Source organism: Mucilaginibacter litoreus (genome assembly GCF_042676805.1).
In the GTDB taxonomy this organism is placed as follows: Bacteria; Bacteroidota; Bacteroidia; order Sphingobacteriales; family Sphingobacteriaceae; genus Mucilaginibacter; species Mucilaginibacter litoreus.
In genome coordinates this window covers 115,343-173,013 of the sequence record NZ_JBHTHZ010000014.1, presented here as the reverse complement: position 1 = coordinate 173,013, position 57,671 = coordinate 115,343, and the positions used below count along the sequence as shown (strand labels likewise).

Annotated in this window: 52 protein-coding genes (1 of these 52 cut by a window edge); 33 read left to right on the top strand and 19 right to left on the bottom strand. The window is 40.6% G+C overall.

Annotation, left to right across the window (positions count from 1 at the left end):
• The 4 genes from ACFQZX_RS16420 to ACFQZX_RS16405 all read right to left on the bottom strand — a co-directional run.
• A protein-coding gene (locus ACFQZX_RS16420; protein WP_377117396.1) for a TonB-dependent receptor domain-containing protein crosses the window boundary here: on the bottom strand, positions 1 to 1,668 show its 5' portion. It extends 783 nt beyond the left edge of the window; only the first 1,668 of its 2,451 coding nucleotides appear in the window; the start codon lies at positions 1,666 to 1,668; its stop codon lies beyond the left edge, outside the window.
• A 212-nt stretch (positions 1,669 to 1,880) separates the two neighbouring features.
• Positions 1,881 to 2,075 (bottom strand): hypothetical protein, encoded by a 195-nt coding sequence (locus tag ACFQZX_RS16415; RefSeq protein WP_377117394.1) that lies wholly within the window; start codon positions 2,073 to 2,075, stop codon positions 1,881 to 1,883.
• Positions 2,076 to 2,080: 5 nt separating this feature from the next.
• A complete protein-coding gene (locus ACFQZX_RS16410) occupies positions 2,081 to 3,742 on the bottom strand; it encodes a PspC domain-containing protein (protein ID WP_377117392.1) in 1,662 nt (553 codons plus the stop codon).
• Between the two features lie 12 nt (positions 3,743 to 3,754).
• A complete protein-coding gene (locus ACFQZX_RS16405) occupies positions 3,755 to 4,105 on the bottom strand; it encodes a PadR family transcriptional regulator (RefSeq protein WP_377117390.1) in 351 nt (116 codons plus the stop codon).
• Positions 4,106 to 4,290: 185 nt separating this feature from the next.
• Here ACFQZX_RS16405 and ACFQZX_RS16400 point away from each other — a divergent pair, with 185 nt between their 5' ends.
• The 4 genes from ACFQZX_RS16400 (at position 4,291) to ACFQZX_RS16385 (ending at position 10,310) form a co-directional block, all read left to right on the top strand.
• On the top strand, positions 4,291 to 7,536 hold the full coding sequence (locus tag ACFQZX_RS16400) for a SusC/RagA family TonB-linked outer membrane protein (RefSeq protein WP_377117388.1): 3,246 nt from the start codon (positions 4,291 to 4,293) through the stop codon (positions 7,534 to 7,536).
• Between the two features lie 23 nt (positions 7,537 to 7,559).
• Positions 7,560 to 9,026, top strand: a complete 1,467-nt coding sequence (locus ACFQZX_RS16395; protein WP_377117386.1) for a SusD/RagB family nutrient-binding outer membrane lipoprotein — start codon at positions 7,560 to 7,562, stop codon at positions 9,024 to 9,026.
• Positions 9,027 to 9,052: 26 nt separating this feature from the next.
• Positions 9,053 to 9,964, top strand: a complete 912-nt coding sequence (locus ACFQZX_RS16390) for a BT_3987 domain-containing protein (RefSeq protein ID WP_377117384.1) — start codon at positions 9,053 to 9,055, stop codon at positions 9,962 to 9,964.
• 187 nt (positions 9,965 to 10,151) lie between these two features.
• A complete protein-coding gene (locus tag ACFQZX_RS16385) occupies positions 10,152 to 10,310 on the top strand; it encodes a hypothetical protein (RefSeq protein ID WP_377117382.1) in 159 nt (52 codons plus the stop codon).
• 31 nt (positions 10,311 to 10,341) lie between these two features.
• Here ACFQZX_RS16385 and ACFQZX_RS16380 read toward each other — a convergent pair whose 3' ends face one another.
• Positions 10,342 to 11,322: a GlxA family transcriptional regulator gene (locus tag ACFQZX_RS16380; protein ID WP_377117380.1), complete on the bottom strand. Its 981-nt coding sequence runs from the start codon at positions 11,320 to 11,322 to the stop codon at positions 10,342 to 10,344.
• A gap of 115 nt (positions 11,323 to 11,437) precedes the next feature.
• On the opposite strand from ACFQZX_RS16380, the gene ACFQZX_RS16375 reads away from it, so the two are divergent.
• The 5 genes from ACFQZX_RS16375 to ACFQZX_RS16355 are packed head-to-tail and all read left to right on the top strand — an operon-like array spanning position 11,438 to position 13,428.
• On the top strand, positions 11,438 to 11,650 hold the full coding sequence (locus tag ACFQZX_RS16375) for a hypothetical protein (protein WP_377117378.1): 213 nt from the start codon (positions 11,438 to 11,440) through the stop codon (positions 11,648 to 11,650).
• Between the two features lie 30 nt (positions 11,651 to 11,680).
• Complete coding sequence (locus ACFQZX_RS16370; RefSeq protein ID WP_377117376.1) at positions 11,681 to 12,040, top strand: VOC family protein; 360 nt, start codon at positions 11,681 to 11,683, stop codon at positions 12,038 to 12,040.
• Positions 12,041 to 12,089: 49 nt separating this feature from the next.
• Positions 12,090 to 12,479, top strand: coding sequence for a DoxX family protein (locus tag ACFQZX_RS16365; RefSeq protein WP_377117374.1), 390 nt, complete (start codon positions 12,090 to 12,092; stop codon positions 12,477 to 12,479).
• Complete coding sequence (locus tag ACFQZX_RS16360; protein WP_377117372.1) at positions 12,476 to 13,033, top strand: SRPBCC family protein; 558 nt, start codon at positions 12,476 to 12,478, stop codon at positions 13,031 to 13,033. Before ACFQZX_RS16365 ends, ACFQZX_RS16360 begins: the two co-directional genes overlap by 4 nt.
• A 20-nt stretch (positions 13,034 to 13,053) precedes the next feature.
• Positions 13,054 to 13,428 (top strand): DoxX family protein, encoded by a 375-nt coding sequence (locus tag ACFQZX_RS16355; protein WP_377117370.1) that lies wholly within the window; start codon positions 13,054 to 13,056, stop codon positions 13,426 to 13,428.
• A 42-nt stretch (positions 13,429 to 13,470) separates the two neighbouring features.
• Here ACFQZX_RS16355 and ACFQZX_RS16350 read toward each other — a convergent pair whose 3' ends face one another.
• The gene (locus ACFQZX_RS16350; RefSeq protein ID WP_377117368.1) at positions 13,471 to 15,375 is read right to left on the bottom strand and encodes a beta-N-acetylhexosaminidase; all 1,905 of its coding nucleotides are present in this window, start codon (positions 15,373 to 15,375) and stop codon (positions 13,471 to 13,473) included.
• 204 nt (positions 15,376 to 15,579) lie between these two features.
• Between ACFQZX_RS16350 and ACFQZX_RS16345 the strand changes: the two genes are divergently transcribed.
• Positions 15,580 to 16,974 (top strand): Gfo/Idh/MocA family oxidoreductase, encoded by a 1,395-nt coding sequence (locus ACFQZX_RS16345; RefSeq protein WP_377117366.1) that lies wholly within the window; start codon positions 15,580 to 15,582, stop codon positions 16,972 to 16,974.
• 56 nt (positions 16,975 to 17,030) lie between these two features.
• Here the strand turns inward: ACFQZX_RS16345 and ACFQZX_RS16340 are convergent, their stop codons facing one another.
• Positions 17,031 to 17,957 (bottom strand): hypothetical protein, encoded by a 927-nt coding sequence (locus ACFQZX_RS16340; RefSeq protein WP_377117364.1) that lies wholly within the window; start codon positions 17,955 to 17,957, stop codon positions 17,031 to 17,033.
• 320 nt (positions 17,958 to 18,277) lie between these two features.
• On the opposite strand from ACFQZX_RS16340, the gene ACFQZX_RS16335 reads away from it, so the two are divergent.
• The gene (locus ACFQZX_RS16335) at positions 18,278 to 19,765 is read left to right on the top strand and encodes a glycoside hydrolase family 10 protein (RefSeq protein WP_377117362.1); all 1,488 of its coding nucleotides are present in this window, start codon (positions 18,278 to 18,280) and stop codon (positions 19,763 to 19,765) included.
• Here ACFQZX_RS16335 and ACFQZX_RS16330 read toward each other — a convergent pair whose 3' ends face one another.
• From ACFQZX_RS16330 to mutY, 3 genes are all read right to left on the bottom strand, one after another.
• On the bottom strand, positions 19,766 to 20,383 hold the full coding sequence (locus tag ACFQZX_RS16330; RefSeq protein WP_377117360.1) for a SprT-like domain-containing protein: 618 nt from the start codon (positions 20,381 to 20,383) through the stop codon (positions 19,766 to 19,768).
• A 126-nt stretch (positions 20,384 to 20,509) separates the two neighbouring features.
• Positions 20,510 to 20,935: a single-stranded DNA-binding protein gene (locus ACFQZX_RS16325; protein WP_377117358.1), complete on the bottom strand. Its 426-nt coding sequence runs from the start codon at positions 20,933 to 20,935 to the stop codon at positions 20,510 to 20,512.
• 23 nt (positions 20,936 to 20,958) lie between these two features.
• Positions 20,959 to 22,002 (bottom strand): A/G-specific adenine glycosylase, encoded by a 1,044-nt coding sequence (gene mutY / locus ACFQZX_RS16320; RefSeq protein WP_377117356.1) that lies wholly within the window; start codon positions 22,000 to 22,002, stop codon positions 20,959 to 20,961.
• Between the two features lie 175 nt (positions 22,003 to 22,177).
• Between mutY and ACFQZX_RS16315 the strand changes: the two genes are divergently transcribed.
• The 4 genes from ACFQZX_RS16315 to radA all read left to right on the top strand — a co-directional run bounded on the left by ACFQZX_RS16315 (position 22,178) and on the right by radA (position 26,685).
• Positions 22,178 to 22,480, top strand: a complete 303-nt coding sequence (locus ACFQZX_RS16315; RefSeq protein WP_377117354.1) for an HU family DNA-binding protein — start codon at positions 22,178 to 22,180, stop codon at positions 22,478 to 22,480.
• 8 nt (positions 22,481 to 22,488) lie between these two features.
• Positions 22,489 to 23,322 (top strand): tetratricopeptide repeat protein, encoded by an 834-nt coding sequence (locus ACFQZX_RS16310; RefSeq protein ID WP_377117352.1) that lies wholly within the window; start codon positions 22,489 to 22,491, stop codon positions 23,320 to 23,322.
• Between the two features lie 233 nt (positions 23,323 to 23,555).
• Positions 23,556 to 25,106 (top strand): Rne/Rng family ribonuclease, encoded by a 1,551-nt coding sequence (locus ACFQZX_RS16305; RefSeq protein ID WP_377117350.1) that lies wholly within the window; start codon positions 23,556 to 23,558, stop codon positions 25,104 to 25,106.
• A 145-nt stretch (positions 25,107 to 25,251) separates the two neighbouring features.
• Positions 25,252 to 26,685, top strand: coding sequence for a DNA repair protein RadA (gene radA / locus ACFQZX_RS16300; RefSeq protein WP_377118605.1), 1,434 nt, complete (start codon positions 25,252 to 25,254; stop codon positions 26,683 to 26,685).
• Between the two features lie 15 nt (positions 26,686 to 26,700).
• Here radA and ACFQZX_RS16295 read toward each other — a convergent pair whose 3' ends face one another.
• From ACFQZX_RS16295 to ACFQZX_RS16285, 3 genes are all read right to left on the bottom strand, one after another.
• Positions 26,701 to 27,939 carry a PP2C family protein-serine/threonine phosphatase gene (locus ACFQZX_RS16295; protein WP_377117348.1) on the bottom strand — a complete coding sequence of 413 codons (1,239 nt, stop codon included), beginning with the start codon at positions 27,937 to 27,939 and terminating at the stop codon, positions 26,701 to 26,703.
• Between the two features lie 83 nt (positions 27,940 to 28,022).
• Positions 28,023 to 29,153, bottom strand: coding sequence for a glycosyltransferase family 2 protein (locus ACFQZX_RS16290; RefSeq protein ID WP_377117346.1), 1,131 nt, complete (start codon positions 29,151 to 29,153; stop codon positions 28,023 to 28,025).
• Positions 29,137 to 30,111 carry a lysylphosphatidylglycerol synthase domain-containing protein gene (locus tag ACFQZX_RS16285; RefSeq protein WP_377117344.1) on the bottom strand — a complete coding sequence of 325 codons (975 nt, stop codon included), beginning with the start codon at positions 30,109 to 30,111 and terminating at the stop codon, positions 29,137 to 29,139. Before ACFQZX_RS16285 ends, ACFQZX_RS16290 begins: the two co-directional genes overlap by 17 nt.
• A gap of 255 nt (positions 30,112 to 30,366) precedes the next feature.
• On the opposite strand from ACFQZX_RS16285, the gene ACFQZX_RS16280 reads away from it, so the two are divergent.
• Positions 30,367 to 31,587 carry a PQQ-dependent sugar dehydrogenase gene (locus ACFQZX_RS16280; RefSeq protein WP_377117342.1) on the top strand — a complete coding sequence of 407 codons (1,221 nt, stop codon included), beginning with the start codon at positions 30,367 to 30,369 and terminating at the stop codon, positions 31,585 to 31,587.
• Position 31,588: 1 nt separating this feature from the next.
• Here the strand turns inward: ACFQZX_RS16280 and ACFQZX_RS16275 are convergent, their stop codons facing one another.
• The 3 genes from ACFQZX_RS16275 to ACFQZX_RS16265 all read right to left on the bottom strand — a co-directional run bounded on the left by ACFQZX_RS16275 (position 31,589) and on the right by ACFQZX_RS16265 (position 36,348).
• Positions 31,589 to 34,483, bottom strand: a complete 2,895-nt coding sequence (locus ACFQZX_RS16275; protein ID WP_377117340.1) for a DEAD/DEAH box helicase — start codon at positions 34,481 to 34,483, stop codon at positions 31,589 to 31,591.
• A 123-nt stretch (positions 34,484 to 34,606) separates the two neighbouring features.
• Entirely contained in the window at positions 34,607 to 35,332 is a 726-nt protein-coding gene (locus ACFQZX_RS16270) for a LytR/AlgR family response regulator transcription factor (protein WP_377117338.1), read from the bottom strand.
• A 2-nt stretch (positions 35,333 to 35,334) separates the two neighbouring features.
• Entirely contained in the window at positions 35,335 to 36,348 is a 1,014-nt protein-coding gene (locus tag ACFQZX_RS16265; protein ID WP_377117336.1) for a sensor histidine kinase, read from the bottom strand.
• A 216-nt stretch (positions 36,349 to 36,564) separates the two neighbouring features.
• Here ACFQZX_RS16265 and ACFQZX_RS16260 point away from each other — a divergent pair, with 216 nt between their 5' ends.
• From ACFQZX_RS16260 to ACFQZX_RS16230, 7 genes are all read left to right on the top strand, one after another.
• On the top strand, positions 36,565 to 36,771 hold the full coding sequence (locus ACFQZX_RS16260) for a hypothetical protein (protein WP_377117334.1): 207 nt from the start codon (positions 36,565 to 36,567) through the stop codon (positions 36,769 to 36,771).
• The gene (locus ACFQZX_RS16255) at positions 36,765 to 37,661 is read left to right on the top strand and encodes an ABC transporter ATP-binding protein (RefSeq protein WP_377117333.1); all 897 of its coding nucleotides are present in this window, start codon (positions 36,765 to 36,767) and stop codon (positions 37,659 to 37,661) included. The genes ACFQZX_RS16260 and ACFQZX_RS16255 overlap by 7 nt, the downstream gene beginning before the upstream one ends.
• A gap of 5 nt (positions 37,662 to 37,666) precedes the next feature.
• On the top strand, positions 37,667 to 38,464 hold the full coding sequence (locus tag ACFQZX_RS16250) for an ABC transporter permease (protein ID WP_377117331.1): 798 nt from the start codon (positions 37,667 to 37,669) through the stop codon (positions 38,462 to 38,464).
• A 42-nt stretch (positions 38,465 to 38,506) separates the two neighbouring features.
• Positions 38,507 to 38,728, top strand: coding sequence for a PLDc N-terminal domain-containing protein (locus tag ACFQZX_RS16245; protein WP_377117329.1), 222 nt, complete (start codon positions 38,507 to 38,509; stop codon positions 38,726 to 38,728).
• Between the two features lie 181 nt (positions 38,729 to 38,909).
• Positions 38,910 to 40,019, top strand: a complete 1,110-nt coding sequence (locus ACFQZX_RS16240; protein ID WP_377117327.1) for a hypothetical protein — start codon at positions 38,910 to 38,912, stop codon at positions 40,017 to 40,019.
• Complete coding sequence (locus tag ACFQZX_RS16235; protein ID WP_377117325.1) at positions 39,997 to 40,746, top strand: hypothetical protein; 750 nt, start codon at positions 39,997 to 39,999, stop codon at positions 40,744 to 40,746. The genes ACFQZX_RS16240 and ACFQZX_RS16235 overlap by 23 nt, the downstream gene beginning before the upstream one ends.
• A 169-nt stretch (positions 40,747 to 40,915) precedes the next feature.
• A complete protein-coding gene (locus ACFQZX_RS16230) occupies positions 40,916 to 41,668 on the top strand; it encodes a hypothetical protein (RefSeq protein WP_377117323.1) in 753 nt (250 codons plus the stop codon).
• A gap of 72 nt (positions 41,669 to 41,740) precedes the next feature.
• Here the strand turns inward: ACFQZX_RS16230 and ACFQZX_RS16225 are convergent, their stop codons facing one another.
• Positions 41,741 to 42,328 carry a porin family protein gene (locus tag ACFQZX_RS16225; RefSeq protein ID WP_377117321.1) on the bottom strand — a complete coding sequence of 196 codons (588 nt, stop codon included), beginning with the start codon at positions 42,326 to 42,328 and terminating at the stop codon, positions 41,741 to 41,743.
• Positions 42,329 to 42,519: 191 nt separating this feature from the next.
• On the opposite strand from ACFQZX_RS16225, the gene ACFQZX_RS16220 reads away from it, so the two are divergent.
• The 4 genes from ACFQZX_RS16220 (at position 42,520) to ACFQZX_RS16205 (ending at position 45,699) form a co-directional block, all read left to right on the top strand.
• The gene (locus tag ACFQZX_RS16220) at positions 42,520 to 42,735 is read left to right on the top strand and encodes a hypothetical protein (protein WP_377117319.1); all 216 of its coding nucleotides are present in this window, start codon (positions 42,520 to 42,522) and stop codon (positions 42,733 to 42,735) included.
• A gap of 55 nt (positions 42,736 to 42,790) precedes the next feature.
• Complete coding sequence (locus ACFQZX_RS16215) at positions 42,791 to 44,524, top strand: S41 family peptidase (protein ID WP_377117317.1); 1,734 nt, start codon at positions 42,791 to 42,793, stop codon at positions 44,522 to 44,524.
• 131 nt (positions 44,525 to 44,655) lie between these two features.
• A complete protein-coding gene (locus tag ACFQZX_RS16210; protein ID WP_377117315.1) occupies positions 44,656 to 45,165 on the top strand; it encodes a hypothetical protein in 510 nt (169 codons plus the stop codon).
• Between the two features lie 96 nt (positions 45,166 to 45,261).
• Positions 45,262 to 45,699 carry a hypothetical protein gene (locus ACFQZX_RS16205; RefSeq protein ID WP_377117313.1) on the top strand — a complete coding sequence of 146 codons (438 nt, stop codon included), beginning with the start codon at positions 45,262 to 45,264 and terminating at the stop codon, positions 45,697 to 45,699.
• Between the two features lie 2 nt (positions 45,700 to 45,701).
• On the opposite strand, the gene ACFQZX_RS16200 is transcribed toward ACFQZX_RS16205, so the two are convergent.
• Positions 45,702 to 46,313 carry a hypothetical protein gene (locus ACFQZX_RS16200; protein ID WP_377117311.1) on the bottom strand — a complete coding sequence of 204 codons (612 nt, stop codon included), beginning with the start codon at positions 46,311 to 46,313 and terminating at the stop codon, positions 45,702 to 45,704.
• A 169-nt stretch (positions 46,314 to 46,482) separates the two neighbouring features.
• On the opposite strand from ACFQZX_RS16200, the gene ACFQZX_RS16195 reads away from it, so the two are divergent.
• Genes ACFQZX_RS16195 through ACFQZX_RS16170 form a run of 6 tightly spaced genes read left to right on the top strand, consistent with a single transcriptional unit; the run spans position 46,483 to position 55,912 of the window.
• Positions 46,483 to 47,229 carry a hypothetical protein gene (locus ACFQZX_RS16195; RefSeq protein WP_377117309.1) on the top strand — a complete coding sequence of 249 codons (747 nt, stop codon included), beginning with the start codon at positions 46,483 to 46,485 and terminating at the stop codon, positions 47,227 to 47,229.
• Between the two features lies 1 nt (position 47,230).
• Positions 47,231 to 49,996, top strand: a complete 2,766-nt coding sequence (locus ACFQZX_RS16190; RefSeq protein WP_377117307.1) for a TonB-dependent receptor — start codon at positions 47,231 to 47,233, stop codon at positions 49,994 to 49,996.
• A gap of 15 nt (positions 49,997 to 50,011) precedes the next feature.
• Positions 50,012 to 51,181: a DUF4249 domain-containing protein gene (locus ACFQZX_RS16185; protein WP_377117304.1), complete on the top strand. Its 1,170-nt coding sequence runs from the start codon at positions 50,012 to 50,014 to the stop codon at positions 51,179 to 51,181.
• Positions 51,181 to 52,347, top strand: coding sequence for a DUF4249 domain-containing protein (locus tag ACFQZX_RS16180; protein WP_377117302.1), 1,167 nt, complete (start codon positions 51,181 to 51,183; stop codon positions 52,345 to 52,347). Before ACFQZX_RS16185 ends, ACFQZX_RS16180 begins: the two co-directional genes overlap by 1 nt.
• Complete coding sequence (locus tag ACFQZX_RS16175; protein WP_377117300.1) at positions 52,347 to 53,519, top strand: DUF4249 domain-containing protein; 1,173 nt, start codon at positions 52,347 to 52,349, stop codon at positions 53,517 to 53,519. Before ACFQZX_RS16180 ends, ACFQZX_RS16175 begins: the two co-directional genes overlap by 1 nt.
• 35 nt (positions 53,520 to 53,554) lie before the next feature.
• Complete coding sequence (locus ACFQZX_RS16170) at positions 53,555 to 55,912, top strand: hypothetical protein (RefSeq protein WP_377117298.1); 2,358 nt, start codon at positions 53,555 to 53,557, stop codon at positions 55,910 to 55,912.
• A 52-nt stretch (positions 55,913 to 55,964) separates the two neighbouring features.
• Here ACFQZX_RS16170 and ACFQZX_RS16165 read toward each other — a convergent pair whose 3' ends face one another.
• Complete coding sequence (locus tag ACFQZX_RS16165) at positions 55,965 to 57,665, bottom strand: sodium:solute symporter family transporter (protein ID WP_377117296.1); 1,701 nt, start codon at positions 57,663 to 57,665, stop codon at positions 55,965 to 55,967.
• Positions 57,666 to 57,671: the final 6 nt, after the last annotated feature.

The window sequence follows — 57,671 nt, the reverse complement described above, 5'->3', positions numbered from 1 at the left end:
CTTATCAGATAAGGTATGGTTGATAAATACACTCGGAAAGAAATTTAAATAATGGCGTTTAACAGTCTGGTTCCCGGTAATAAGATCGCCCTGGGACGATGTCCGCTCGGCACGTAAACCGGCTTGTACCGTTGTTTTGCTAAACGTTTTACCCAGGTTGATGTATCCGGCAGCGATTTTTTCATCGTACACAAACCGGTTTGTACGGCTTGTATCGTTCACAAAAGTACCGTCGGTATTTATCTGTGCCTGCAGGTCATTATCGGTTTTAACCGAGCTGAATTTCACCCCGGCTTCAAATTTTAATGTTTTAGTCAACTGCTTGGTATAATCGGCTTTTTGTGTCCAGATGGTAATAAATGATGGGGTTTGATTTTTTAAGAATAGTGGAGTAGACATGCTGCTGCCATCAGGATTAAAAAAGTAAGTATCGTACTTGGCATCTGAGTTATTATGATATCTCGAATAATCCAGATCAATGCTTAATTCCTGCCCGGCAGTATCAATCAGTAGTTTATCATTGATATTCGCAGAAAAGCTGCGGTAGGTTTGCTTGATATTAGACAGGGTATTTTGATATGATTCATTTGCCGCAGGCGTCAGGCCCAGGTAGGTAGTATTTTTATTGTCGTTATATTCATTGGTATAATCGCCATTTACTACAAAGCCAAGGGTGTTTTTATTAGAGGTACTGTAATCGGCACCAAACCTGTAATTATTATAATGTATATGGTTAAGCATAGTGGTATGCTGCCTGAAATAAGTTGTGGTATCACCGCTTTTAATATTCCTGTCGATATTGATATTATTCTCGCGGTTAATGTCTCCGCGGGTAAGCGTACCAAACACGTTTAAGTTACCCGATTTGTGGTTTAACGTAAGGCTGGTGTTATCCCTGAAGTTTTTACCATAGGCAGCGTTAGCAGTAAGGCTGCCGTTTGTGCCGCTTTGCCTGTTCTTTTTCAGTTTAATGTTGATAATGCCTGAGTTGCCGGACGCGTCATATTTAGCTGATGGATTGGTAATAACCTCTATTGACTGAATAGTTGAACCATCGGTGGAACGCAGAAAGGTAGCCAGTTGCGCCGCCGACATATAGGTAAGCTTGTCATTAATCATCACAGTGACACCCTGTTTGCCCTTTAAGCTGATGTTATCGTCTTTATCAACGGTAACACCAGGTGCCCGCTCTAAAATCTCAAGAGCTGAGTTGCCTGCTGCAAGTACGCTATTTTCAACGTTCATTACAGTACGGTCAAGCTTGCGTTCTATCAAAGGCTTGGTTGAAACAACAGTAACGCCCTGTAAACTGCGGTTTCCTGGCTGCATGCGCAGGGTAGGGGCAACTACGTTTACCTGGCCGGCTGCAACGTTAAAAACCTGACTAATGGCGGGCTGATAGCCTAAGTTTGTTCCTTTTATAATATAGTTGCCGGCAGCAATTTTATCAAACACATATTTACCGGCATCATTGGTTAAGGTGCCATTTACCACAGATGAATCTGCGGCCCTTAGTAAGGTAACAGTAACGTAATCCATCGGTTTGGATTGTTCGTTTAGTAAAATGCCGGTAACGGTTGCGTTTGCAGGATGTGTGGGCTGGGCGCCGGCATTAACAGCAAGAGCCAGCATGATAAGGAAAAGTATTTTAGTTAAATGTAGCTTCATATTAAAAAAGTTCAGGCAAAGTAATCCCCGCAAGGGTTATTTCCTTGTTTTTGGTTATCAATAAAAGTTAGTTATATGGCTATCTGTGTTTGCTGATAGCAGGAAAGTGAAATGGGTTCTTCATAAACAATAGCATATTAATTATACGGCAGCAATCTGCTTTATCTGGTATTGAGATGGAGAAATGGGTGAAAAGGTTACAAGAAAAAATGTTAATTTTTTAGTTGTGGAATCAACGCTTCCGCAATCTCTTGAATGCTAATATATTGTGAAGGCCCCTTTTTCGCGGTACTATCGTTCGCAGCAATCTTATAAGGGCTAATGGTAGAATGATTACTTACCTGTTTAGCGATATAAACAGGAATAATAAGCCCGCTGAATAGCAGCAGGCTTATATATTTCATCATTGTTTTCATTTTTTTACTGTGTCTGTAGCTGTAGAGTCTGTAGCGATGGATGAGGGAACTTTTGGCAGCACCAGCGTATCTACTTTGCATTGCAGTCCATTATCTGTCATAACAAAGTTGGCTGAGGTAGCGCCTTCCTGTTTGTTGTCGCGTTTGCAGTCGTAAACGTTTACGCCATCCAAAAACCCTTCCATATCATCGTCTATAACCAGTTTGGTTTTTAAAGGGACTTTTAATGTAAGGTGCAGTTCCTGGTTGCGCCATAGGCGGTCTGCGCTTTTATCAAAGCGTCGATTGAATTTCAGCACGTTGCCGGTTTGTTCAAAATGATAAGTAATGGCTCGGGCGTTATCCAAAGCTTCCTGGTAATCGCCGCCACGTGCGCTGAACGATTCTACCAGAACAGGCTGCTGCACATCACTGCGCTCAATAAATATGCGAACATGCGAGTCGGGCATATCCAGGTCGTTGTTATCGTCATCAAGTATTACTCCGCCTTTTAGCTCGTTAATATTATATCGGGCACTGTCTGCTGATGTAAAATATTTGGCTTGGTTTAGTTTCAGATGATAAGTCGTATCTGCAACAGGCTGAATATTAATGGTTCGGCTAAAGCTTGCTCCGGTCTTGAAATCAGCCGTGATTTTTACGGAATAATAAATAACCACGCATATAGCAACAACCCAGCACATTAATAAGGTTGATGCAACCGTGCGGCCAATACCTTTTGTTTTAAATACGAATGTCAGTATAGCAAGTATGATAGCAAGTAATGGAATAATTACCATCAGCACTGCGCATACCAGGAAAATAGTATTGATTTTATAGCTCGCCAGATTAAAAGGAAACATACGGTACATTACACCATGCCCGCTTGCTATAGTAGCAATGACACCTCCAATTACGGCTATGATAGCTCCAAAAGCGCCGAGTAAAAGAAAAATTGCTATAACTTTGAACAATAGTTTACCCGCGCCACCTAAAAAATTGCCGAAGTGCGTAAAAAAGTCGCCGGCAAAATCGCGTGTTTTATAAATAAACGGGCGGGCCTCATCACCAAAGTTCGACAAATTGCTGCGCAGGCCGCTCAGTTCTTCTTCAAAGTTGGTTTTAAACCCCTGTAAATTTAGTTTTTGCCCTTTCATGGCCATGCGGTCGGCACGGGTTACGGCTTTTGGCACCACAATCCATAATATGATATATAAAATAATCCCTGTGCCGCCAAAGGCTACCAATACAGCTAAGATCAAGCGTACCCAAACCGGATTAAAATCGAAATAATTGGCTATACCGGCGCAAACCCCGGCTATCAGGTGATCGTCCGGATCGCGAAACAGGCGGCGTGAGCCGGTACCATAAGTAAACGCCTGATGCGCGCCTGCTGCTGAAGCACTGTCTTCAATGGTTTCAAAATCCTGTACAGACCCCATTTGCTCAACAACAGCTCTTACATCCTGTTCAACAACAACCTGTTTTCCTTCTTTTAAAAGTATCTCATTGAACATTTCGGCAATGCGGTTTTCAATGTCGGTTGTAATTTCAAGGCTATCGGCCGAATTCATAAAATGACGTTGCACTTCGGTCATGTAGCTTTTGAGTATTTCATAAGCATCCTCCTCTATATGGAAAACGATGCCATTTATATTGATGATAATTGTTTTATTCATGGTGAGTGATAATTATTTAGTGTTATTGCTTATTGTTCTGTCGCCTATAGAAGTTTGTACAGCAAAGGCAAGCTCCTGCCAGGTGCCATCAAGCTGTTCAAGTACTTTACGTCCTTCTTCAGATAGTACGTAGTACTTTCTTGGTGGCCCTGATGTTGATTCCACCCAGTTATAGGCCAGCAGGCCATTGTTTTTTAATCGGGTTAATAAAGGGTATAAAGTACCCTCAACTACAAGCAGGCGAGCCTTTTTAAGTTCTGCAATAATATCAGATGCATATATCTCGCCCTTTGCAATAATGGAAAGGATGCAATACTCCAGTATGCCTTTCCTCATTTGGGTTTGGGTGTTCTCAACAATCATAATGCAAAGATATATGTTTTGGAATGTATTATGCAATACATAGTACTAAATATTTTAATGTTTTGTAGATTTTTTAATAGTTTTTATGAAATATTATCTTTTTTCACTTTTTAATTTGATTTATTGATAACGGAACATTACTTTTATGATTAATTAACTATTAACTGATCTTATTATTAACAAACATGAAAAAACTTCTACTAGTAAGTTTGTGTTTCCTGTCGTTGTTTGTAACACAGGTTTATGCACAAAATCGTACGATTACTGGTACAGTTACCTCTAAAGATGACGGCTTGCCGTTGCCTGGGGTAAGTGTTACAGTGCCAGGAACAACTATTGGTACACAAACCAGCTCTACAGGTAAGTATTCGCTTGCTGTGCCTGCTACGGCAAAATCACTTAGCTTCTCTTTTGTTGGTTACGAAAGGCAAGAAGTTGCTATTGGTGGTAATGTTGTAAATGCCATTATGGGTTTATCGGCCAGCCAATTAAGCGAGGTGGTGGTAACCGGTGCATTTAACACCAAGCAAACTTCCCGTTCTGCATCTTACGCGGCGCAGGTTGTAAAATCTGAAGCGTTAAATACTGTACGTCAGCCCAACGTAAACAATGCTCTTGCAGGTAAAGTGGCAGGTGTACAGGTACGTAGCCAGTCGGCAGGGGCTTTAGGGCGCTCTACAGATGTAAGGTTGCGTGGTGGTACAGGCTTTGGCTTAAGCCAGGGTGCGCTTTATGTGGTTGATGGTACCATACTGCCAAACTCGAGCGATATTAACCCGGATGATATCGATAATATTTCTGTATTACAGGGCCCTGCGGCATCAGCGCAGTTTGGTTCTGCGGGTGCTTATGGCGCTATAGTTATTACAACCAAAAGAGGCCGTAAAACAAAAGGTGCCGGTATCGAATTAAACCTGGGCGCTAACTTTGATAATGTTTACATTTTACCAAATTATCAAAATAGTTATGCTGGCGGCGCTGCTGCAGACCTTATGCAATATCATTACAGAGAGGGAGTAGATCCTGTAGAGTGGAAAGCGCTTGACGGTAAATACTACCCTGATTATACTGACGATAGCAGCTGGGGGCCTAAAATGGTTGGTCAGGAATATATCCCATGGTATGCGTGGGCTCCTGGAACCAAATATTCGTTTAAGACAGCCAACCTCACTGCGCAACCAGATAACGCGCGTGACTTTTTTAGAACAGGTGTGAGTTTGAATAACAGTGTAGCCTTTACAAAATCTGCTGATGATTATAACCTGAGAATGTCTTATAACAATCAGTATACAAGTGGTATTATACCGTATACCGATGTTAGAAAAAATGTATTTAACTTGAATGTTAACTATGATTTAGGTAAGCACTTTACAACAGGTGCCAACGTCAACTTTGTTGGCCAGAAATTACACGGTAACATCAATGACGGTTATGCTAACCAAAGCTCTGGTAACTTTAACCAGTGGATGCACCGTGATCTGGATATGGGTATCATGAAAGAACTTCAGGACCTGACCAGCCCTGATGGAACATTGGTAAGCTGGAACCACCAAAACCCTACTTCTTATGATCCATCAAATCCTGGTTATTTTTATGCGGGTAACTACTGGTATAACATGTATAAAATAAATGACTTAAATACCAAGTATAACCAGCGTGACCGCTTATATGGTAACATCTACTTGCAATACAAGCTTAATAACGATTTCAGCGTTAAAGCAACTTACCGCAAAAACTCAAGAAGCGAATGGCAGGAAGAGTATATTCCGTATATTCTGCAAACTAGCGGTTCGCAAACCGGCGTTAAAAATTACTATCGTGCATATACTGTGTACGAAAATCGTGAAAACTACGAATTGTTAGCAAACTATAATAAACAGATAGCTGACTTTAAAATTGACGCAAACGTAGGTACAGATATCTATAACAGAAGTTATAAGGATAATGGCGGTAATACAAATGATGGTTTAAGCATCAATGACCTTTTTACTTTAAATAACTCAGTAAGTGCGCCAACTATTTTTAACACTAGGATAAACGAACAATATCGTGCCATATTTGGTAAAGCATCGATAGGTTATAAAAATTTCTTGTTTGGAGACATCAGCTTACGTCAGGATTATTTCTCAACTTTATTCCCGGGAGATAACGGTGTATTATCAAAATCATTTGGTGGTTCATTTGTATTCAGCGAATTGGTGCCTCAGTTTAACAGCTGGTTGAGCTTCGGTAAAGTAAGGGTGTCTTATGGTGAAATCCCTCAGGCTTTAGCTACTGCTACAGATAACTATGGTTACTACAGAACTAACACTACATACAGTGTTGGTGCTAATAAATTTGGTACAAATGTAATAATGGGTACTCCTGACCAGAGCGTTGACCCTAATTTACATGGTGCGGTATTTAAACAAACAGAATTAGGTTTGGATCTGCGCTTCCTGAATGACAGATTAGGTTTATCTGCTACTTATTATTTCGGTACAGACGAGGGCTTCCCAGCGTCAGTAACCGTAAACCCCGCCAGTGGTTTCTCATCTATACTTACTAACTATGGTAAAATACAAAGGAAAGGTATTGAGTTAACATTAAGCGGTACACCGGTTAGAACAAGTGACTTCAGCTGGGATGTTACCATCAACTCTGCCCGTCAGTTACAAAATAAAATTGTCGAGATCAGTGACAAATATGGCGTAACACGTGTTAGTGCTGATGCTAATTCTAACGTATGGGGTACTGATATGCCTTACATGGTTCATGAAAAAGGAAAACAATGGGGGCAGCTGTATGGTAACGGTATCAAACGCAATGCTGATGGTGTGCCAATTATAGGTGCAAACGGCATGTATGTAAACGATCCGAATGTGTACTTTGGCAGCGTGCTTCCAAAATGGACAGGTGGTATACAAAACTCATTTACTGTATTTAAAGACTTCATACTTAACGCAAACATCGATTATCAAGTTGGTGGTAAATTCGTTTCCTTATCAAACAGATGGGGACAGTTCAGTGGTCTGACTGCTGCTACCGCTGCATTGAATGATAAAGGCGTACCAGTACGTGACCCTGTTGCAGATGGTGGTGGTGTTAAAGTTAGTGGTGTAAATGAAGCTGGCGAACCTGTATCTAACTACATAGACGCTAAAGCTTACTTCCAAGGCCTAACTAATAATAAAACTTACGATCCATACATTTACGACTTAACTTTCGTTAAGCTTCGTGAGATTGCGGTAGGTTACAAAATACCTGTAGCCAAATTAGGTTTAAGCAAGGTTATACAATCTGCAAGGTTTGAAATTACAGGCCGTAACTTATTGTTGATCTATGCTAAATCAAAAGACTATGATCCGTCTGAGATCAGCGCGCAACAAGGTGAAACCGGTCAGTTACCGGGCACAAGGGGTATAGGGTTTAACCTTAGAGTAAACTTCTAAGCACACACATTAGATTTACAAAAATGAAAAAAAGATATATTTATACATTGGCAGCGGCGCTTGTTTGGGTTGGCGCAGGCTGTAACAAGTACAAGGATTTTGGTAATGTAAACCAAAATCCCGGGGCTACAACTAAACCTATAACCGCTGCATTGCTAACCAATGCCGAGCTAAGTATTGTGGGTTTATCAACAACCGGAACACCAGCGATAAGTGGCGGACAGTACGCACAGTATTTTTCTGAGACGCAATATTCAGGAACTTCTTTATACAACTTGCCTCAGAATGATTTCACCGGTTATTACAGTGGTGTATTGTACGATTTGCAAAACATCATTAATATTAATGAGAGCAAAGCAACCAGCGCGGTAGCCAAAATCATTCAGCAATATGTGTACTGGGTTTTAACAGACTCGTGGGGCGATCTTCCTTACAGTGAAGCATTGAAAGGCCTGGATGCTATCCAGCCGAAGTATGATACTCAAGAGGATATTTACAAAGGCATAATTAACACCTTAACATCTGCACAGGCAGAGCTTGATGGGTCATCACTTGCTGGCGATATATTTTATAACGGCGACGTAGCTTCATGGAAACGTGCGGCTAACTCAATCAAACTTTTAGCAGCCGTACAATTGTCTAAACGGTATCCTGATGCGAGCGGTTTTGCGGCCACCGCGGCTAAAGAAGCGATAGCTGCAAAAGTTATTGAAGACAACAGCCAGAATTTGCAGGTTAACTATCCTGGCGGCTCTTTCAAAAGCCCTTGGTATAACTTATATGATGGGCGTAAGGATTTCGGCGAATCTAAAACAATGACTGACTTGTTGAAATCATATAATGATGGAAGGATAGCGACTTACGGCGGTGCCGGCGAAGCTATTGGTAATACCGCGTCATCTGATATTGGTGTAACTTACGGTTTGGCAAGAAACAATGTGTTGGCCTTTATTGAGGCTAACCCTACATGGGCACGAGTGCTGCGCGGCGATTTCCGTACACAGGCAAGTACCGCTACCATTATTACCGCAGGCGAAGTTTATCTTGCAAGGGCGGAAGCGGCTTATTTAGGCTGGACTAATGAAGCAGTTAATACTAACTATGAAGCGGGTATTACCGCGTCGTATCGTCAATGGGGCTTAAATGTGTCTTCATCATATCTGTCAGGCTCTAATGTTGCTTTATCAACTTCTGGTAAAAGTGCATCTGATTACGCTAAAATATCTATTCAACGCTGGATAGCGAGCTATCCGGACGGTCATCAGGCTTGGAATATATGGCGCAAAACCGCAACAGAAGCTAACCCGAAAGGTTACCCTGCGCTTGACCCCGCACCTGATGCTGTAAATTCCTCTAAAAAGATTGTAAGCCGTTTTGTATACCCAACTGCCGAATACAGTACAAACGAGGCGCATGTTAAAGAAGCAGCCGCGAGATTAACTGGTGGAGATACCCAAGACGCGCATGTATGGTGGGATTTAGATAAATAATTAAATACACTTTTAAAAAAAGAACAATGAAAAAGAACATATATAAACATATTCTTCTCGCTTGCTCTGTATTAGTGTTATTCTCAGCATGCCGCAAGGTACCTGATGGTGACATGTCAAACGAGGACCCAAATGCAGGAACGTCATATATCGGCTTCACAGGATCAATGGAGAGCTCAACATTTTTTGATCCATTTACTGATGAAAAAACGGTTACAGTATTTTCTTTAAAAAAGGATGCTGCCAATCCGACAGATTTAAAAACTGCTCAGACTATTACTGTAAAGGCTTTGCCTGGAGCCGTACCAGATGGTTATACCTTATTACCCAAAGAAGTGTATTCTTTGGCGGATAACACTGCTTCGCAAGCACAAGATGGTTCGCTTACTTTCAATTTTGCTCCAGGTGACTTTCAAAAGAGCTTTAGGATTAAAATTAATGGAAGCAAATTAGATTTATCGGAAACGTATATATTACCTTACCAAATAACCAGTACGGACGGTTTGGCTGTGCATGCTGCTTCAAAGGATACGCTTTATGCTATCTATGCAGTTAAAAATGCTTATGATGGTAAATATACTTTATCGGGTAGTATCACAAGGAATAGTGCAACTGGGCCAGATACAAAGTTAGGTGGTACTTATCCCGATGGTCTTACCATTGATCTATCAACAAGCGGTCCAAATACCAATGAGTTTTACGCTTTATGGATAGATGGTTCTGGCGTTGGTGGTATAGGTGGCTTACATCTTGACGTTGATCCTGTTACTCACAAGGTTACCGTAAGTTCAAGGGATAATCCAGCAGTTAAAAATACACCCGGTGAGGAAAATAGTTATGATCCGGCTACTAAAACCTTTATACTTAACTTTGATTGGGGAACTGATCCAAGTACTAGGATAGTTAAAGAGAAATTAGTTTATAAAGGTTCGCGTTAAGTTAAAAAACAATGCTTAAGCCGTCCATTTTAAATGGGCGGCTTTTTTTTTGCAAGTACAATAAGTTCCAAATACGAAGTAATTCAAGATAACCTCTTGCTTTTTTCTTTAGTGAAGTAGGTGATTGATCCTTGTTATCTTTTTGTTAAGTTGCCTTATCAGGCACATTACTTGCTGTGTTAATTTCATGCAAGTTAATTATTTTATTATTGGTATTGTTGTCCTGATTGCCATGGGTATTATTATCCTGCTGGTCCTCCGCAACCGTAAGGATGAAAAAGATTTTGAAAAGGATAGCATAGAGGATGCCGAACTGGTTAAACGGCAGGATCCGGATAAAGACTAACTGTAAATGCGGGTTACAAAGTGCCTATAGTTCAGGCTGCCCTGTCTTTACTGTATTTGTTGCGATATTCAACCGGCGACAGGCCGGTTATTTTTTTGAATATCGTTCTGAAAGCTTTAGTGTCTGTATAACCAACATTGTACATTACTTCATTAACATTTTCGCGGATGCTCTCCAGGCTTAACTTTGCCGCTTCTATCCGTACGCGCTGCATATACTCAACCACCGTATTGGACGTGGCCTTTTTAAATCGGCGTTCCAGGTGCCGGCGGCTGATGGCAAACATGTCTGCCAAATGATCAACCGTGATTTTTTCGCGATAGTTCTGTTCAATAAACTGTTGCGCTTTTTGTATCACATCATCATCATGATCCTTTTGCCCATGAAATATGATAAAAAGCGACTGGCTGTTACGCTCAATATCAATCTCAAATATCTTTGATGAGTTAATAGCCATATCCCTCCCTGCAAACTTTTCTATCAGGTATAACAGCAGGTTTAAGGACGAATAAGCTCCGCCACTTGTATAAATACCCCCTTCATCTGTAATTATCTTGTAGGGCATTAAATTAACGTCGGGGAAGCGTTTTCTAAAGTCATCTGCCATTAGCCAGTGTGTGGTACAGCTACGGCCCTTTAGTAAACCGGTGGATGCTAATATAAAAGCGCCGATACATAGCGAAACTACTTCCGCACCGATTTTATACTGTTTAACAATCCATGGAAGCAGATCGGTATTTGCCGAAAGTATTTTATCCATGTCGCCATGCACTGCGGGTATAATAATGAGGTCGGTTTTGGGCACCTCGCTAAAAGTGTATTCCGGCTTAATGGTAAAAATGCCATTGCTTAAAGCGGTTTGCTTGTTTAAGCCAACCAGCTGTACTTTAAACAAAGGTGCCTTGTTAACACGTTGAAGGGCCTGGTTAACCATCGAAAACATTTTGTAAGTCGCTTCAATGTTGCTCAGGCTGGTTTCTCCTTCAGGTATCAGAATCGATATGTGTTTCATAAAATCAAAATTACATTCAGATGCCGTCGCAATCAACCCCTCACATTGTCGTAATTGCACCCTACTAAATATACAAAACCGCAGCATTTTTGTAGAGTACCAGGGTAATTAAATAATGATGATCGAGGTATTTAAAACGAATGTCAGGGAGCCAAAAGTTTCACGTAAGCTAATTGATGAGCTTACTGCTGCTTTTCCGGCAAGCAAAATAAATTTTGATCTGGATGATTGCGACAAGGTACTCCGCGTTGAAGGAAATGATTTTTGCCCAAACCGTATCATAGAAGTTCTTAAATTGAACGGGCATAACTGTGAAATACTTATTTAACCAACTATAAACAATCAAATATATCACATCATGGCAAAACTAAGTGCTTATATTAACTTCAAAAACAACTGCAGAGAAGCAATGGCATTTTATCAGGAAATTTTAGGCGGCGAATTACAGCTAATGAGCGTTAAAGAGTCGCCCATGAAAGAGATGTTTCCGGCAGAGGCTCAGGACGGAATTTTACATGCCGACCTTACAGGAGAAGGTTTCACCATACAGGGAACAGATATGACTGACCCTAACGTTGCAGGGCTGTTGGGTATAGTTTCATTAACGTTAAGCTTTGCTGATAAAGCCGAGGTGCATGAAAAGTTTGACAAATTAAGCGAAGGAGGTAAGGTAGCACATCCTGTAATGACCTTTTTGCCGGCACAATGGGTAACGTAATAGATAAGTTCGGCGTCCGGTGGAATATTTTTACAGACGAGCAATAGATATGAGCAAGCAGAGCATTAAAGTTGTCTATTGGGTTTTAACCATATTGTTTGGTTTAGCCATGCTGATGGATGGGGGCGCAGGAATAGCAAAAGAACAAACCGGGCAGGATGTAATGAAGCACCTGGGTATGCCTGTTTATATCATGATAATAACCAGTGCTTTTAAAATTGCAGGGGCGGTCGCATTGCTACAAAACCGTTATTATACCATTAAAGAGTGGGCGTTTGCAGGGTTCTTCATCAACTTTACAGGGGCAATTGCATCCCGTGTTTTTGTGGGAGATAGTATCGGGTTGTTGGTTCCGCCGCTTGTTATGTTTCTGATAATGTTTACATTGTATTACTTTTGGAAAAATTATAACCAACTTACCAAAGCTCAAAAACTATGAATACCTTGTTAACCATTGCAGGGATAATTGCAGGTGTAATTTTAGTGGTATTGATATTAGCAGCCATAGCGCCTAAATCATATTCTGTACAACGCAGTATTAATGTAAATGCACCTCAATTAAAAGTGTTCGATTATATAAGGTATCTCCGCAATCAGGATTATTATAGTAAGTGGGTAATGACAGATCCTAATAAGCGAATGACTTATAGTGGTACTGATGGTAGCGTTGGGTTTAACGCTGCCTGGGACAGCGATATGAAGCAAGCCGGTAAAGGTCATCAAACAATCCAGAATATTGTTGAAGGGGAAAGGATTGATATCCGGATAGTATTTATAAAACCTTTTGCAGGCGTGGCAGATACTTATCTTACAACACAATCGGTAACAGAAAATACTACCGCTGTTAACTGGGCTTTTTTCAGCAAAATGCCATTCCCAATGAATGTAATGCTGTTGTTTATCAACATGGAGAAAATGTTGGGGAAAGATATGGAAGAAAGCCTTAAGAATTTAAAACGGGTTCTTGAGGCAGAGAACAATTTATCACACTAAACAATAAAACCTAAATAATCATGAAAATTGCAATGATAGTTGTACGTACCCTGATGGGTTTATTACTTATTTTCAGCTCGGTTGTATACTTGTTTAAACTAACTCCGGTGCCGCCTTTATCCGGCGATGTCAAGACTTATAATGAAGGTTTGGCTGTAGTCAACCTCATGGTCTATGTAAAAGTAATTGAGCTTATCTGCGGTTTGCTTTTCGTTATAGGCCGTTATGTAACCCTGGCAATAGTTGCAATATTACCTATACTTTTCAATATCGTGTTATTTCATGCGGTGGTAATGCCAAGCGGTATTGGCCCAGGACTGTTTCTATTATTAGGAGATATATTTTTAGCGATATATTACCGTAAAAACCTGGTACCGCTTTTCTCGGCTAAATAAATTACTATAAAAATGAAAGCCGCTTATTAAGCGGCTTTCATTTTACTTTTTCACTCTGTTTTTCAACTCATCAATTGGCATAGTTACCATACGGCCTATTGGTTTTTTACCGCGATACGTTATTACGCGCAACTGAGTAGCGTCAATTGGTACGGTTAATATACCCGTGTATTTAGGGTAAAATCTGTCTGGGTAAGAATTGTCGAAACTATAATAGATATCCAGCCCGGGGACTTCTGTTGCCAGGCTTACCGTCAAACTACTGTCGGGTTTTATGCCAGGAGTAAATATAGGGTCGTAAACGCTTGGCGCATATTTTATTTCTGCTTCATCAAAACGGGCGAAGTGTTTTTCAACCTTTCCAAAAAAAGTATTAAAATTCTTTTTTGCAGCCGGTGACCATACACATTCTGCAAGTGCAAACGCACGGGGCCAGGTCATGTATTCGGCTTGCCTGATGTTGTAAACCTGCTCCGTCCAAAGGTTGGCCTGCCCGCCTTTAACAAATTTTGCATCAATACCCTGAGGTACCGGGTCAAACTCATAAGTTTTGCTAAGGCGGAGTGTTGCATACACATGTGGTTCCATCACCCTGTCGCTTTGCATATAATCAAGATATACAAACGTTGTAGGGCTCATTACAACCTCGTGGCCAAGGTTTGCGGCCTCTATGCCGCCTTTTATGCCACGCCAGCTCATAACCGCTGCATTAGGGCCTATGCCACCTTCCAATATCTCATCCCAGCCCATAAATTTTTTACCTTTTGATTCTACAATTTTTTCCAGGCGTTTTTCAAAGTAGCTTTGTACTTCTTCGTAAGTTTTAAGATTTTCGCGGGCCATTAAATCACTTACGGCTTTGCTTTGCTGCCAAAAGTTTTTTGCGCACTCATCGCCGCCCAGGTGCATGTACCCAAATGGAAACAGCTGGGCAATCTCGCCAGTAACCTTGTCTAAAAATTCATAAGTGAAATCCCCTGCAGGGTTCAGCGTGTTATCTACCAGCGCCGGGTGCCCTGGTTTAGACCAATCCATAATTCGCTCGCCCGATCGTACGCTATACTTATCTGCACTTGGAGTGGCAGATAACTCGGGATATGAAGCAACAGCAGCCAGGCTGTGCCCCGGAACATCAACCTCGGGTAAAATATTAACAAAACGGTCCTGGGCGTATTTAACCACTTCACGTATATCATCCTGAGTATAAAAACCACCATAGTTACGCGGCTCATCAGGCTTGATTGGCATAAAATTTCCAAATTCACCTTCTCTTTTCACATTGTAAGCACCAACGGTTGTTAGTTTAGGATAGCTTTTTATTTCTATTCGCCACCCCTCATCGTCGGTTAAATGCCAATGGAAAAGGTTGAGCTTGTATTTGGCCATATTGTCAATATAGCTCATTACTTCCTTCTTGGTAAAAAAGTGTCTGGATACATCAAGCATCAGCCCTCGCCACTCAAACCTTGGATAATCGGTAATATCAACAACCGGCACGGCCCACTGTACACCTTCAACTATTTCCGGGCTTTCAATTTCCTTAGGTAAAAGCTGAAAAAGCGTTTGCAAGCCGTAATACAAACCTGCTTCGGTATTAGCCCTTATGGTTATACCCTTTGTTTTTGCCGATAGGTAATAACCTTCTTTACCTATTACGTTATCAGCGGTTTGGTTTAAAACAAGTTTGATAGCAGCCCCTGAAGCCGCTGTTTTAATGCGTACAATTTTACCGGTGGATGTAGAGAACTTATTTTTAATCAGATCAAGCACCGGGGTCATTTCAGGCTTTAGTGGCGCCTGTACAATTAATGTTTTAGGCAGTACATATTGCCCGGTATGAGTTGTTATTTTAACCGGTTCGGGGATAATGGCAATACTGTTTTTTGTTTGCCCGGATACAAGCAAACCTGTGAAGCAGAAAAACGCCAGTAAGGATAATTTCTTCATATCAAAAATTAGAGTGGTTAGTATTGGATAAACGCAATTTATAACTTTTTAAATAATATTAAAAAGATTTTTGTGCTTTTAAATTGCATTTATAACAAGCTGAATATTAGTTCTAAAAATTAGTTGGTGTTTAGGGTTTTTTATTAAATTGCCTTTTTAAACCTACGGCTGCACCTGTAGCCAGCACCAATATAACTGAACATTATGTCTACAGACCGGAGAAAATTTCTGAAACATTTTGGCACATCAGTGTTACTGACATCTGCCTCCCTTAGCAGCTTAGCTGCAAAAGAAGAACATGAAGTACGCATACTGCGTCAGCAAAAGCGTATGAGTGCTAACGACCGTATCCGTATAGCAACAATAGGTATGGGTATTATGGGCTTTAATGATACTAAGGCCGCGCTATCTGTACCTGGCGTTGAGCTTGCCGGTGTGTGCGACTTGTATAAAGGCAGGCTTGCCCACGCAAAGGAAGTTTACGGAAATGATTTGTTTACCACCATGGATCATCGGGATATACTGGAACGTAAAGACATTGATGCGGTTATTGTTGCCACCAGTGATAATTGGCATAGCCAGATATCAATAGATGCAATGCGCAAAGGTAAAGCTGTTTATAGCGAAAAGCCAATGGTGCATAAAATAAGCCAGGGGCTTGAGGAGATACGGGTACAAAAAGAAACCAAGGCCGTTTTCCAGGTAGGCAGCCAGCGGGTAAGCAGTATAGCGTATCGTAAAGCAAAGGAGATGTATGAGGCAGGCGCAATTGGTAAGATCAACTCAATAGAGGCGTCATTTAACCGCCAAAGCGCCTTGGGCGCCTGGCAATATACTATCCCAAGCGATGGAAATATACAAAATGTAGATTGGTCGCGGTACCAGGCTAACGCTGATGTAAAACATGATTTTGATCCGAAACGGTTTTTCAGGTGGAGAAACTATCGCGAATATGGTACCGGTGTGGCCGGCGACCTGTTTGTGCACCTGTTAACAGGAATTCATTTTATTACCGGATCCAAAGGCCCTGAAAGCATTTACTCTATAGGTGATCTTACTTACTGGAAAGATGGCCGGAATGTACCTGATGTAATGAGCGCCGTCATTCATTATGGCGAAACAAAGGAGCATCCCTCCTTTCAGGTAACATTAAGGGTTAACTTTATAAGCGGTGAAGGCGATTATGGTACCACAAAGATAATAGGGTCTGAAGGAGTGATTGATCTGGGGGGTGAAGGCGACAGCTTTAGTATCAGAAAAAGCATTATGCCCGAAGCGCCGGGTATTGGTGGATGGGATTCGTTATTTACCTATACAGAAGCTGAACAAAAAAAGTTGCTTAGTGAGTATAATCAACGCTGGACCAAGGCACAACAGGAGTCGCCTACAATAGATCCGATTACCTATCGTGCGCCGGAAGGGTACAACTCCTCTAATGATCATTTTGCTAATTTTATAGAGGCCATACGTACCGGGAAGCCCGTGATAGAAGATGCAGTGTTTGGTTTTAGGGCCGCGGCACCGGCATTAGCATGTAACGATAGCTATTTCCAGAAGAAAGTTATCCATTGGGATGCCGAGAATATGAAGGTGGTATGATATGGTGAAAATACTATATAACAAAAACGCCCTGACAATAGCCGGGGCGTTTTTGTTTACTTAAGTGTTATGCTGGTGCGGCCCATGGTAAACCCGTCTGCATATAACAGCACCGTGTATGTGCCTTTTTGAAATGGCACAGGGTTAAACCAATCTATAGTATACATACTGCCGTCATCCCTAAAGTCGATAGATGTTTTATAGGTAAATTGCAGGTCCTGGCTATCAGCATTGAACGTGCCCGAATCATTTTGGGTGATCAGGTTTCCTGTAGGGTCTATCACTCTTAAATATAAATCATGCAGCCCTTTTTCGGCCACCGCGTTGCTCGCAATGGTGAAATTGATCTTTAGTTTTTGCGCCTGTTTAGCCTTGCTTACGTCAGATTCCTTACCACTATTTTTTACTTTGTATGCCACAACATCTGAAGTGGCAACTTTAATGGCCGATGCCACTTTCACCTTTGAATCAAGCTCCTGGTTTTTTTGTTCCAGATCGCTGGCTTTTTGGCTAACAGTGGCCAGGTTACTTTTTAATGTGTCCCTTTCGGTAGCAAGTGTTGTATTCTGCTTTTTAAGTTCCTCAATATCAGCTGTATATTTAGTAACAAAATATCTTAACTGCTTTATGTCTTCCTGTGCTTTTGACAGCTCTGCCGCGGTAAGTTTACCTTTTGCAAGTTCGCTGCGAAGCACGCGTATCTTCAATCTTAACGAATCATTTTTGGCCTGCATAGTAGCCGTCATTTTAGTACGGCTTGCATTTACCTGCTCTATTTGCGCCTCAAGGCTGTCCAGTTCTGTCTGCAGGCGTGTTTTTTCATCATTTTGATATACTATTTTAATATCTGATTTATTTTTTTGCATGTACAGGTACACATCAGTACCCAATAATGCAACCACCACGGCTATCAGAAAATAAATTACGTTTGAATTTTTTTTAGGTGCCTGGTTGGGTTGATTTTCCGTTGGTTGGTATTCCATGGTAAATAATTAAAGTTTATATAACAATGCGGTTAAACCGCTATTGTTACTTTGCCTCTATGTATCTAAACTAAATATAGTAAAAATCTAAAATAACGAAGTTTGATACTTCCTGTTTCAAATCGCAATTATATCGGCGCGGGCTAAAATAAGTACAATATGATTAAAACACAAAACGGGCTTAATTATTATACTAATACTAAAACAGCTTAGTTGCGAGTTTATATCTTTGACGCTTTAAAAAAATATCCGGCTTAATGCAATCAAATAAATACTACCTTCTTATCCTTCTCTTATCGTTCTTTTGTTATTTTAAATCTGTGGCACAGGTAAATGGTACATCTCCGGATACTATCAAAGAGCCAAAAAGAGAATTCAGAGGCGTTTGGATTGCTACCGTTGTAAATTTAGATTGGCCAACCAACGCACGGGCTGGTGCCGAAGCACAAAAAAAGGAGCTGGAAGGGGAACTGAACATACACCAGCAAAATGGTATTAACGCCGTAATGTTCCAGGTAAGGCCAGCGGCCGATGCTTTTTATGCCAAAAGCCGCGAACCCTGGTCAAAGTATTTAACTGCCAAACAAGGGCAAAACCCGGGATATGACCCATTGGAGTTTGCCGTTACGGAAGCGCACAAGCGTGGGATTGAACTGCATGCCTGGTTTAACCCCTACAGGGCCACTTTCGATAATAAATTTACCACTTTGGCCGATAACCATATCACGCGTACCAAGCCGGAATGGTTTTTTATTTATGACGGAATTAAGTTATTCAACCCCGGCATACCAGAGGTGCGCGAATATATTGTACAGGTGATACTGGATGTGGTGAAAAACTACGATGTAGACGGCATACACATGGATGATTACTTTTATCCTTACCCGGTGCGGGGGCAGGTGATAAAGGATGCCGAAACCTTTGCACAGTATGGCGAAGGCTTTGATAATATAAAAGATTGGCGCCGTAACAATGTTGATTTGCTGATACACATGCTGGCAGACAGTATACATAAGTATAAACCCCGAATGAAATTTGGAATAAGTCCGTTTGGGATATGGGCCAATGTAAGCCAGCACCCGGATGGCTCGCAAACCAGCGGAGGCTCTTCTTATGTTGAAAACTTCGCAGATACCCGCAAGTGGATGCAGGAGGGTTGGATAGATTACATTAATCCGCAAATTTATTGGCAGATAGGCAACCGCGCTGCCGCATTTGACGTACTGCTGGACTGGTGGAGCAATAATACCTTTAACAGGCATTTGTACATAGGGCAGGGGCCATACCGTTTTTATGAGCAGCGAAGCCCGGCGTTTAAAAATCCATCAGAAATACCCAATCAGATACGTTTGATAAGGGCAAATACCCGGGCACAAGGCAGCGTTTTCTTTCGCTCTCAATCCCTTATCGCTAACGCCAACCACCTTGCCGATTCGCTTAAGCGTGATTTTTACCGGTATCCGGCTCTGCCGCCGCCCATGCTTTGGCTTGATTCCGTTGCCCCCAACCCTGTACAAAATTTTACTGGCAGGGCCGAAAATAAAGGTATAATGCTAAAATGGAACGCTCCTTTGCCGGCCTCAGATGGCGAAGCTGTTTATGGTTATGTTATCTACCGTTTTCAGCAAAACGATAGGTTTGACCTATCCGACCCTAAAAATATACTCCACATTCAATATGATACAACTTCGTTATACTTTGATAGTAATGTAGAGGCCGGGAAAACTTACTTTTATGTGGTGACGGCTATAGACAGGCTTAAAAACGAAAGTGAACGATCTGAAACAGTTACAGTAACAACGCAGTAATCATTGCTGTTGCACAACCTCAACCTCTGCAACGGGGCTAAAAAGATAGACGCGTTTGGTACTTAATTCAACACATTTATAGCGTTTTCGCAATTTATCTTCTTTGCGGAAGATCCGGCCATCCTTAAGCTTAAAAATTGTTTTATGGGGCAGCTTTTCTACCGTATGTACATCTGCTTCTTTAGGGGTATCATACTTGCGTAAAGAGCGGTATAAATTCAGGTCGGAGCAGCTTGATGCAGCAGGATTATCCAGGTAGTTGCTGATGGCATGTTTAATATCGGCCGGAAAAATATCTTTTTCAAAAAACGGCTGCATCATACGTTTAAAATTGTTTTTCCACTCAGCGCCGTGGGGTTTGGCTTTGTGCTTGTGCTCATTCCAGGTATGCAGGTGTGCAAACTCATGCACGGTAGTTACCAAAAAAGCGTAGGGATTGAGGTCGTAATTTACAGAGATGCGATGGCCTTTGCCCGCATATGGCGCGCGGTAATCGCCAAACTTACTATTGCGGTTGCGTGAAATTTTGAATTCGCACTTAAAATAATCTATCCAGCGGCTGATAAGCGGCGCTGCTTCTGGCGGGAGATATCGCTCTAATACTTTTACCTTATCCAATTTTTACCTCAGTCCAAAGATAGGCTTTTTAGGCTATTGTAAACCGTAGTATAATTTTGGTAATGTAAAATTTTGAGAATCAAATGCCCGGTATTATTCCGGGCTGTAATAATAATTTTTCTACTATTAAAACGGAAGGTCATCAGCATCACTGCGATAGCCTTCGGCATCGCCGTTTCTATTCAATTGCCTGCCCTGGCTTACATTTTCGGGCTCAAAATCGGCCTTACGGCCAAGCATGGTAAAGTTTTCTGCAACAATTTCTGTAGTATATTTTTTTATCCCTTCTTTATCTTCAAAAGAGCGGGTGCGCAATTTGCCTTCTATGTAAACTAATTTTCCTTTTTGTAAATATTTGGCGGCTACGTCAGCAAGGCCACGCCACATAACGATATTATGCCACTCTGTTTGCTCAACTTTACGGCCGTCTTTATTGAATGTTTCTGATGTTGCTAACGGAAAACTTGCAACCGCAACGCCTCCCTCTAAATGCCTTACTTCGGGGTCCTTTCCTAAATGCCCAACAAGTATAACTTTATTAATTCCAGACATGGCATAAATTAACGGAGAATTATTTAGAAATTAAAAAAATCTTTTATAAATTTAAAAACACTCTTTGGTAAAGCCAGGTTGTCCAGGTTCGTTATATCTGTATAAAACCATCCACCATGTAGTTTTTTTGGTAATTCTGTGAATACCAAAAAGCGGATAAATAATTGCTGGTGCGTTAAAATATGCTTTATTATGCCCGAATTATCCTTTAAGGTAACATTTACTCCATAAATATTTTCACGTACCAGTGTCATTACTTGCTCAATCTCTAATAATTCCGAGCTTTCAATTAAAGGTAAATCATACATGTTTGCCCATATATCGTTTTCGCCCCGTTTATTGATCAATATTTTTCCATTTTTAAATATTAACAAATAGTTAAAATACCTCTTGCGTACCTTAATCTTGTTGATTTTTACTGGCAGTGTTGTAATGGCATTATTTTTAAATGCATAACAGCCAATGCGTACAGGGCATATGCCACAAGCGGGGTTTTTGGGTTTACAAAGCATGGCGCCAAATTCCATCATAGCCTGGTTATGTAAGGCTGGCCTGGCTTGATCAAGCATATCGTCTGCAATCTGCTGAAACAACCGTTTACCGGCAGATGAGTTGATGGGTTCGCTTATCCCGAAATAACGAGCCAGTACACGAAAAACATTGCCATCAACAACCGCCTTTGCCTGATTAGCCGAAAACGAAGCTATGGCTGCAGCGGTATATTCGCCAATTCCTTTTAGTTTGATCAGTTCTTCATAATCTGAAGGGAAAAGGCCATTATATTGCTCCATTACCATCCGGGCAGTTTTTAACATGTTTCTGCCCCTTGAATAATAGCCAAGCCCCTGCCACAAACGAAGAATATCATCTTCAGTTGCAGCCGCAAAGTGAGCTACGGTTGGGTAGGTGTTCGCAAAACGATTAAAATAGGGCAAGCCCTGCTCAACACGTGTTTGTTGCAATATAATTTCAGACAGCCATATAATATAGGGATCGGTTGTATTTCGCCAGGGCAAATCGCGTTTGTTTTGATCATACCAGGCAATAAGTTCAGCACTAAAATTCATTTTATACAAAGTAACAGTATATCACTACTGTATCATAATTTGTTAAGTAAAAATGCCGTTAAAGCTGCTGCCGAAAAAAATTGTGCTATTTATTTTAAACTTTAATTTTAAAGCGATACTTTTGCAACCCCAAAACAGTTAAGTATTTATAGATTTAAATAAAAGAAAACAGGATATGACCAAGGCAGAAATTATAGCTGAAATCTCATCTAAAACAGGCATTGAAAAAGTGGATGTACAGGAAACTGTTGAGGCGTTTTTTAAAGTAGTAAAAAACTCAATGGTTGGTGGCGAAAACGTGTACGTAAGAGGTTTTGGCAGCTTTGTAGTTAAAAAAAGAGCTAAGAAAACAGCCCGTAACATTTCAAAAAATACTGCCATTATTATCCCCGAGCATTTTGTACCGAGCTTTAAACCTGCAAAAACTTTTGTTGAAAAAGTACGCAGTGGTAACAAAGCTGCTAAAGCAAGCAAATAATAGGTATTATGAGGAAGAAACAAATAGTTGTTACTGTAGTAGTTGTTGCTATTATGGGCTATTTGTATTCTTTACCCGTTAAAGGGTTTCTTAAACCAAAAGAAAACCAAACCAATACAGCAGCCGCGGTAAAAAAGCCTGCGGCCAATATTACAGTAGCTGCTGTATCTGCAACTGCAAAGCAGGCTTTACAACCTTCTTTTGTTGAGCAAATAACCGTATTGGAAAGAGAGTTGGCGGCAGCCCCCGGCAAAGTTGAGTTGCAAAAACAGCTCGCACAAAAATGGGACGATTTTGGTCAGCCAGCACCCTCCGCGTTTTATTATCTGGACATTGCCCGTAAAAGTAAAGCATTTGCCGACTGGTTAATCGCAGGGAAGCAATTTAACCTGGCGTACCGCATGTCGCAGGATACTGCGGCGCAAGGTGCTTTTGTAGTTAACGCAGTTGAGGCTTTTGAGCAGGCAACTAAATTACAGCCAGAAAACCTTGAAGCTAAAACAGGCCTGGGCGTTGCTTATGTAAATGGCGGTGGTATGCCTATGCAGGGAATAGCTCTGTTACTCGATGTAGTAAAAAAAGACCCCAACAATCATGATGCGCTGCTCAACCTGGGTATGTTCTCTATGAAAAGCGGGCAGTTTGATAAAGCGGTTGAAAGGTTTAAAACCATGGTATCGCAAAAGGAAGAGGTAGAGCCTTATTTCTACCTGGCAGAAAGCTATAAGCAACTGGGCAAAAAAGATGAAGCCATAGCTGCTTATGAAAGATGCAAGGATTTAATGGGCGACCCGGTTGCCGGCCAGCGCATTGATGAGTATATAAAGGAATTAAAAAAATAGATTATTAACATTTAAAAATTATTATTATGCCAAGCGGTAAAAAACGTAAAAGACATAAAATGGCTACCCACAAACGTAAAAAACGTTTAAGAAAAAACAGACATAAAAAGAAATAAGCTATTTTAACAGAAAGCTTATATCCCGCCTTTGTGCGGGATTTTTATGTGTGTTTTACTCACGTATTAACTTGCGGCGGAAATTGTTTCACGTCGTATTAAGAAATGGAGTAGCAGTTGATAAAAGAATTAATTATCGATTCATCCCCCAATGGGGCTACTATTGCATTATTACAGGACAAACAGCTTGTAGAACTCCATAAAGAGCAGATCACCAATAATTACACCGTTGGAGATATATACTTGGGCCGCATTAAAAAAATAATGCCCAGCCTTAATGCTGCTTTTGTGGATGTAGGATATGAGAAAGACGCCTTTTTGCATTACCTGGATCTTGGGCCACAAGTACTAAGCTTATTAAAGCTTACCAAGCAGGTGCGTAGCGGCGGGTATCAGTCGAAGCTTTTAGATAATTTTAAGCCTGAGGAAGATATAAACAAAGCAGGTAAAATATCTGATGTTTTATCTAAAGGACAGCTTTTACCAGTACAGATAGCCAAAGAGCCAATTTCAACAAAAGGCCCAAGGCTAAGTTCAGACCTGTCAATCGCTGGCAGGTATGTTGTGCTGGTGCCTTTTTCTGAGGTAATATCTATCTCAAAAAAAATCAAAAGCAACACAGAGCGTAATCGCCTCCGTAAGGTGGTTGAAAGCATCAAGCCTAAACACTTTGGTGTAATCATCAGGACCGTTTCTGAAGGCAAAGGTGTGCAGGAGTTGCAGAAAGACCTGCTTGACCTCATATCAAAATGGGAAACCTTTGTTACCAAGCTGCATGGTACCGAGCCGTCTAAAAAAGTTTTAGGCGAGATCGGTCGTACGTCTACTATTTTAAGGGATATCTTAAACCCCGACTTTCAGCATATTTATGTAAATGAACAAAGTATGTATGAGGAGGTAAAATCTTACATCCATGAGATATCCCCTGATCTGGAAAACATTGTACGCCTGCACAAGCATAAGGAAACGATTTTTGAGCATCATGGTATTGAAAAGCAGATAAAATCTACCTTCGGTAAAACTGTAAACCTTGCCGGCGGCGCTTACCTGGTTATTGAACATACCGAGGCCCTGCACGTTATCGATGTAAACAGCGGTAACCGCACAGCTAACAAGGAGAATCAGGAAGAAAACGCATTCCAGGTAAATAAGGAAGCTGCCCGCGAAATAGCACGCCAACTGCGCTTACGAGATATGGGTGGTATTGTGGTTGTTGATTTTATTGACATGCACAAGCCTACCAACCGTAAAGAGCTTTTTGATTATTTAAAGGCCGAAATGAGCCATGACAGGGCTAAGCATACCATTTTGCCGCCAAGCAAATTTGGTTTGGTGCAGATAACCCGTCAGCGCGTTCGCCCGGAAATGAACATAGTTACCAGCGAGGTTTGCCCAACCTGTAACGGTACCGGTACAATAAGGCCAACTATTTTGCTTTTAGATGATATTGAAAACAACTTCAATTATATTCTTGAAGAGCAAAACGAGAAAAATATTACGCTTTGTGTGCATCCGTACATTGAAGCATACATCAAAAAAGGCCTGTTTAACCGCCAGATGAAGTGGTACTTTAAATACGGCCAGTGGATAAGGGTAAAAAGTAATCCGTCGTACCAGATAACCGAATTCAGGTTTTTCTCAAGCAAGGACGAAGAAATAAAGCTATAGTAGATATGCACTTTAAGTGCAGATGAAGGAAAAGGCAGCCGTTTTAGAAATGGCTGCCTTTTTTTATTATTCATCCCAAAAAATTGCTAATTTTATTGGCAAAGTATCTGCATATTTGCACATCTGTAATCTGCACAATCTATACATGGCTAAAACCAAGATCGCTTATTTCTGCCAGAGCTGTGGCTACGAGTCGCCTAAATGGTTGGGTAAATGCCCAAGCTGCCAGCAATGGAACACCTTTGTTGAAGAAATACTGGAAAAGTCGGGCGCTTCCGTACCTAACTGGAAAAGTAATGCTTCTTCCTCCTCACTTCAACGGGCCAACAAACCTGTCGAGGTATCTGAAATTGTTTTTAAAGAAGAGCACCGGCTTTTAACCCCTGATAAAGAATTTAACCGGGTGTTGGGCGGAGGCATTGTGGCCGGTTCGCTGGTACTGATTGGTGGTGAACCCGGCATAGGTAAATCCACACTGATGCTGCAACTGGCCTTAAATATGCCCCAGGTGAAAGTATTATATGTGTCTGGCGAGGAAAGCGATCATCAAATAAAGATGCGTGCCGAGCGGCTTTCTGCAGTTGGCAGCGGGCAGTTGGCGGTTGGCAGTCAAAATAAAGGATGCTATGTTCTCACAGAAACATCTACGCAGAACATTTTTAAACAGATAGAAGAATTACAACCCGATGTACTTGTTATAGATTCTATTCAGACACTGCACTCGGCACATGTTGAATCCACACCCGGAAGCGTATCCCAGGTGCGTGAATGTACCGCGGAGCTGTTACGCTTTGCTAAAGAAACATCAACCCCGGTATTTCTAATAGGGCATATCACTAAAGACGGCATGATAGCCGGGCCAAAAATATTGGAGCACATGGTTGATACGGTGTTACAGTTTGAGGGCGACCGTCACCATGTATACCGCATACTGCGCACTATAAAAAACAGGTTCGGCTCATCGTCAGAGCTGGGTATTTATGAAATGCTTGGAGAGGGTTTAAGGGAAGTATCAAACCCCTCAGAGATACTTTTATCACAGCGCGAAGAGCCATTAAGCGGCATCACCATATCGGCTACATTAGAGGGCATGAGGCCGATGTTGATAGAAACCCAGGCTTTGGTAAGCACATCGGCTTACGGAACTCCACAGCGCACCGCAACAGGCTTTGATACCAAACGCATGAGCATGTTGCTGGCCGTTCTGGAAAAAAGATGTGGCTTTCGCCTTGGCGCTAAAGATGTTTTTCTGAATATTACTGGCGGCATAAGGGTAGAGGACCCTGCTATCGACCTTGGCCTGGCTGCGGCTATCATATCCTCGCACGAGGATATACCTATCCCTGCTAAAACATGCTTTGCTGGTGAAATTGGGTTATCGGGTGAGATACGTGCTGTTAACAGGGTTGAACAGCGCATCGCTGAAGCGCAAAAGTTAGGTTTTGAACAAATTTTTATCTCTAAGTATAATATGCCATCAGCCGCAAAAGATAAAAAACGGCTTGATCTTTCGCGTTATACTATTGATGTAAAGCCGGTGGGCCGTATAGAAGAGGTATTCGGATTATTGTTTGGATAAGAGGGGCATAAAAGTTTATGCAATCCTGAGGGTTAGCAGGGTAATATCGTCTATAGGTTTCCCTTTAACTACCTGGCTAATGTATTTCATTAGTGCCTGGTTGAAGTTATCAGGCGATAGATCGCCATTTGTTTTTACAAATTCAAGTAACTTTTCCTCGCTCCAGATCTTAACATTTTGCACTTCATAGTCCATCAGGCCATCGGTATAATTAAATATAAGGCTGCCGGGGTCAATATCTATCTCCCCCTCGTTCAGAAAAGGCAGTTCTTCAAAAGCGCCTATCATAGTGGTGCCCAGTTTTAAAGAAACAACCTCGCCTTGTGCATATACAATGGTTGGATTATGGCCGGCATTTATATAATTAAGCTTTCGGGTATGGCTGTTATACTTTGCTAAAAAGAGCGTAATAAACCGGTCTCCTTTAGTATTGCGCAAAACTATTTTATTAAGGCGCTCTACCACTGTTGTAAGATCATTTTCTATGGCAAGCAATCCATGTAAACTTGCCTGAAAATTGGCCATTAACAGAGCGGCTGATATACCCTTGCCGGATACATCTGCCACGCACCACAAAAACTCGGACTCGTTGAGCCTGAAAAAATCAAAATAATCGCCACCTATGTCCTGGTGCGGTTGGTATTTAGCATCAACAGCAATACCATCCTCCTTATATTCCCGTACCGGTACAAGCATATTCTGCACCTCTACGGCCAATTCCATTTCGCGTTGAAAACGCTCTGCTTGTAATCGCTCGCGGAAAAGCTTTTTATTTTCGAGCGCAACCACAATAACATTCATCAATGTTTGTACGAAGTTAAGGTCGTTATTCAGCATGTCGCCCGATATGTCGAAATCGCCAATAAGGGCGTAAGCGAGGGCTTTATTTTTATGATAAATAGGGATAAAATAGTTATAGCTGCTCAGCAAGGGATCTGCATGGCTCACAAGCGGGGCCGGTGATTTGATTTTGGACAGATGTGACCATGTATTATTAAGTGTAACAGGCGATTCTATTTCTCCACCATACTTGGATATGCAGGTAAAATTTCCATTATTTTCTATCAGGAACCGGAATTTCCCTATTTGCAGGTAACTTTTTAAAATTACCTCAAGCATTTGCACAAGAATAGGCGTAGGAGTATTTTTATTGATGGCACGTGTAACCTCCAACAAGGAGTTAAGCTCCGATTGTCTTTTCAGGAGGAGCCTTATCAGTTCATCTTCACCCGAATTAGCCTGGATATTTTGCATTTGGTACAGGTAGCCTAAAATAATCAAATATTCTGTTTTTGATATTTTTGACTACGTTTTTTTTTAAAGGTAGGCAAATATTACTATCTCACTACCCTGCCCTTCCATGAATATTTTCGTGTATTGCCCATTAACCCTACATAAACAAAATATATAATGTGTACCGGCGATAATATAATCAGTAGCATTACAAGGTTAGCACGTTTCAGAAATGATGTAATCGGTAATAAAAAAGTAAGTTCAATAAGATACTTAAGCAAGAACTGAATAATAAAGACTTTGAATATGCTTAAGCTAAAAAAGCTTAAAAAACCGTTTGCCAGCAGTGACAGATTGAATAGCCATATACAAACAGCCAGTGCAACAACTTTTTTGTCTTTATACCGGGTTGATTTTGATGCCCAACGCCTCCGTTGCTGTAAGAATTCCTGTAAAGTGTGTTTTGCATGGGTGTATACTATGGCGTCCCGATTTTTAAAAAAACCAATTTTATTTGGATAGACTGCTGCTACCTTTTGCAAAAGCAGCTCATCATCGCCTGATGCCAGGTCATCAATACCTTTAAACCCTCCAACCTCATAAAAAACATCCTTACGATATGCAAAATTGGCTCCGTTGCAGGTAGATGCCCGTCCGTTGCCAATAAAAGCAGCACCAATGCCTATAAGATAAGAAAATTCCAGCGTTTGCAATCTTTCAAAAAGTGTACGTTCTTCAAAGTAAGTAACCGGAGAGGATATCATTACCAGGTTGCGGGACTCATAAAAACCAACTATAGACGAGAGCCATTTGGTGCCCATGCGGCAATCTGCATCAGTACAAACCATCAATTCGCCGTTTGAAAGAGAAATGGCCTCGGCAATAGCTTTCTTTTTATAAGAATTAAGTGGTTTGTCTTCATTAAGCTGTAATAACTTAATGCCTCTATCGGCGTAGCTGCGGATAATGCTGGCAGTATTATCGGTAGAGTGATCGTCAACTATAATTATTTCGGTAAGCTGTTTGGGATAATCCTGTGCCAGGATATCCTCAATAGTCAGGTGTATGCGCTCTTCTTCATTTCTGGCGGCTATTAAAATAGTCACCTTGGTGTTAAGGGCTGCTGCTGTAATGTTAACGCGCTTTAATGCAGCCCATCCTTTTATAAGGTAAGCAACAACCAACAGGTAAAAACCTGTTAGCAATAAGGAGATAATACTATGCAGTGCGGTCAAAGAATCGTAATTTAAATACAAATACAGAACCAATAAGGGCCGGGATTATCAGGTTAACCAGCCATATTGATGATACGGCTGCAATTATAGCTATTTGCTGATTGGTTATGTATAAAAATAAATGTATCGCTGTAAAATTACGCACACCAATATCGAGCAAATCCAGCGAAGGCATGGCCGATTGGATAAAGATGAAAACAAAAACGGTCATCATCATACCTAAGAGCGGCAACTGCGGCAAAAGCAGGTTTATAACCAGGTAATATTGTAATGAGAATACAAAGAAACGCGCAAGGCTGTAATTAAAAACCGTTAGTAATTCTGTTTTGTTGTACCGGCCCATAATATCAAAAAAACGCTTGTAACGTTTCAAAAATGAAACGCGATCAAGCCATCTGATGAGGCGGCCGATATTAAAGTACAGCATTAAAAAAAGCCCCAAAAAGGCCAGAGATAACGCTGCGATAGCAACATACAACCAAAAGTTAAGACTTAAAAAGTGGTAGATAAACCATAATGAAGCTAAAATGCCTACAAGGTTGGTTATCACATTTTGTGCAAATGCGCCAACAGCCATTGCAAATACGCCGTGTATACGTTTGCGGTTAGGCAAAAACATAACGCGGCCCCCATATTCTCCAATACGGTTAGGGGTAAATATGGCCCATGTCAATCCGCAAAAAACTGCTTCTATGGCCTGCCATATAGAAATATCTGTTAATTTTTTTGAAAGATATTGCCATTTAAGGCTTTCTAAGAACCAGTTGATAATCATTAAAAGAACAACCGCGACTAATGTAAATGCTACCTGGTTGTTTGAAATAGATGATGTTAGCTGTTTAAACTGCTGTAAACTATCATTTTTGCTAAGCACCTTGTTGTATATAAACCAAAAGGCTAAAACAAGTATACTTACTTTTAGCAGGTACGAAAGGAGTTTTTTGGCTACAGCTGTCAATGCAAAAATTTGTGCAATGTTACAAAAAGCTTAACGCTTAACAGCAAGATGAAATTATTTTAACCGTGCCTTTAAAAACCACTGTTTATGAATGGAAGGATAGGATAAGTTGGCTTTTGTAATTGAGTTATTGCATGCGTTGATACAAGCAGCATTGTAATTGGTTTTTTACACAAAGGCACCATTAGTAAATAGTTAAATTTGTAACTTGGCATTGTCCCTTTCCCCTGTTAGTATTTACCTAAAAACTCAATAATGCTATTTGCTAAAAACAAAGTGCTTTTAACAATGGGCTTGTTTGCCCTTACGTATGCAGATGTAAAAGCTAACGCGATCAATCGTGATACTGTACTGGCGCCGGTGGAAACACAAAACCCTAACAGTACTTATAAACCTGCTTTTAAAGGCCAAACCCGTATAGGTGGCGTAAAAACAAAAACTGCTTATACGGCTACGGTTATCAATAGTAATTTAAAAAATCCGTGGGGCATTCATATACTGCCTGATGGCCGCTTTTTAATTACTGAGAAAGCGGGCGCCATGCGTATATTAAAGGCAAACGGCGATTTTGATAAGCAGATAACAGGTTTCCCGGCTGTGTTGTTCCGTGGGCAGGGAGGCATGCTGGATGTTACCATCGACCCGGCTTTTGCTTCGAACCGTATGGTTTACTGGGCCTATGCCGAAGAAGCTACCGATGGCTCATTGCTTGCCATAGCCAAAGCAAAACTTTCTGCTGATGAAACCAAACTGGAGAATGTCCAGGTTATTTATCGTGCCAAACCTGCCTATAAGGGCAACTTACAATATGGTGCGCGCATTGTGTTTGATAAACAGGGCAACCTGTTCATCAGTACCGGCGAACGCAGCGGCGCTGATATACGCATGAAGGCTCAGGATTTGAGCGCAGGCATCGGTAAAATTATTCACATTACTAAAGCGGGTAAAGCAGTTGCCGGCGGCCCGTTTGCGGGTAAAGCCAACGCCCTGCCCGAGGTTTATGCTTATGGTTTTCGTAACCCGGATGGTTTGGCCTGGAACTCGCAGACCGGCGAATTATGGGAAGCAGAGTTCGGCCCGCGCGGCGGTGATGAGGTTAATATCATCAAAGCCGGTAAAAACTACGGGTGGCCGGTTATTACCTACGGTATAGAGTATAGCGGCGAAAAGGTTGGGGATGGCATTCAGCAAAAAGAGGGTATGGTACAGCCCGTTTATTATTGGGACCCTACCATATCTCCAGGCGGCATAACTTTTTACACGGGTAACATTGCAGAATGGAAAAATAACCTGATGGTTGGCGGCCTTAGTGGGGCCCATATTGCCAGATTAGTTATTAAAAACAACAAAGTGGTTGGCGAGGAGCGCTTGCTGAGAGATAAGAACGAACGCTGGCGTGCATTGGTAACCGGTAAGGACGGCGCGTTATACGGTATCACAGACAGTGGTAAATTATACAGGATAGGCAAGAAATAGCCTATCCTAATATTTCCTTAATGTCATCAGCGGTAAGCGATTTGATAAAGCTTTCTTCGGTGGTTATCAATGAGCGGGCAACACTTAACTTACGCTGCTGCAAAGCCAGTATTTTTTCTTCTACCGTATCTTTAGTGATAAACTTGTAAATAAATACATTTTTAGTTTGTCCTATGCGGTGAGTGCGGTCTATAGCCTGTTGTTCTACAGCCGGGTTCCACCAGGGGTCAAGTATAAATACATAATCGGCCTCTGTAAGGTTAAGGCCTACACCACCGGCTTTTATGGATATCAGAAAAACACGTGTTTTAGCATCCTCCTGAAATTGTTTAACTACATCACCGCGGTTTTGGGTACTTCCATCCAGGTAAACATAAGCAATACCTTCACGCTCAAAATAGTTGCGGTAAATGCTAAGCTGCTTTACAAACTGCGAGAATATAAGCACTTTGTGCCCGCCGTCTAATACACTCGCCAGGGTGTGTACTACGTTCTCAAATTTGCCACTATCGCCTTCGTAGTCATTGTCGATCATTGAAGGGTGATTGGCTATCTGGCGCAGCTTTATAAGCCCCTGCAGTACCTGCATTTGCGATTTAGCGTAGGTGCCGTCTTCAAGGCTGCGCAGAAGCTCGTTCCGGTATTCTGATTTCACCTTATCATACACTTCAGCCTGCTCTTCGCTCATCTTGCAGTAAAAAAGGTTTTCGGTTTTTGGCGGAAGCTCAGTAGCTACCTGCTCCTTGGTTCGCCGCAAAACAAAGGGTTTAATTATAGCTTGTAGTTTTCGGGCCTTATCCTCATCCTTTTTCTTTTCTATCGGGTTAACAAACTCATTCTGAAAAAATTGCTGGGAGCCTAATAAGCCCGGGTTGATAAATGACATTTGTGTCCAAAGGTCATTAACCGAGTTTTCTACGGGGGTACCACTCAGTATCAGCTTATAGCGCGCCTTTAACTGCTTTACCGACTGGAACGATTTGGACGAAGGATTTTTGATGTTCTGGCTTTCATCAAGTATCACATACTCAAAAAAGTAAGCCTTAAACATTTCAATATCAATCCGGCTGATACCATAGGTAGTAATAACCACATCATAATTGGCAAATACTTCTGCTGATTTATAACGGAATGCACCGGTATGTACCATTATGCGCAACTGTGGTGCAAACTTTTTAGCCTCGTTAAGCCAGTTATAAATAAGCGAGGTAGGCATTATAATAAGCGATGTGCTTTTGCCCCCTGCCGCCTCTGTTTCCTCTTTATGCTTTTGTAGTAATGACAGGGTTTGTATGGTTTTTCCAAGGCCCATATCATCAGCAAGGCAGCCGCCAAAATGGTATTGCTTTAAAAAATGGAACCAGTTGTAGCCGGCCTTTTGATAAGGGCGTAAGCTGCCTGCAAAGTTTAAAGGCATTGGCACATCTTCCGTCTCTTCAAAATCGGTAAGTTTTTGAAGTTTGCGGTTCATCGATACTTCGGCCATCTCGCCGTCCGAAAGATCATTGACCAAGCCAATATGGTGCTTGCGCAATTTGATATCTTCTCCGCCCTCGCTAAAATGCAAAAGATTGCCGTATTGTGAGAACCAGCTTTCCGGTATTACGGCGACTTCGCCCGATGGAAGTACAAACTCTTTTTTATGGTTAAGGATATGGTTTTTTAGTTGGATGAACGGAACCTTATAACAACCAAAGTAAACAACGGCATTGATGTCGAACCAGTCGTTATTTTCGCTTATTTCCAGGTCTATTTTTGTGCTGCCAAATAAGTACCTCTTTTGGCCTTCAGGCTGTTCAATCTCAAAGCCTTTATCAATCAGCTCGTCATGATATCGGTTAAGCCATTCAAAAATAGGGTAGGAGTTATCCTCTTCTTCCTCTTTTGTGGCAACTTCCAGGTTTTGAAATAATGATGATGCTGTTTTAAGCCCCATTGTTTCCAACTGCTGCAGCTTACCTTTTTCCCACGATACGGATCGTTTAATACGGTGAAATAAATAACTGTCGCCGGTTTTTTCCATCCGTACAGATACATGCCTGCCATCGCCATAAGGAAAAACATAACCGGCATATTTGAAATACAATTGTAGCTGCGATGTGCCGCCTTCAATATAAATAGGTTTTACACAGGCGGTAGCCTCATGCTTTTCGGTATTGATCGTAAAACCTTCGGCATAAACGTTATGCTTTTCTATAAGCGGCGCTACAAATTTTTCAAAGTAAGATTGCTCAGACGTTTTAGGTATCGAGATATAGCGCTTGTTCAAAAATGGCTGCAGCTTTTTGCCTTCAATGTCTTTATCAAAGTAATACAGGGTATCGTCCAGCAGCATCCAGGCAGGGTGGTTACAAATGATCTCGGCATCCTTAAACATAAACTCAATACGCATACCCTGATATTTAATAGTAGGGAAGTAGCGTATCTCCTCATCGCTGCGCCTGAAATGAAACAGTACGGTTGCCGCCTCATCCGCAATATGCAGTTTTCGCCCGGCAGGATATCCTTCTTTGCTCATCAGGTAAATCTGTTTATTACCCAGCAAGCCAAGCGCTTCAACAAGTTTCTTTTCTATTCGTGGCCTTATGGTATCAAAAAGCTGGTCGTTAAATATCTTACCAAAGAATTCAAATGGGCGAATAGGCTTTTTGTAGAACTTTTTGATAATGTTACCCTGCTCAATATCCTCCAGTATTTTGATCAGCTTACGGTCGGTTTCATCAATACAGTGTGCAAACTCCTCTGCGGTGTTTGAAAAAAGGCGCTGATGAGTAAATGAAAATTCGCCGTTAGGGTTTAACTGTACTATATGCGGTTCAATAACGTACGACAGGTAGTCGTGCCGGGCAATGGCATAAATAATCTGGCAGGGCTTTGTGCTGTCTACGCGTAACATTAATTCTCTTAGGTAAAAAATTAATGCAAGTTAAACCACTAAAAAATTCAAACGTAATTTAAAAAAATTACACTCAAAAATATTTGGGGTAAAATTTTATTAACAGCGTAATTGTCGGTAAGATCAGATATTTTTTCCGTCTACTATTTTAAAAAAATCATCCCGGTAGGTATCGCCCACAGGTATAATCTTATCACCTATAAATATCCGGCTGCGCTCAATGCTATCAATTTTATTTATGGAAACAATATATGACTTATGTACCCGTATGAAATGCTTTTCGGGCAAGGCATCTTCCATTTTTTTCATGTTCTGCAGGGTAATAATGCGCTCGTTTGGCGTAAAAATGGATATATAATCTTTAAGCCCTTCAATAAACAAAATATCGTGCAGGTAAACCTTTTGTATTTTATGCTCGGTTTTTACAAAGATAAAATCGCTCATAAAATCATCCTGGGCAATTGGCTCAGGCGCTGACACCGGCTTAGCCGCCGGCTGAATAATGCCCTGGGCCTTTTGTGCCGATTTATAAAACCTGTCGAAAGCGATAGGCTTTAACAGGTAATCCAACACATCAAGCTCATAGCCTTCAAGTGCATACTGCGGATAGGCAGTAGTAAGTATTACCTTTGTTTTTCCGTTAGCGATTTTCAGGAATTGTATGCCTGTAAGCTCAGGCATCTGCACATCCAGAAAAACCAGATCAATGCCGCCGTCCTGCACCATGGTAAGTGCCTCTATGGGGTTGGTAGTTGCTTTTACCAGTTGCAGGAACGGTACTTTTGAAATATAATCTTCCAAAATACTCAGGGCCAAAGGCTCATCATCAACTACAAGGCATCTGATCATGGCTATAAAACTAAGGATAATTGACAAGTATAGGTATCCACCTCGTCGCGAATTTCTAATTTATATTTATCAGGATATAATAGATCCAACCGGCGGCGAACATTAGGTAAACCTATGCCGCCTGCTGTGTCGCGGTTAAGCGTGTGTTTTTTGTTTTGGGTGAAAAAGTAAAAGCGCCCGTCAATAGTGTTTATTTTTAATATAATGGGCGATTGCGGATCGTTAGCTACGCCATGTTTAAACGCGTTTTCTATGAATGAAACAAGCAGTAAGGGCGCAATTTGCTGGTTGGTTACCTCGCCTGTTATTTCAAAATCGATAAACGCCTTGTTACCAAAGCGGATCTTTTGCAGATCGATGTAATTCTGCAGGTACTGTATCTCTTTACTTAAGTCTACCTTATTATCATTACACTCATACAGCATGTATCGCATTATTTCAGATAGCTTCAGAATAGCCTCTGGCGTGGTATCAGATTTTTGATAGGCCAGCGAGTAGATGCTGTTTAACGAGTTAAAAAGAAAATGTGGGTTGATCTGCGATTTGAGAAACGAAAGTTCGGCGCTTAATCGCTGGTTTTCCAGGTCGCGCTGTATACGTTCGTTTAAAAACCAGTCTATTGTAAACTTTAAAACGGTGCTTAAAAACAGGAATATAGTAGAGATGAACAGCGTATTAACGAAATACTTACAAAACGGAATTACCTGGCCTTTGGTCCGCATCAGTATAATGCTTTTGAACATTAAACCAACGCCATATTTTGCAAGTCCAAAAGTTATAAGTGTAATGATGATTGATAAAGCAAACAGCTTATATTTTTTTTTATTAAGAAAGCGCGGAATGAGAACAAGAAAATTAAGATAAAAGCAGCTAATGTTAATGGCGCCATACAGCACAAATATAACCAGCACTGCCTTGGTAGTCATTTTACCGCTATAGCGTGCAATAGAGGCAAAAAAAGCGATAAAACATATCCATGTAATAACGTGCCAAAATATTTGCCAGCTTTTTTTCATTTGCATATAGTGCTTCTAAGGTAATGTTTTGCATAAATATCTGCCCTGCTATTATATGTAGGCATCTATTTTACCGATGAACCGCTTTAAAATGCCGATGAACAGGTTCATAGGGTTTATAGTCCGTTCATCTACAATTGCTGCCTGTTGGTCTAAATGATTTTAGCACCCAAATCATTTATTATTCCTTTGTTGTGTAAATCAATCACAAGCACAATGAAAAAGTTAGTTTCAAACTCCAATCCATTTTTATTATTACTGGCACCAGTTGTATTTGCTATAATAATGGGCGTAAGCTACCAGTTTGAACAAAAGAGGCAATTTGCTGCACACAACACTACGGTACAGGCTACTTCGTTATTTATAAAGGGCATTGCTGTTGTTAAAACCGTTTGTTCTGTTGCAACCGAAAAGCTATGGTAATCCGCACCGAAGGTTTATCGTTCAGCTTTGGCAACCAGCAGGTTGTTAAATCGCTTTCCCTGGAGGTTCCGGAGGGAAGTATCTACGGGTTTCTTGGCCCAAACGGCGCCGGGAAAACTACTACCATAAAGATGCTGCTTAACCTGTTACGTGCAGGCGAAGGCAGCATTCAGATTTTTGATAAGCATCTTGAAAATAACCGCATTGATATACTAAGGCAGGTAGGCTCACTAATAGAGCAGCCCGCAATTTACCAGCACCTTACAGGGAAAGAAAACCTGCTTAACCGGGCCATGCTTTTACAGGTTAGCGAGAAGCGGGTAAATGATATGCTTAGCTTAGTGCAGCTTACCAACGCTGCTAATAAAAAAGCCGGGCAATACTCATTAGGGATGAAACAACGCCTGGGCATTGCGCTTGCCCTGCTTAACGACCCTAAGCTTTTAATACTGGATGAACCTACCAACGGGCTCGACCCTAATGGTATCATAGAGATTCGCGAGTTGATGATGCGTATCGTTAAGGAAGGAAAAACTGTATTTGTATCCAGCCATTTATTAGCTGAAGTGGAAAAAATGGCAACACATGTAGGGATTATCAACCATGGTAAAATGATGTTTCAGGGAACTATTAATGATCTGCAGAACATTAGCCAACCACAGATATACATAGAAACTGATAATTCTGTGGATGCTGCCAACCTTTTAAAACGACACAACTTCACTGTTAACGAGGTAGAGAGCGAAAGCTTGTATGTGCCCTTTGAATCCAGAGAGCAGATCGGGCATATCAATTCGCTTCTTGTACAAAACGGGCTTACGGTATTTGCAATCAATAAGCAGCGTAAGGACCTTGAAAAACTGTTCTTAGATATCACCAAAAGCAACTGAACTATATGAGGGGATTTTTACTATCATTCAGGTCTGAGTTTTACAAGACCCGCAAAACGCTTGGCTTTTGGGGATCTATTATTCTTCCGTTAGCCATTACTGCCCTGGCTTTCGTAGCCGTATATACCAAAAGCGATAAGTTTGTTAAAATGCCGCCTATGATGCTTTGGGCGCAGTTTAGCATGATAAGCCTGGGTAGCATGGGTACGTTGCTGTTGCCTATTTACACCATTTTTGTTGCCTACTCTGTTAACAATGTAGAGCATAAGTCTGATACCTGGAAAACACTTTTCAGTTTACCAATTTCACGCTGGGCGGTGTATGGGGCCAAGTATTTTTACGCGTTTTTCCTGCTGTTTATTTGCATGGCATTGTTTACACTACTCAACATTGGCTTTGGTAACCTGTTAAGTTTTGTAAAGCCGGAATTAAAGTTTAACGAGTTCCACATGGAACTTCAGCTAATGCAGGTGTTTTATAAATTACTGTTATCTGCATTGGGTATCCTTTCTATACAATTTTTGTTGAGCTTGCTTTGGCCAGATTTTCTGAAACCAATGGGCTTAGGGTTTGTGGCCACGGTAGTAGGAGCCATATTGGCATCAAACCAGTGGGAGTACAGTTACTTGTTCCCTTATTCGCATCCAATGGGGGCTATGCGCAGCATGATCAAACAGCATGGCGGGCCATCAGATCATTTTGAGATTGATATTTATACCAAGGATGTTTATGTAAGCCTTGCAATTGCGGCTATTGTGTTTGTAGCTGGCTATTTCATAGTGCAAAAACGCAGTGTAAAATAACACATTGTTAAGTTTTGGGTGTTATTACAGATACAACAGCGTATGGATAATTTATTATTTTTAAGGATAGGCGGCTTTGAGCTGTTTCTGATCATCTGTGTAGTAGTATACTTTGGGCTTATTGTATTTGCCTTGTTAGATGTTATCCGCAGTACGTTCAAAGATCCCTTTAGTAAGTTTCTTTGGGTAATAGTTATCCTCTTCTTTCCATTTTTAGGCTCAATACTCTATCTGGCAATAGGCAGAAATCAAAAACGGTATTAGCTAAGAGTTAATTCGACCGTAGTATAGTTATACATTTAAAATCAAAATTGGCATCAGTGTCCTCGCCGCAATTAGCTGCATGAATGGTGGTGCTTTATGAGATTGGTACAAGGATAACAATCTTAAACTGAGTGTAACAGTCGGCCATTTTTTTTCGTCTATCCTGTATAAACTTTATCACATGAAACCTATTACAATTTTAAGCGCAATATGCTTGCTGCTTGCGCAAACCGGCAAAGCGCAGTTTTTTAATAAACTTAAACAAAAGGCACAGTCAGCGGTAACCAACGCAGTTACCGGTAACAGCAATCAACAAGTATCAACTTCAGGAGGCTCATCTGCCACGGGCAATAACAGTTCGGCAACAAGCTCAGGGTTTGACGCCTCTAAATATGGCACGCCTTCATTCACTTTAGAGGCCGGCGAACGTATTGTTTACGGGGAGGCTACACTAAGCATAATAAATAACCTAACACTTATAAAGGTAATTACGGCAAAAGACAGGCAGTATTATCTATATGAAAATGGTACACGTAAAGGCCCCTTTAACACGCCGCCGGTAGACAAACTGGATAACTGGAGAAGTAATGGCGACTACTATAACAGCAACGATAAGGAAACTAACTGGCAGCCTTATGTTGTAAAGGGCATATTATCAGTAGATGGTAAAAGCTATGGTGAGTATTTGCAACTGACCAAATTTTACCACAATAAAGCTAAAAAAAGGTTTTATGGGGTTGGGGTAAAAATGGAACAGAATGCAATGGCCGTTTATTTGGTGAGCGATAAAGGCGCCCGTAAAATACCATTGCCTACCGAGCAATTACTGATAAGTGATAACGACGAGTTGGGCGGTGTAATTGTTAACGCAACCCAATACAATGCTAAAACACCTGAGGAAACCTATAAAATTATTACCAATGATGATTTTTATGTATTGCTAAGCAATGGAAAAACCCTTGGGCCATTTGCTGCGGTGCAGGCTTCGCAAAGCTGGCTGGATAATAACGGTAATCTGATACAGGTATCAAACAGCCGCAAAGCAGTGTTTATTAATGGAAACCAATTGGCAGCCTTTGGCGATAGTATGAATGGCGATGGTAAAGCATTTGTTAACAGTAATGGCAAAAGCGGGGCCTGGTTTGAGCGTGGTAACCTTTACTTTACCGATGGTACACAAATAATTGATTATGCATTGCAGCCTGCCGTTTCTGTTGAGAATGGTAAGGAAGTGTTGAACTGGTTAAGCATCCAAAACAAACAGGTATATGTTTGCAAAAAAGATCTGTAGTGTCTTAATAGCCGGTGTAATGCTGTTTGCAAGTTTAAGCGTGCAGGCAAAAAATTATCGCCGGTTACTTAACAGGCATTACCAGAAAGCAGAAACATCTGCAGAGGCCATAAGGCCTTTGCTTCAAAAATATGCCCGCCTGTATAACGAGAATCCCCGTTTACTGGAGGCGGTAGTTTTCCCGGAACTGATGCGTTATAATGCTGTTTTTAATGTGATCGAAACTGGTTCATTAATGAGCCTTTACACCCGGCTTGGCAGCGATTACGCTGACTTTTCTATCGGCCGTTTTCAAATGAAGCCTTCGTTTGCCTTGTCAGTCGAAAATTATGTGCTGCAAAATACGGATAAGCCCTGGGCCCGGGCGCTTAAATTTGATGAGATAAGCACCGAGGACACTTATGAGGCCCGCTCGGCACGTATTGATAGATTGAGCGATGTAGAGTGGCAGGTAAAATACCTTATAGCGGTATTTAAATGCATCAAACAAAAGCATGCAGCTTATCTTAATAAGATTTCCCTGCGGCAACAAATTGTATTTATAGCAACCGCTTATAACTGTGGTTGGGATAAAAGTACAGCCACAATCAATTGCTTTACTACGAAATGTTATTATTGCATATCGCCATGGCAAACCGGCCGTAAATATAACTTCGCGGACATTGCTCTTCAAAGGTTTGCAGAGCTAAAATATCCTAATAAAGCCATTGCTTATACTGCTGCCTGATAGGCGGCTTTTTAATTTACGAGAAGTTAATTAACCGCTGGTAAAGCCAGCGCTTTATCAGTTAAGGTACTTAAATAAAGTTATTGCAGGTAAACCCTTAATAACTTTAAAATTTTTGGAAGGCTTTCAAAGCTTAGCGTTAACTTGCGCTTTCATCAACCATAATTTAATGTTCAACAAATTATTGTTAGTTAACTTGCTTGTATTATTTGCAGGTGTTTCATCCGCCCAAAAAACTTATACACAGGCAAGCATTCACTCCCATAATGATTATACTCGACCACAGGCTTTTTATAATGCCTATAATGCAGGCGTTGGCTTTATAGAGGCTGATGTTTATTTACGCAACGGCAAATTAATGGTAGCCCATGATAGCAGCCAGATCAGCGCAGATCGTACGCTTAATACCCTTTATCTGCAGCCACTGCAAAAAGTGCAGAGGCCGGTCACATTGGTTATCGATCTGAAAGAAAGTTACGCACCCTTACTTATTGAAGTTTTAAGAGAACTACAGCCCATTAAAACAATGCTGAATGCTGGCGATGGTAAAAGCCCCGTTACTATACTTATCACCGGCAACAGGCCAGCCCCTGCTGACTACGACAAATATCCGCCTTACATTTTATTTGATGATGATCTGCAAAAGCCACACAACGCTGAGCAATGGAAACGGGTGGCAGAGGTAAGTCTTAATTTTGCAAATTATTCGGCCTGGAAAGGTGAGGGGGAGCTATCTAAAAAAGACGAGGCTGTATTAAAATCTGTTGTAAACGCTGTACATGCAGCCGGAAAAAAAGTCAGGTTTTGGGGCAATCCGGATAATGTGGCCGGCTGGCAAAAATTGATGGATATAGGTGTTGATATTTTAAATACCGACAAAATAGATGAGCTAAAAAGCTTTATTGCTGCAAAAAGCAGGTAAGCATAAGCAGTTAAACAAAGAAGCTCTGGTATCCTGCCAGAGCTTCTTTTGTTTAACCATTACAGGGTTTTATTAAAAGAATTTAAAACCCACGCTAAGCGCCCAGAGGTTTTGCCGCTGGCCAAAGTTGTCATTTATTTTAGTTAAGCCGCCTTCGTACCTAAAGTCGGCGGTGATGTGACCAATATCTACACCAGCACCCGCCTGGAAACCTAAAGTGCTTTTCTTATAATCACCAAAATCATTATAAGCGCCGCTTACATTGTCGCTAAAATTCTGGTTTTTATCAAGTACGTAACTAAAAATAGGACCAGCCATTACACGTACATTAAGGTTATCACCTCCCCAGCCTTTACCCACCAGCAATGGTAAGTTAAGTGTAGTGAAAGTGACTTTTCCGTTGGTTTGAACTGTGCTGCCGTTGCTGTCAAAATCAAACTTACCACCGCTGCTGCCCAAATAAAGCTCGGGCTGCAAGTACAATGCGCTCCCAAACCTGGCAAATGCACCCACCTGGTAACCTGTAACAGACGACTCGCTCACATTATCGGTATTTATTTTTGAAAAGTTGATACCTGCTTTTGCTCCAAGCGAAAACTGGGCTTTTGCGCTTACCGCTGCCATTATAACGATGGCAATACTTAAAAGATATTTTTTCATAGTTGTGTGTTTTAACAGACCTGTGATTAACCTTTTTACAGATCTTATTGTTTTACCATAGATGTTAGTTGTATAATTGGTTTGTTATAATACGTTTAGAGATGCTATATTGTTAAAAGTTTAACATACTGTAGGTGATTAAACGCTTGGGGCTATGTATTTTTTATATTTTTGCTTAAATTAATTTATTTATGGCAGAGATAACTATCAGCAATAAAGATTGGGAACGTGTTAAAATAAAAATTCAGAGAAAATACAATCACCTTACCGACGAGCAATTGCAATATACCGAAGGGCAAGAGGAAACCCTGATAACCCGTTTAATGGAGCTGGTGAATCGTGACAGGAATTACGTAATTTTTACACTGAAAAAAGCATTGGTGAACATAGACAATAATCGCCTGTAGATTAAGTTTATGCATAAAAGCCTCAGGCTTTTGTATATTTATATTTCGCGAGGTTATGTTAAAAAAAAAGTCGTTAGTTAAATTTAAAAGGCCTGCACTTGTAATAGGCGGGCTGGCTCTTGCAGTAAGCGTATGGAGCTTTAAAGACGATCTTTTTCAGATATCAAAAAACCTTGACGTTTTTGCCTCGGTTTACAAAGAGGTCAATCTTAATTATGTTGATGACATTAACTCGGCCAAACTGGTTAAAACAGGGGTTGATGCTATGCTTGAAGGCCTTGATCCTTATACCGAGTTCGTGCCCGAGTCGGAAGTTGAGGAGTTTAACCTGCATTATGTAAGTACGCAGTACGGGGGTATTGGTGCCAGTATTTTCCTTCGGGATAACAAGGTATTTATATCTGATGTATTTGCAGGCTACCCGGCACAACGATCAGATATACGACAGGGCGATCAGTTGGTGAAGATCAATGATATCGACCTTTCGGGTAAAACAAACGACCAGATAAGCCAGCTGCTAAAAGGCTCTAAAGGGACTCCTGTAAAGCTGCTGGTTAAGCGTAACGCCGAACAGCCAATAATAAAAAATCTTACCCGCGACGAGATAAAACAACCTAATGTGGCTTATGCAGGTATGGTAAACGGTAACATGGGTTATATTAAACTTAATAAGTTTTTAGAAAACTCTGCCAACGAGGTAACAACAGCGCTGATAGAGCTAAAAAAAGATAATCCAAGCGGTATTATATTAGATCTTCGCTCAAACGGCGGGGGTATATTGCAGGAAGCTGTTAAAATAGTCAACTTGTTTGTGCCAAAAGGCGTGATGGTAGTATCGCAAAAGGGTAAGGTAAAAGAAAAAAACTTTACTTATAATACGGTTAGTACCCCCCTTGAACCCAATTTACCACTGGTTGTTTTAGTTAACGGCCGCTCGGCATCGGCGTCAGAAATAGTTGCGGGCGCGTTGCAGGATCTTGACCGGGCCATTATTATAGGCCAGCGCAGTTATGGCAAAGGGCTGGTGCAGCAAACGTTTAACCTGCCTTACAACAGCAAAGTGAAGATTACTGTAGCCAAATATTTTATACCATCTGGCAGATGCGTGCAGGAACTTGATTATACTCACCGTAAGGATGATGGCAGTGTAATTAAAGTGGCAGACTCCTCCATTCATGAATTTAAAACCCATAACGGTCGCTCTGTGTACGATGGTAGCGGCATTTACCCGGATATACCAATAAAGCAGGAGCGTTTTGCCAATATTACATCTACCCTCATCAGCAAACTGTATGTTTTTGATTATGCAACCATATATCGTAATGCACATGCTGCACCTGCAGACATCAAGGGCTTTACCTTGTCTGACGCCGATTACAACGACTTTGTGAAGTACTTAAGCGGTAAGAATTACACGTACAATACAGTATCTGAAAAAATATTGGGTTCGCTGAAAACCCAGGCAACCAAGGAAAAACAATTTGAACAGATAAAAGCAGAGTATGAAGCGCTGCAAGCCAAAATGACCAACACCAAGCAAAACGACCTACAGCTACACAAAGATGAAATTAAACAGGTGCTTGAAAATGAAATAATATCCCGTTATGCTTATGAAAAAGGCCGCTACGAGGTAAACTTTAAATATGATAAAGAATTAGCCGAAGCTGTTAAAACTTTGCAAAGTAAGCAGCAATTGGCATCAGTATTAAATGGGGAAGGCGGTTTTAAAGTAATTGGCAAGCCGGTACTTGCCATGGCCGAAAAGGATGGCAAATCGGACGACGATTAATAATTGACATCTAAAATATTAAAACGGGATAGAGATTTTTTTCTATCCCGTTTTTTTATGTGTTGTAACATCGGCGCTACAAAATAAACCCTGCTGCGCATTGCTTGTCATATTTACAAAACTTTACTATTATGAAAAAGATGATAATAACTGCAGCGATATTTTTAAGCTGCATAGCATACAAGCAAGCCGAAGCACAAATTAGTTTAAGCATCAATATTGGTAGTCAGCCAGAATGGGGGCCGGTAGGGTACGACCATGCAGACTATTACTATATGCCGGATATTGACACTTATTATGATGTGCCTGCTCATCAATACGTATATCTTGAAAATAACGCATGGGTACGCCGCTCATACCTGCCTGCACGGTATCGTAACTATAACTTATATAATGGCTATAAGGTGGTTATTAATGAGCGTAATCCGTGGGAACGTAATAATGTTTACCGTACTAAATACTCAAATTACAGGGGGCGTACCGGCCAGGTAATCATACGCGACAGCCGTGATGCAAAATACCGTAATCATTGGGTTGGTACTAAAGAGCACATAATTCATCGTAAAGCAATAAAAAACGATAGAAAAGAAATAAAACATGATATAAAAAGGTTAAAGCACGACCGTAAACATGGCCACTAATTAAGATTCGTTTTTATGGTTTAATAAAGCGGGAGCACCTTAAAGCTCCCGCTTTGTCTTTTAAAACAAAAGGCAACTTTTTGAAATTATGCATATATGAAAGTAATACAGAATATTATTGGAGGCCTGGCCGGAGCCCTGGCTTTAAACATACTGCACGAAAGCGTAAGGCGTGTTTATCAAGATGCGCCCCGCGTTGACTTGGTTGGAGAAGAAGCCCTTACCAAAATTGCAGAGTCTGCAGGTACTGAACCACCTAAGGGCGATAAGCTGTATGCTGCAACTTTGGCTGGCGATATATTAAGCAACGCCTTGTATTATTCAGTTATTGGTACTTCTAAGAAAAAGAATTTACTTGCAACAGGTTTAGTTACAGGTTTAGCGGCCGGCGTAGGCGCTGTTACGCTTACAAAACCTTTAGGTTTAAGTGATGCGCCCGTTACCCGTACAGATAAAACTAAGGCGCTTACAGTTGCATGGTATACCTTAGGGGGCGTAGTTGCAGCGCTTACCATAAAGGCTTTACGCAAATAGTTTTATTTTTCGAGTAGGCCGGTTACAAGCGATTTCCATTGTGGCACAGAAAGCCCGGCGCGTGCCGCAAGGGCAATTAGGGTATTGCGCACGGTATCATAAAGGCCGGTATCTGTATTATTTGGGGTTTCGTTGCGGCCATGTACGGCCGCGCTAACCTTGGTTAAATAGCGTTCAACAATAAAAGTACTTGTTGAGTTATGGCTAAAGAAGTGGGCGGTGGCCTTATCATTACTGCCTGGTTTGGCTACGGGCCTTACGGTCATGGTGATATACTCACTTTCTGCATCGGCATCTTCCTTTTCAATTATCCTTTCAATACGCACCCACTCTTTACCGTCTCCGGCTGATGATCCTGGGGCCGGTAGGTCGATACTGAAATAATCGCCTTCTTCAGCGGTTTTATATACCTCGTTACCTTGCGCATCTGTAATAGAAAACTTTGCAGAATGCGGCCCGCTGAAAGTATGCCATTGAGAAATGTCTTTCAACCTGTTTTTTACCAACAAAAACAAATGATGCGCCTCTGCTATATTTTGGCAATCAATAGCATGTAGCACGTCAGTATGCTCGCCTTTAACTTGAGGTGGAATATTTTCTTCTGCGTTATTCATAATATATTTACAATCAAAGCTTAGAGGTGTTTTTTGCAAGTCTGGATGATTTGTTTCTAACTTTATGTAAAATTATCGTTACAAACCATTCTTATATTTTTATTATAAGCTAAATATTAAATGATATAGGCTGATAATTGTTATTTTCAGAGCATATTAACTTAACTTAATGACAAAAATCTACTACCAAATTGCGCTGAAATGTTTAATAATACTTGCTGCCGGTATTTGTGAGGCTCAGCCCCGGGTAGATAGTACAAAATTAAACGAGACAGAAAAAAAAGCAGTTGATATTTTTTTCTCTGGCATTGCAGACCAGTCCAGATTATATAATGGCCCGGAGTATACCTTTTATGATCCACTTATAAAGGGTAATGCTTATTATAATGAAGCGCCCAAGTTTGAACCAGGTGCGGTTATGTATGATGGTGTTTTATACAGTGATGTCCCTTTGCTTTATGATCTTAATAAAGATTGCTTAGCTGTTTTACTGCTCAATAAAACCAACATGATCAGGCTTATCGATCAACGTGTTGCATATTTTGACCTGCTTGGACATCATTTCAAACGGATTGACTTAAATAATGACAAAAGCATTATAACACCAGGTTTTTACGATGTAATTTATGGCAGCGATAAGTTAGAAATACTGGCAAAGCGCCGAAAGGAAATCTTAACAAAGTCGACCCTTGCAAGTACATTTGAAAGTTATTTTAACCCGCAAATTAACTACTTTATTAAACTCAATGGTATTTATAAAAGCATTAACAGTAAAAGTGCTTTGTTAAGTGTATTTAAAGACAGGAAGAAAGATCTTGAACAATACATTAAATCGAATAATCTGAACTTCGACGACAGCCAAAAAGAGCGTTCAATGGTACAAGTGGCCGCATACTATGACCAGTTAACAAATTGATATGAAGAAACTTTACTTTTTAAGCTTTTGCTTTTTATTGATTGCAAAACTGGTTGGTGCGCAAAACACAACAGAGCATTTAAATGTCAATCTTCAGCAAGCACCCGTAGAAAATCTTATAAAAGAAATTGAAGCAGGAACTGATTACAGGTTTTATTATGATGCAACTGTATTTGATAGTGTAAAGGTAACTGTGCAGGCTGCCAATAAAAGCGTTAATGAGATTCTTTCTGCTGCTTTTAATAACACACCTTACTCATTTGCTATAACCCATCAACACCAGGTTTTCTTAACTAAGGGCCGGAATATATCTCCATCACTGGCAGCAGGTTTTTTTAATATCAAACCTGGTGAAGCATCGAAAGTAGCTATACCTGCTAAAGAGTTTATAACCGAAACACAAAAAGCCATACCTGAAGCTAATACTGAAAATAAGCTGTATGAAATAGGTGCGAAAACTAATGGAGCCTTATCTGGTAAAGCAACATTATCTGGATATGTGCGTGACAGCAAATCGGGCGAGTCTATTGTTGGAGCAAGCATTTACCTGCCCGAATCTAAAACAGGCGTTGCAACAGATCAATACGGTTACTTCACCTTAAGCATCCCTAAAGGCAAACATGTACTGACTGTGCGTGGGATGGGCATGCGCGATACTCGTCGTCAAATCATGATGTATTCGGATGGGAAGATCATTATCGAAATGCAGGAACTGGTCACAAGTTTACGGGAGGTGAAAATCTCTGCAGACAAGATGTCCAATGTTCGCAACGTGGAGCTTGGAGTTTCACGCTTAGATATCAAAACTATCAAACAAATACCTACTGTATTTGGAGAAGCGGACGTTCTGAGGGTTGTTTTAACTTTACCAGGCGTGCAATCGGTAGGCGAAGCAACTACCGGCTTTAATGTTCGGGGGGGGGCAGCAGATCAGAACCTGATACTGTTAAATGATGCTACAATTTACAATCCGGCGCATTTTTTTGGTTTTTTCTCTGCTTTTAACCCGGATATTGTAAAAGGGGTAGAGCTTTATAAGAGTAGTATCCCTGAAAAATTTGGAGGAAGATTATCCTCAATATTAGATGTTACTGACAGGGAAGGCAACAAAAAGCAATTTACAGGTTCGGCTGGAATTGGATTAATTACGAGCCGGTTAAATGTTGAGGGCCCGATTGTAAAGGATAAAACATCGTTCATATTCGGCGGGCGTATTACTTACTCAGATTGGTTACTTAAGTTGCTTCCTAACGAGTATAAAAACAGCCAGGCATCTTTTTATGATTTCAACTTAGATATAAGTCATCAGATCAATGAAAAAAACAACATCTATGTTACAAGTTATATTAGCCGCGATAAATTTAAACTGAATAGTGATACAGCATATAGTTACAGCAACCGTAATATAAATATTAAGTGGAAACATAACTATAATGATAAGCTGTTTAGCCTCTTTACAGCCGGCTTAGACAGGTATGAATATAATATATCCAGCGACGACAACCCGGTTAATGCTTATAAGCTGAAATTTGATATCAATCAAACCAATTTTAAATCTGATTTTACTTATTATCTGAGCAAAAAGCATACGCTCAGCTTTGGGTTGAACAGTATATTATATAAACTGCATCCTGGTGATTTTACTCCACTTGGTAACAAGTCGTTAATTGCAACGGATATTATTGATGCCCAGCAAGCTTTAGAAAGCGCTTTGTATCTGGGTGATAAATGGGATATATCTGATAAGTTTTCGATAAACTATGGTATCAGATATTCAGTCTACAATTTTTTAGGTCCGCAAACGGTTAATAATTATGCACCAGGATTACCAAAAAGTAATACTACATTAACAGATAGTACCCGTTATGGAAGCGGTAAGATAATCAACACTTATCATGGCCCCGAAATAAGGGTATCAGCAAGATATAATCTTGATGATGATCTTTCTGTAAAAGCAGGGTATAATACCTTAAGGCAATATATCCATTTGCTGTCAAACACCACAGCAATTGCGCCTACTGATGTATGGCAGCTTAGCAACCCAAACATAAAACCTCAGTTTGGTGATCAGGTTTCTCTCGGATTATATAAAAACTTTAGTTCCAACACCATTGAAACATCGGTAGAGGTTTATTATAAACGCCTTAACGATTATCTCGATTATAAAAGTGGTGCGACGTTAGTGCTTAATCATCATATAGAAACAGATGTAATAAGTACCAGGGGTAAAGCTTATGGTGTGGAATTGATGCTAAAGAAAAGTACAGGCAAATTGAACGGTTGGATAACTTACGCCTATTCGCGCACCTTCTTAAAGCAGGATGATCCTACCATAGGTATACCGGTTAACGATGGTAAATATTATCCGGCAAATTATGATAAACCGCATAGTATGAATTTTATTGGAAATTATCGCTTTTCGCACAGATACAGCGTATCGCTTAACGTAACTTACAGCACCGGCAGGCCAATAACATTACCTATAGGCAAGTATTATTATGCAGGCTCAGAAAGGGTTTTGTATGGGGATAGAAACGCTTATCGAATACCTGATTATTTCCGCAGTGATTTTTCGTTAAACATTGAAGGTAATCATAAAGTGCATCAAAAATTTCATAACTCATTTACAATAGGCGTTTATAATTTAACCGGGCGGCCAAATGCTTATTCAACTTATTTTACCGCTAACAATGGTGTGATAAATGGGTATAAATTATCAATTTTTGCTACCCCGATACCCTTTATTAATTATAATATCAGGTTTTAAAAGCATGGTTCAAAAATGATAAAAAAGTTTTCACAAATTGGTTTGTTAATGATGTGTGTTCTTTATGTATCTTGCAGAAAGTCGTTCGACCCAACCGTGCAAACACAGGCCAAAAGCTATCTCGTTGTTGAAGGCCTTATAAATACTGGGAATGATTCTACAATCATAAAATTGAGCCGCACAGTTAATGTAAACGATACAATGCAGGTAAAAACTGAAGCAGGGGCTACAATAAATGTCATTGACGAAACAGGCAATACTTATAGGCTTGTTGAAGTCAGTGCCGGAAGGTACGGTGCCGGTCCTTTGGGTTTAAACGCTTTGCACAAATATGGCCTTGACATCGTTACCGGTAACGGGACACATTACCAATCTGATTTGGAAGCTGTAAGAAATGCGCCTCCAATCGACTCGGTTGGTTATAATGTAAAAGACAATAGAATAATAATAAATGTTTCATCCCATGACCCTGCAAACAATACACATTATTATAAGTGGGATTATGATGAAGACTGGCAGTTTAATTCAAAGTATCGTTCTGGCTACATAGCTGAAGATGATAGTGTAAGGCGCCGGACGCTTGATGAGGATATTTATTATTGCTTTAACAAATCCAAATCTAACAATATTGTGCTTGGCTCTTCAGTAAAACTCACAAGCGATTTGATACACGAAGCCCCCGTAATTTCAATACCTGGCGAATCGCTTAAAATAAGTCTTCGATACAGCATTTTGGTAAAAGAGTTCGCTTTGAGTAAAGAGGCCTATTTGTTCTATGAAAATTTAAAGAAAAATACCGAGCAGTTAGGCAGTATTTTTGATGCGCTGCCATCTGAAATATCAGGCAATATACATAACGTTGATGACCCGAAAGAGCTGGTAATAGGATATATTTTAGCCGGCACCTATACTCAAAAGCGTAAGTACATCAACAAGTCTGAGTTGCCAAACTGGCAAACTGCTTATCCTGAGGGTTGCCAGCTGGATACAGCGTTATATAAACCGCTTAATAATGACCCTTTACCTCAGGTGCAGTTTTGGATAGTGGAAAAAAGGGCTTTGGCAACGGATTCGATAGCTTCATCCACTGGCGAAGTGCTGGGCTTTTTTCGTACCGGTTTTGTATGTGCAGATTGTACACTGACAGGCACAAAAAAACGCCCTGATTTTTGGGAGGATAACTGATGAAGAAAAGGCTAACAATACCATTTTTATTAATAACGTGTTTTGTTATTCTGACATGCAAAAAACCTTTTTATCCTACGGTTCAGGCGCAGTCTAAAAGCTATCTTGTTGTCGAAGGGTTTATTAATACAGGTAATGATTCTACAGTTGTAAAGTTAAGCCGCACGGTTAATGTATCTGACAGTACCCGGATAAAAGCAGAAACAGGTGCAAAAGTAAGTGTGATTGATGATACCGGCACCAGTTACTTACTTACAGAAGTAGATAAAGGAAAATATGCTGCAGGTCCGATGCCTTTAAATTCTTCGCATAAATACCGCCTTGATATTATCACATCAGGCGGCCTCCAATATCAGTCTGATCTGGTAGAGGCAAAAAACGCACCGCCTATTGACACGATTGGATATAAAATAAGATACAATGGGCTGCAAATAAACATATCATCCCATGACCCGGCGAATAACACACATTATTATAGATGGGAGTATGACGAAGATTGGCGCTTCCATGCTAAATATGAATCGTTTTATATAGCCAAGGACGATACAGTTGTGCGCCGTACTCCCGAAGAAGATATTTATAATTGCTTTAATAAAGCTAAGTCATCAACTATAGTGATTGGTTCATCAGTAAAGCTTACAAGCGATGTTATTTCCGAGGCTCCTTTAACTTTGATACCATCATCATCTCAAAAAATAAGTGTTAGATATAGTATAATGGTAAGAGAGTATGCTTTATCCAGGGAGGCTTATTTGTTTTATGAAAACCTGAAAAAAAATACAGAACAGTTGGGAAGTATTTTTGACGCTCTTCCATCAGAAATATCAGGCAACATCCATAACGTAAATGATACGAAAGAGCCTGTTATTGGGTACATCACAGCAGGTACGTACACAAAAAAACGCAAATACATTAATAAATCTGAACTGCCTAACTGGCAAACCGCTTACCCGGAAGGCTGTATGCAAGATACCGCACTTTTTGTTAACCCGGTAACTAAGCAAAATGATGTTAAGTTTTACATTTTAGGCGGCAAACAAATTGCAACTTCCAGTATCTTAACAGATACCGGTGTGCTATTAGGCTATTTACGGACCGATTTTATATGTGCAGATTGTACCTTGACCGGCACAAAAAAGCGCCCGGATTTTTGGGAGGATAACTAATGAGAAAAAGAGTTGCATTTTATTGCCTGCTGGTTGTTGCTTTTGTTTTTATAACATGTAAAAAACCATTTGATCCAACAGTTCAGGCCCAGGCTAAAAGCTATTTGGTAGTAGAGGGATTAATTAATACCGGGAATGATTCAACAATAATAAAAGTAAGCCGCACTGTAAACGTACCAGATAGTACGCGCGTTAAAGCCGAAACGGGCGCTAAAGTCAGGGTTATTGATGATGCAGGTAATAATTATGCGCTTACTGAAGCGGATGCAGGGCGATATGTTGTTGGCCCCTTAAGTTTGAGCCCCAATCATAAATATAGTCTTAATATTATAACCAATAGCGGCACAGAGTATCAGTCTGAGATGGTAGAAGTAAAAAATGCTCCTCCAATAGATACCATTGGCTATAGGGTAAGAAATAACGGCCTTGAAGTAAATGTAACCTCTCATGATCCATCTAAACGTACACAATATTATAGATGGGAGTATAATGAGGACTGGCAGTTTCATGCTAAATATCATTCTTTTTTAATTGTTAAGGATGATACTGTTGTGCACCGTACACCAGAAGAGGATATATACTATTGTTTTAATAAGGCAAAATCAACTAACATACTTATTGGCTCATCTGTAAAGCTTACCAGCGATATTATGTCTGAAGCGCCGATTTCGATCATTCCGAAAGGATCACTTAAAATAAGCATGCGGTATAGCGTGCTTGTACGTGAATATGCTTTAAGCCGTGAGGCGTACTTGTTTTATGAAAATCTAAAGAAAAACACCGAACAATTAGGAAGTATATTTGATGCTTTACCTTCTGAGATCTCAGGCAACATACATAATGTAAACGACCCTAAGGAGCCTGTTATTGGCTATATTTTGGCTGGTACATATAGTCAAAAGCGTAGGTATATAAATAAATCTGAACTGCCGGGCTGGGAGCCAGAGTACCCTGCGAGCTGCAAAGAGGATTCTACAAGATTTGTGGAGCCGTTTTCTAAACCTGTAGAAATTTACATATTAAGCGGCCTTACCTTGCCGACAACCGAGATGAAAGATTTTGAAGAAAACCCGGAAGGCGTTTTAATAGGTTATATGCGTACAGACTTTATATGTGGTGATTGTACACTTACCGGTACAAAGAAACGTCCCGATTTTTGGAAGGACAATTAAGTAATAGCAAAAAATGTGCATTTAAGAAAATAAGCATGGGCAAAATTATACAAATAATTAAACGGCGCTTAGTATGGTCTGCTGCTTTATCAACTGTACTTTCTATAGCGCAGGCACAAGAGCTGGCACAAATACAAAAAAGCTTTGAACAGGCCGAACAAAATGTTTTGCATGAGAAAGTGTTTTTGCATACGGACAAAAGTGCTTACGTAGCCGGAGATCTGCTATGGTTCAAAGCTTACTGCATTGATGCAACTACACACAAGCCTTTAAATATCAGTAAGGTTTTATACGTAGAAGTGCTTGATAAAAGCAACGCCGCGTTAATACAAACTAAAATTTCATTGAATAATGGCAGCGGCAGTGGATCTATCAGTATTCCGGTGTCGTTCAATAACGGGAATTACAGGATCAGGGCTTATACCAATTGGATGAAAAATTTTAATGCTGACTATTATTTCTCTAAAACACTTACCATCATTAATACCTTAAAGTCTCCAGAAGAAATTAAGCAACCTGCAACGTCTTATGATGTACAGTTTTTCCCTGAGGGTGGCAATCTTGTTAACGGCTTACATAGCAATATTGGGTTCAAGGTGGTTGATCAGTCAGGCAGAGGAGTTGCTATCAAAGGCGCTGTAATCAATCAAAAAAATGATACTGTTGCACGGTTTCAATCATTAAAATTCGGGATGGGGCATTTTGATTTTACGCCGGCAGAAGGAAATACTTACAAAGCTGTTATAAAATCAGACGGAATTAAGTCATTTGTGAAAGATCTGCCGGTAATTGCAAATAAGGGCTATAATATTGAGTTGGTTGATGCCGGGGCGCAAAATATTGAAGTAACCATAAATAGTACTGAGCAAGGCCCTGTCTTTTTGTTTGTGCATACCGGCCAACTTACTAAATTAGCACAAACGGCCAATATTGTTAATGGCAGGGCTCGTTTTGTTATAAACAAAACAAAGCTTGATGAAGGTGTTTCGCATTTAACAGTTTTCAATAGTGCAAAGCAGCCTGTGTGCGAAAGGTTATACTTTAAACGCCCGAAGCAAAAGCTATCCATAACTTCTGTTGCTGATATGGCAAGTTACGGCTCACGTAAAAAAGTAAATGTAAATACCTCGTTGAAAGATGCATCCGGCAAACCTGTTGATGCGGATCTCTCCATGGCCGTCTTACGGCTTGATTCATTACAGAACATTGATAATGACGATATCATAAGCTATTTATGGTTAAGTTCAGATTTACGTGGTTATATAGAGTCGCCGGGTTATTACCTCAAAGATACAACGGTAATAAGTAACCAGGCTGTTGATAATCTGATGCTTACCCAGGGATGGCAAAAGTTTAAATGGACAAAAATAGAACAAGATAAACCGGCTGCATTTGCATTTTTACCAGAATATACCGGCCATGTAATTACTGCAAAGGCAACTAATTCAGCAAGTACACCAGCCTCAAATATTATTGCTTTTTTGGCTGTACCAGGAAAACGGGTACAGCTATATACAGCCAAAAGCAATACAGAAGGGAAATTGTTTTTTAATACCAAACAGTTATTCGGGCCGGGTGAGGTGATTGTACAGCCGGCTATTCAAACGGATACAACTGTTAAGATTGATGTATTAAGCCCTTTCTCAGAGCAATATTCCACTGGTTTATTGCCTGCATTTAACTTGTACCCGGCGTTGCAGCATGCGCTGGAAGAAGAAAGCTTAAGTATGCAGGTGCAAAATATTTATGCCGGTAGTAAACTAAAACAGTTTTATACCGGTGGGATTGATAGCAGCGCCTTTTATCAGCCCTATAAAAGTTGGAATCTTGATGACTACACACGTTTTAGGACACTGGAGGAAGTGCTCCGTGAATACATTTTCGGCTTAAATGTATTCAGAAGCGATAATAAATTCAGCATACGAATGATAGATCAAAAAGGCTTGATGTATGACAACCCTTTGGTTATAATGGATGGTGTACCTATTTTTAACATGGATAAAGCCCTTGCCGTGGACCCGTTAAAAATTAAAAAAATTGAAATGGTTAACGAGCGATATTACTGGGGCCCATCTGTTTATGAAGGCATCTTAAATTTTACAAGCTACAAAGGTGACCTTGGCGGTATTGAACTGGACCCGCATGCAGTTGTTATAGATTATGAGGGCATGCAACTGCAACGGGAGTTTTATTCGCCTGTTTATAATACCGATGCCCAGTTAAACAGCCGGATGCCTGATTTTAGAAGTCTTTTATATTGGTCTCCAAATGTAACAGCAGAAAAGGTATCCTTTTATACGTCTGATATGAAGGGTAAATATATAGGCATTGTACAGGGCATTTCAACAGATGGGCAACCAGCGGCTCAAACCTTTAGTTTTGATGTGAAATAAAAAAAGCGGCTTATGGCCGCTTTTTTTATGATGGTTACATTGATAACATACCTTACCAGAAAAATGAGTAAAGAGCCACTATTATACCGCCTACAATTAAGGCGCCGGCTGTAAAAGCCCTTGAGGTTTTAAACATAGAAGCATCTATTTCCAATCCGTTTGTTTTGACGCCTTTAGCCTGATCAATTTTAGATATGATATACATACCTATCACACACAGTAGGAATACAAAGCCCATCCGGTCGATAAAAGGGATCTCGTAAAGTTTGGTCACCTTATCATCCTGTACAGCTAATTTAGAAAAGCCGTAAGGTGATAAAAACTTGAGATTTGCAAAGCGCGGCAGAAGCTTGAAAAATACCGAGAAGCAAAACCCGCCGATTGTTGCAAAAAGCGCTGCATTAGGAGTAGCTTTTTTCCAGAAGAAGCCCAGTATGAACATGGCAAAAATACCTGGTGACACAAATCCGGTGTATTCTTGTATGTATTGGAAGCCCTGTTTGCCTTCGCCCATTAACTGTTCGCCTATCAATAGCGACATAATAACACCCAAAAACATGGCTACAGCAACCGATATCTTACCCAGGCTAACCAGATTTCTGTCTGTTGCCGCCGGGTTAATTGCTTTTTTATAAATATCAAGTGTAAAAATAGTTGCGATACTATTGGCTTTACCGGCAAGTGAGGCAACAATTGCTGCAGTAAGCGCTGCAAAAGAAAGGCCTTTTAACCCGGTAGGTAATAAATTGAGCAGAGAAGGATAAGCTTTATTCGGATCATTAACACCCGACGAGCTAAGCATTTCTTGATGAAACATTCCTTTTTGATAAAGCAGGTAGACCGCGATGCCTGGTAAAACTACAATCACAGGCATCAGTAATTTTAAAAATGCTGCAAAAAGGATTCCCCCACGGGCAGTTTTTAAATTTGCGCCTAAGGCACGTTGAGTAATATATTGATTACAGCCCCAATAGTTTAAGTTTACAATGATCATACCGCCTATTAATACAGACAGACCGGGCATCTCCATATAATTTGGATTGCTTTTATCAAAAATCATGTGGAAATGATCGCTGGCTTCTGAGCGCATAATATCTAACCCGTTCCATAGGCCCGTAGTGCCAGATTTTTCACTGATAAGGTTTAAGGCGAGGTAGGTTGCAACTAAGCCACCTAATATCAATACAAACACTTGTATAACGTCGGTATAGCCAATTACCTTCATGCCACCTAAGGTGATCAATACAGCAAATACGGCAAGGCCTATTATACACCAAATAATACTGATGCCAGATATCCCGCTTATAGCCAGAGCGCCCAGATAAAGGATAGACATCAGGTTAACAACAATGTAAAGCAATAGCCAGAAGATGGCCATAACCATAGCCACTGTGCCGTTATACCGCTCATGCAAAAACTGCGGCATGGTGAATATCTTGTTTTTAAGATATATAGGAATGAAAAAAATGGCCACTACAATCAATGTCGCTGCGGCCATCCATTCATAAGTAGAAATAGCGAGCCCCATTTTAAATGCAGAGCCGCTGGTGCCAATAAATTGCTCAGCCGAGATATTAGATGCGATTAAAGAAGCGCCAATTGCCCACCAGGTCAATGAACCTTCTGCCAAAAAGTAATCCTTTGATGTAGCATCAGCATTGTGTTTGCGGCGGTAAACCCAGTAGCCGTAAGCGGATACTATAATGAAGTAAATAAAAAATACGATGTAATCACCGTTAGACAGTGTCTTCATTTATGT

Excerpts from the sequence above, each read along its gene's own strand:
- ACFQZX_RS16350 (WP_377117368.1), bottom strand. The coding sequence starts at position 15,375 with ATGAAGAAATTATCCTTACTGGCGTTTTTCTGCTTCACAGGTTTGCTT.
- ACFQZX_RS16260 (WP_377117334.1), top strand. The coding sequence starts at position 36,565 with ATGAAAAAGTTAGTTTCAAACTCCAATCCATTTTTATTATTACTGGCA.
- ACFQZX_RS16270 (WP_377117338.1), bottom strand. The coding sequence starts at position 35,332 with ATGATCAGATGCCTTGTAGTTGATGATGAGCCTTTGGCCCTGAGTATT.
- ACFQZX_RS16240 (WP_377117327.1), top strand. The coding sequence starts at position 38,910 with ATGAAACCTATTACAATTTTAAGCGCAATATGCTTGCTGCTTGCGCAA.
- ACFQZX_RS16310 (WP_377117352.1), top strand. The coding sequence starts at position 22,489 with ATGAGGAAGAAACAAATAGTTGTTACTGTAGTAGTTGTTGCTATTATG.
- ACFQZX_RS16345 (WP_377117366.1), top strand. The coding sequence starts at position 15,580 with ATGTCTACAGACCGGAGAAAATTTCTGAAACATTTTGGCACATCAGTG.
- ACFQZX_RS16380 (WP_377117380.1), bottom strand. The coding sequence starts at position 11,322 with ATGAAACACATATCGATTCTGATACCTGAAGGAGAAACCAGCCTGAGC.
- ACFQZX_RS16370 (WP_377117376.1), top strand. The coding sequence starts at position 11,681 with ATGGCAAAACTAAGTGCTTATATTAACTTCAAAAACAACTGCAGAGAA.
- ACFQZX_RS16230 (WP_377117323.1), top strand. The coding sequence starts at position 40,916 with ATGTTCAACAAATTATTGTTAGTTAACTTGCTTGTATTATTTGCAGGT.
- ACFQZX_RS16395 (WP_377117386.1), top strand. The coding sequence starts at position 7,560 with ATGAAAAAAAGATATATTTATACATTGGCAGCGGCGCTTGTTTGGGTT.
- ACFQZX_RS16225 (WP_377117321.1), bottom strand. The coding sequence starts at position 42,328 with ATGAAAAAATATCTTTTAAGTATTGCCATCGTTATAATGGCAGCGGTA.
- ACFQZX_RS16415 (WP_377117394.1), bottom strand. The coding sequence starts at position 2,075 with ATGATGAAATATATAAGCCTGCTGCTATTCAGCGGGCTTATTATTCCT.
- ACFQZX_RS16360 (WP_377117372.1), top strand. The coding sequence starts at position 12,476 with ATGAATACCTTGTTAACCATTGCAGGGATAATTGCAGGTGTAATTTTA.
- ACFQZX_RS16400 (WP_377117388.1), top strand. The coding sequence starts at position 4,291 with ATGAAAAAACTTCTACTAGTAAGTTTGTGTTTCCTGTCGTTGTTTGTA.
- ACFQZX_RS16410 (WP_377117392.1), bottom strand. The coding sequence starts at position 3,742 with ATGAATAAAACAATTATCATCAATATAAATGGCATCGTTTTCCATATA.
- ACFQZX_RS16385 (WP_377117382.1), top strand. The coding sequence starts at position 10,152 with ATGCAAGTTAATTATTTTATTATTGGTATTGTTGTCCTGATTGCCATG.
- ACFQZX_RS16175 (WP_377117300.1), top strand. The coding sequence starts at position 52,347 with ATGAGAAAAAGAGTTGCATTTTATTGCCTGCTGGTTGTTGCTTTTGTT.
- ACFQZX_RS16390 (WP_377117384.1), top strand. The coding sequence starts at position 9,053 with ATGAAAAAGAACATATATAAACATATTCTTCTCGCTTGCTCTGTATTA.
- ACFQZX_RS16365 (WP_377117374.1), top strand. The coding sequence starts at position 12,090 with ATGAGCAAGCAGAGCATTAAAGTTGTCTATTGGGTTTTAACCATATTG.
- ACFQZX_RS16185 (WP_377117304.1), top strand. The coding sequence starts at position 50,012 with ATGATAAAAAAGTTTTCACAAATTGGTTTGTTAATGATGTGTGTTCTT.
- ACFQZX_RS16315 (WP_377117354.1), top strand. The coding sequence starts at position 22,178 with ATGACCAAGGCAGAAATTATAGCTGAAATCTCATCTAAAACAGGCATT.
- ACFQZX_RS16205 (WP_377117313.1), top strand. The coding sequence starts at position 45,262 with ATGAAAGTAATACAGAATATTATTGGAGGCCTGGCCGGAGCCCTGGCT.
- ACFQZX_RS16180 (WP_377117302.1), top strand. The coding sequence starts at position 51,181 with ATGAAGAAAAGGCTAACAATACCATTTTTATTAATAACGTGTTTTGTT.
- ACFQZX_RS16215 (WP_377117317.1), top strand. The coding sequence starts at position 42,791 with ATGTTAAAAAAAAAGTCGTTAGTTAAATTTAAAAGGCCTGCACTTGTA.
- ACFQZX_RS16165 (WP_377117296.1), bottom strand. The coding sequence starts at position 57,665 with ATGAAGACACTGTCTAACGGTGATTACATCGTATTTTTTATTTACTTC.
- ACFQZX_RS16200 (WP_377117311.1), bottom strand. The coding sequence starts at position 46,313 with ATGAATAACGCAGAAGAAAATATTCCACCTCAAGTTAAAGGCGAGCAT.
- ACFQZX_RS16190 (WP_377117307.1), top strand. The coding sequence starts at position 47,231 with ATGAAGAAACTTTACTTTTTAAGCTTTTGCTTTTTATTGATTGCAAAA.
- ACFQZX_RS16375 (WP_377117378.1), top strand. The coding sequence starts at position 11,438 with ATGATGATCGAGGTATTTAAAACGAATGTCAGGGAGCCAAAAGTTTCA.
- ACFQZX_RS16325 (WP_377117358.1), bottom strand. The coding sequence starts at position 20,935 with ATGTCTGGAATTAATAAAGTTATACTTGTTGGGCATTTAGGAAAGGAC.
- mutY (WP_377117356.1), bottom strand. The coding sequence starts at position 22,002 with ATGAATTTTAGTGCTGAACTTATTGCCTGGTATGATCAAAACAAACGC.
- radA (WP_377118605.1), top strand. The coding sequence starts at position 25,252 with ATGGCTAAAACCAAGATCGCTTATTTCTGCCAGAGCTGTGGCTACGAG.
- ACFQZX_RS16220 (WP_377117319.1), top strand. The coding sequence starts at position 42,520 with ATGGCAGAGATAACTATCAGCAATAAAGATTGGGAACGTGTTAAAATA.
- ACFQZX_RS16295 (WP_377117348.1), bottom strand. The coding sequence starts at position 27,939 with ATGCAAAATATCCAGGCTAATTCGGGTGAAGATGAACTGATAAGGCTC.
- ACFQZX_RS16280 (WP_377117342.1), top strand. The coding sequence starts at position 30,367 with ATGCTATTTGCTAAAAACAAAGTGCTTTTAACAATGGGCTTGTTTGCC.
- ACFQZX_RS16355 (WP_377117370.1), top strand. The coding sequence starts at position 13,054 with ATGAAAATTGCAATGATAGTTGTACGTACCCTGATGGGTTTATTACTT.
- ACFQZX_RS16250 (WP_377117331.1), top strand. The coding sequence starts at position 37,667 with ATGAGGGGATTTTTACTATCATTCAGGTCTGAGTTTTACAAGACCCGC.
- ACFQZX_RS16405 (WP_377117390.1), bottom strand. The coding sequence starts at position 4,105 with ATGATTGTTGAGAACACCCAAACCCAAATGAGGAAAGGCATACTGGAG.
- ACFQZX_RS16245 (WP_377117329.1), top strand. The coding sequence starts at position 38,507 with ATGGATAATTTATTATTTTTAAGGATAGGCGGCTTTGAGCTGTTTCTG.
- ACFQZX_RS16275 (WP_377117340.1), bottom strand. The coding sequence starts at position 34,483 with ATGTTACGCGTAGACAGCACAAAGCCCTGCCAGATTATTTATGCCATT.
- ACFQZX_RS16170 (WP_377117298.1), top strand. The coding sequence starts at position 53,555 with ATGGGCAAAATTATACAAATAATTAAACGGCGCTTAGTATGGTCTGCT.
- ACFQZX_RS16340 (WP_377117364.1), bottom strand. The coding sequence starts at position 17,957 with ATGGAATACCAACCAACGGAAAATCAACCCAACCAGGCACCTAAAAAA.
- ACFQZX_RS16235 (WP_377117325.1), top strand. The coding sequence starts at position 39,997 with ATGTTTGCAAAAAAGATCTGTAGTGTCTTAATAGCCGGTGTAATGCTG.
- ACFQZX_RS16210 (WP_377117315.1), top strand. The coding sequence starts at position 44,656 with ATGAAAAAGATGATAATAACTGCAGCGATATTTTTAAGCTGCATAGCA.
- ACFQZX_RS16265 (WP_377117336.1), bottom strand. The coding sequence starts at position 36,348 with ATGAAAAAAAGCTGGCAAATATTTTGGCACGTTATTACATGGATATGT.
- ACFQZX_RS16195 (WP_377117309.1), top strand. The coding sequence starts at position 46,483 with ATGACAAAAATCTACTACCAAATTGCGCTGAAATGTTTAATAATACTT.
- ACFQZX_RS16255 (WP_377117333.1), top strand. The coding sequence starts at position 36,765 with ATGGTAATCCGCACCGAAGGTTTATCGTTCAGCTTTGGCAACCAGCAG.